General features: G+C 63.6%; 54 protein-coding genes, 1 other RNA gene and 2 pseudogenes (1 of these 57 running past the window's edge). 22 read left to right on the forward strand and 35 right to left on the reverse strand.

Going from position 1 to position 56,132, the window contains the following annotated elements; translation table 11 throughout:
- The 17 genes from FJ419_RS28545 to mraZ all read right to left on the reverse strand — a co-directional run.
- Positions 1-204: UDP-3-O-acyl-N-acetylglucosamine deacetylase (locus tag FJ419_RS28545; RefSeq protein WP_181164892.1), on the reverse strand; the 204-nt coding region annotated here is incomplete at its 3' end.
- A gap of 396 nt (positions 205-600) precedes the next feature.
- Entirely contained in the window at positions 601-2,253 is a 1,653-nt protein-coding gene (gene ftsZ / locus FJ419_RS28550) for a cell division protein FtsZ (protein WP_140700586.1), read from the reverse strand.
- A 67-nt stretch (positions 2,254-2,320) separates the two neighbouring features.
- Positions 2,321-3,628: a cell division protein FtsA gene (ftsA, locus tag FJ419_RS28555; RefSeq protein ID WP_140700587.1), complete on the reverse strand. Its 1,308-nt coding sequence runs from the start codon at positions 3,626-3,628 to the stop codon at positions 2,321-2,323.
- Positions 3,625-4,569 carry a cell division protein FtsQ/DivIB gene (locus FJ419_RS28560; RefSeq protein WP_140700588.1) on the reverse strand — a complete coding sequence of 315 codons (945 nt, stop codon included), beginning with the start codon at positions 4,567-4,569 and terminating at the stop codon, positions 3,625-3,627. Before FJ419_RS28560 ends, ftsA begins: the two co-directional genes overlap by 4 nt.
- Entirely contained in the window at positions 4,557-5,483 is a 927-nt protein-coding gene (locus FJ419_RS28565; protein WP_140700589.1) for a D-alanine--D-alanine ligase, read from the reverse strand. The genes FJ419_RS28560 and FJ419_RS28565 overlap by 13 nt, the downstream gene beginning before the upstream one ends.
- A gap of 311 nt (positions 5,484-5,794) precedes the next feature.
- Positions 5,795-6,760: a UDP-N-acetylmuramate dehydrogenase gene (murB, locus tag FJ419_RS28570; protein ID WP_140700590.1), complete on the reverse strand. Its 966-nt coding sequence runs from the start codon at positions 6,758-6,760 to the stop codon at positions 5,795-5,797.
- Entirely contained in the window at positions 6,757-8,163 is a 1,407-nt protein-coding gene (murC, locus tag FJ419_RS28575) for a UDP-N-acetylmuramate--L-alanine ligase (RefSeq protein WP_140700591.1), read from the reverse strand. The genes murB and murC overlap by 4 nt, the downstream gene beginning before the upstream one ends.
- Entirely contained in the window at positions 8,160-9,284 is a 1,125-nt protein-coding gene (murG, locus tag FJ419_RS28580) for an undecaprenyldiphospho-muramoylpentapeptide beta-N-acetylglucosaminyltransferase (protein ID WP_140700592.1), read from the reverse strand. Before murG ends, murC begins: the two co-directional genes overlap by 4 nt.
- A 6-nt stretch (positions 9,285-9,290) precedes the next feature.
- Complete coding sequence (ftsW, locus tag FJ419_RS28585) at positions 9,291-10,442, reverse strand: putative lipid II flippase FtsW (protein WP_095768993.1); 1,152 nt, start codon at positions 10,440-10,442, stop codon at positions 9,291-9,293.
- On the reverse strand, positions 10,442-11,842 hold the full coding sequence (gene murD / locus FJ419_RS28590; RefSeq protein ID WP_140700593.1) for a UDP-N-acetylmuramoyl-L-alanine--D-glutamate ligase: 1,401 nt from the start codon (positions 11,840-11,842) through the stop codon (positions 10,442-10,444). The genes ftsW and murD overlap by 1 nt, the downstream gene beginning before the upstream one ends.
- A 10-nt stretch (positions 11,843-11,852) precedes the next feature.
- Positions 11,853-12,935 (reverse strand): phospho-N-acetylmuramoyl-pentapeptide-transferase, encoded by a 1,083-nt coding sequence (mraY, locus tag FJ419_RS28595; protein ID WP_095768991.1) that lies wholly within the window; start codon positions 12,933-12,935, stop codon positions 11,853-11,855.
- Positions 12,936-12,961: 26 nt separating this feature from the next.
- Positions 12,962-14,395, reverse strand: coding sequence for a UDP-N-acetylmuramoylalanyl-D-glutamyl-2,6-diaminopimelate--D-alanyl-D-alanine ligase (locus FJ419_RS28600; protein WP_140700594.1), 1,434 nt, complete (start codon positions 14,393-14,395; stop codon positions 12,962-12,964).
- Positions 14,392-15,846 carry a UDP-N-acetylmuramoyl-L-alanyl-D-glutamate--2,6-diaminopimelate ligase gene (locus FJ419_RS28605; RefSeq protein WP_140700595.1) on the reverse strand — a complete coding sequence of 485 codons (1,455 nt, stop codon included), beginning with the start codon at positions 15,844-15,846 and terminating at the stop codon, positions 14,392-14,394. Before FJ419_RS28605 ends, FJ419_RS28600 begins: the two co-directional genes overlap by 4 nt.
- Positions 15,847-15,900: 54 nt before the next feature.
- The gene (locus FJ419_RS28610) at positions 15,901-17,622 is read right to left on the reverse strand and encodes a penicillin-binding protein 2 (protein ID WP_140700596.1); all 1,722 of its coding nucleotides are present in this window, start codon (positions 17,620-17,622) and stop codon (positions 15,901-15,903) included.
- Complete coding sequence (locus FJ419_RS28615) at positions 17,619-18,014, reverse strand: hypothetical protein (RefSeq protein ID WP_140700597.1); 396 nt, start codon at positions 18,012-18,014, stop codon at positions 17,619-17,621. The genes FJ419_RS28610 and FJ419_RS28615 overlap by 4 nt, the downstream gene beginning before the upstream one ends.
- A gap of 4 nt (positions 18,015-18,018) precedes the next feature.
- Positions 18,019-19,035, reverse strand: a complete 1,017-nt coding sequence (gene rsmH, locus FJ419_RS28620) for a 16S rRNA (cytosine(1402)-N(4))-methyltransferase RsmH (protein ID WP_140700598.1) — start codon at positions 19,033-19,035, stop codon at positions 18,019-18,021.
- Positions 19,032-19,490 carry a division/cell wall cluster transcriptional repressor MraZ gene (gene mraZ, locus FJ419_RS28625; RefSeq protein WP_140700630.1) on the reverse strand — a complete coding sequence of 153 codons (459 nt, stop codon included), beginning with the start codon at positions 19,488-19,490 and terminating at the stop codon, positions 19,032-19,034. Before mraZ ends, rsmH begins: the two co-directional genes overlap by 4 nt.
- A 388-nt stretch (positions 19,491-19,878) precedes the next feature.
- On the opposite strand from mraZ, the gene FJ419_RS28630 reads away from it, so the two are divergent.
- Positions 19,879-20,994, forward strand: a complete 1,116-nt coding sequence (locus FJ419_RS28630; protein ID WP_140700599.1) for a cystathionine gamma-lyase — start codon at positions 19,879-19,881, stop codon at positions 20,992-20,994.
- 9 nt (positions 20,995-21,003) lie between these two features.
- Here FJ419_RS28630 and FJ419_RS31335 read toward each other — a convergent pair whose 3' ends face one another.
- The 7 genes and pseudogenes from FJ419_RS31335 to FJ419_RS28665 form a co-directional block, all read right to left on the reverse strand.
- Positions 21,004-21,177, reverse strand: a complete 174-nt coding sequence (locus FJ419_RS31335; RefSeq protein ID WP_246679418.1) for a type II toxin-antitoxin system RelE/ParE family toxin — start codon at positions 21,175-21,177, stop codon at positions 21,004-21,006.
- Between the two features lie 111 nt (positions 21,178-21,288).
- Positions 21,289-21,573: pseudogene (locus FJ419_RS28640) on the reverse strand (type II toxin-antitoxin system ParD family antitoxin).
- 156 nt (positions 21,574-21,729) lie between these two features.
- Positions 21,730-22,126: RNase P RNA component class A (gene rnpB, locus FJ419_RS28645), an RNA gene on the reverse strand.
- Positions 22,127-22,261: 135 nt separating this feature from the next.
- Complete coding sequence (locus FJ419_RS28650) at positions 22,262-22,972, reverse strand: lytic transglycosylase domain-containing protein (RefSeq protein WP_140700600.1); 711 nt, start codon at positions 22,970-22,972, stop codon at positions 22,262-22,264.
- Between the two features lie 185 nt (positions 22,973-23,157).
- The gene (locus FJ419_RS28655; RefSeq protein ID WP_140700601.1) at positions 23,158-23,925 is read right to left on the reverse strand and encodes an N-acetylmuramoyl-L-alanine amidase; all 768 of its coding nucleotides are present in this window, start codon (positions 23,923-23,925) and stop codon (positions 23,158-23,160) included.
- Positions 23,922-24,641: a DnaJ family molecular chaperone gene (locus FJ419_RS28660; protein ID WP_140544480.1), complete on the reverse strand. Its 720-nt coding sequence runs from the start codon at positions 24,639-24,641 to the stop codon at positions 23,922-23,924. The genes FJ419_RS28655 and FJ419_RS28660 overlap by 4 nt, the downstream gene beginning before the upstream one ends.
- 134 nt (positions 24,642-24,775) lie before the next feature.
- The gene (locus FJ419_RS28665) at positions 24,776-24,991 is read right to left on the reverse strand and encodes a hypothetical protein (protein ID WP_140700602.1); all 216 of its coding nucleotides are present in this window, start codon (positions 24,989-24,991) and stop codon (positions 24,776-24,778) included.
- 175 nt (positions 24,992-25,166) lie between these two features.
- On the opposite strand from FJ419_RS28665, the gene FJ419_RS28670 reads away from it, so the two are divergent.
- From FJ419_RS28670 to FJ419_RS28690, 5 genes and pseudogenes are all read left to right on the forward strand, one after another.
- Positions 25,167-28,799 carry a hydantoinase B/oxoprolinase family protein gene (locus FJ419_RS28670; RefSeq protein WP_140700603.1) on the forward strand — a complete coding sequence of 1,211 codons (3,633 nt, stop codon included), beginning with the start codon at positions 25,167-25,169 and terminating at the stop codon, positions 28,797-28,799.
- 44 nt (positions 28,800-28,843) lie between these two features.
- A complete protein-coding gene (locus FJ419_RS28675; protein ID WP_140544486.1) occupies positions 28,844-30,142 on the forward strand; it encodes a DUF3419 family protein in 1,299 nt (432 codons plus the stop codon).
- Positions 30,139-30,804: a class I SAM-dependent methyltransferase gene (locus FJ419_RS28680; RefSeq protein ID WP_140700604.1), complete on the forward strand. Its 666-nt coding sequence runs from the start codon at positions 30,139-30,141 to the stop codon at positions 30,802-30,804. Before FJ419_RS28675 ends, FJ419_RS28680 begins: the two co-directional genes overlap by 4 nt.
- Before the next feature lie 46 nt (positions 30,805-30,850).
- A pseudogene (locus tag FJ419_RS28685) lies at positions 30,851-30,940 on the forward strand (type II toxin-antitoxin system RelE/ParE family toxin); the annotation flags it as partial.
- An 8-nt stretch (positions 30,941-30,948) separates the two neighbouring features.
- Positions 30,949-31,257 carry a HigA family addiction module antitoxin gene (locus FJ419_RS28690; protein WP_140630878.1) on the forward strand — a complete coding sequence of 103 codons (309 nt, stop codon included), beginning with the start codon at positions 30,949-30,951 and terminating at the stop codon, positions 31,255-31,257.
- Positions 31,258-31,282: 25 nt separating this feature from the next.
- Here the strand turns inward: FJ419_RS28690 and FJ419_RS28695 are convergent, their stop codons facing one another.
- Entirely contained in the window at positions 31,283-32,665 is a 1,383-nt protein-coding gene (locus tag FJ419_RS28695) for a serine hydrolase (protein WP_140700605.1), read from the reverse strand.
- Between the two features lie 290 nt (positions 32,666-32,955).
- Here FJ419_RS28695 and FJ419_RS28700 point away from each other — a divergent pair, with 290 nt between their 5' ends.
- Positions 32,956-33,747: a GH25 family lysozyme gene (locus FJ419_RS28700; protein ID WP_140700606.1), complete on the forward strand. Its 792-nt coding sequence runs from the start codon at positions 32,956-32,958 to the stop codon at positions 33,745-33,747.
- A 183-nt stretch (positions 33,748-33,930) separates the two neighbouring features.
- Positions 33,931-35,109, forward strand: a complete 1,179-nt coding sequence (locus FJ419_RS28705; protein WP_140700607.1) for a lytic murein transglycosylase — start codon at positions 33,931-33,933, stop codon at positions 35,107-35,109.
- A gap of 71 nt (positions 35,110-35,180) precedes the next feature.
- Here the strand turns inward: FJ419_RS28705 and FJ419_RS28710 are convergent, their stop codons facing one another.
- Entirely contained in the window at positions 35,181-36,077 is an 897-nt protein-coding gene (locus FJ419_RS28710) for a LysR family transcriptional regulator (protein WP_140700631.1), read from the reverse strand.
- Positions 36,078-36,205: 128 nt separating this feature from the next.
- Here FJ419_RS28710 and FJ419_RS28715 point away from each other — a divergent pair, with 128 nt between their 5' ends.
- Positions 36,206-36,937 (forward strand): SDR family oxidoreductase, encoded by a 732-nt coding sequence (locus FJ419_RS28715; RefSeq protein WP_140700608.1) that lies wholly within the window; start codon positions 36,206-36,208, stop codon positions 36,935-36,937.
- A 138-nt stretch (positions 36,938-37,075) separates the two neighbouring features.
- Here FJ419_RS28715 and FJ419_RS28720 read toward each other — a convergent pair whose 3' ends face one another.
- Complete coding sequence (locus FJ419_RS28720; RefSeq protein ID WP_140700609.1) at positions 37,076-38,296, reverse strand: alanine racemase; 1,221 nt, start codon at positions 38,294-38,296, stop codon at positions 37,076-37,078.
- A gap of 210 nt (positions 38,297-38,506) precedes the next feature.
- Between FJ419_RS28720 and FJ419_RS28725 the strand changes: the two genes are divergently transcribed.
- Positions 38,507-39,427, forward strand: coding sequence for a DMT family transporter (locus FJ419_RS28725; protein ID WP_140700610.1), 921 nt, complete (start codon positions 38,507-38,509; stop codon positions 39,425-39,427).
- Positions 39,428-39,798: 371 nt separating this feature from the next.
- Here the strand turns inward: FJ419_RS28725 and metF are convergent, their stop codons facing one another.
- Both metF and FJ419_RS28735 read right to left on the reverse strand, forming a co-directional pair.
- Entirely contained in the window at positions 39,799-40,716 is a 918-nt protein-coding gene (metF, locus tag FJ419_RS28730; protein WP_140700611.1) for a methylenetetrahydrofolate reductase [NAD(P)H], read from the reverse strand.
- A complete protein-coding gene (locus tag FJ419_RS28735) occupies positions 40,716-41,738 on the reverse strand; it encodes a metalloregulator ArsR/SmtB family transcription factor (protein ID WP_140700612.1) in 1,023 nt (340 codons plus the stop codon). The genes metF and FJ419_RS28735 overlap by 1 nt, the downstream gene beginning before the upstream one ends.
- 140 nt (positions 41,739-41,878) lie before the next feature.
- Between FJ419_RS28735 and tsaA the strand changes: the two genes are divergently transcribed.
- The 3 genes from tsaA to FJ419_RS28750 all read left to right on the forward strand — a co-directional run bounded on the left by tsaA (position 41,879) and on the right by FJ419_RS28750 (position 43,680).
- A complete protein-coding gene (tsaA, locus tag FJ419_RS28740) occupies positions 41,879-42,385 on the forward strand; it encodes a tRNA (N6-threonylcarbamoyladenosine(37)-N6)-methyltransferase TrmO (RefSeq protein WP_140700632.1) in 507 nt (168 codons plus the stop codon).
- Positions 42,382-42,696, forward strand: a complete 315-nt coding sequence (locus FJ419_RS28745) for a DUF2293 domain-containing protein (RefSeq protein ID WP_140700613.1) — start codon at positions 42,382-42,384, stop codon at positions 42,694-42,696. Before tsaA ends, FJ419_RS28745 begins: the two co-directional genes overlap by 4 nt.
- Positions 42,697-42,840: 144 nt before the next feature.
- Positions 42,841-43,680 carry an SDR family oxidoreductase gene (locus tag FJ419_RS28750; protein ID WP_140700614.1) on the forward strand — a complete coding sequence of 280 codons (840 nt, stop codon included), beginning with the start codon at positions 42,841-42,843 and terminating at the stop codon, positions 43,678-43,680.
- Between the two features lie 38 nt (positions 43,681-43,718).
- Here the strand turns inward: FJ419_RS28750 and FJ419_RS28755 are convergent, their stop codons facing one another.
- Positions 43,719-44,336 (reverse strand): MOSC domain-containing protein, encoded by a 618-nt coding sequence (locus FJ419_RS28755; protein WP_140700615.1) that lies wholly within the window; start codon positions 44,334-44,336, stop codon positions 43,719-43,721.
- Positions 44,311-44,979, reverse strand: a complete 669-nt coding sequence (locus FJ419_RS28760) for a TetR/AcrR family transcriptional regulator (protein WP_140700616.1) — start codon at positions 44,977-44,979, stop codon at positions 44,311-44,313. Before FJ419_RS28760 ends, FJ419_RS28755 begins: the two co-directional genes overlap by 26 nt.
- 102 nt (positions 44,980-45,081) lie before the next feature.
- Here FJ419_RS28760 and FJ419_RS28765 point away from each other — a divergent pair, with 102 nt between their 5' ends.
- Together FJ419_RS28765 and FJ419_RS28770 are read left to right on the forward strand one after the other, a co-directional pair.
- The gene (locus FJ419_RS28765) at positions 45,082-45,501 is read left to right on the forward strand and encodes a hypothetical protein (protein WP_140700617.1); all 420 of its coding nucleotides are present in this window, start codon (positions 45,082-45,084) and stop codon (positions 45,499-45,501) included.
- A gap of 92 nt (positions 45,502-45,593) precedes the next feature.
- Positions 45,594-46,160 carry an isoprenylcysteine carboxylmethyltransferase family protein gene (locus FJ419_RS28770; RefSeq protein ID WP_140700618.1) on the forward strand — a complete coding sequence of 189 codons (567 nt, stop codon included), beginning with the start codon at positions 45,594-45,596 and terminating at the stop codon, positions 46,158-46,160.
- On the opposite strand, the gene FJ419_RS28775 is transcribed toward FJ419_RS28770, so the two are convergent.
- Both FJ419_RS28775 and tam read right to left on the reverse strand, forming a co-directional pair.
- Complete coding sequence (locus FJ419_RS28775) at positions 46,157-47,278, reverse strand: beta-ketoacyl-ACP synthase III (protein ID WP_140700619.1); 1,122 nt, start codon at positions 47,276-47,278, stop codon at positions 46,157-46,159. The genes FJ419_RS28770 and FJ419_RS28775 overlap by 4 nt on opposite strands.
- A gap of 119 nt (positions 47,279-47,397) precedes the next feature.
- On the reverse strand, positions 47,398-48,171 hold the full coding sequence (gene tam, locus FJ419_RS28780) for a trans-aconitate 2-methyltransferase (RefSeq protein WP_140700620.1): 774 nt from the start codon (positions 48,169-48,171) through the stop codon (positions 47,398-47,400).
- 150 nt (positions 48,172-48,321) lie between these two features.
- Between tam and FJ419_RS28785 the strand changes: the two genes are divergently transcribed.
- From FJ419_RS28785 to FJ419_RS28800, 4 genes are all read left to right on the forward strand, one after another.
- Positions 48,322-48,966: an MT-A70 family methyltransferase gene (locus FJ419_RS28785; protein ID WP_246678000.1), complete on the forward strand. Its 645-nt coding sequence runs from the start codon at positions 48,322-48,324 to the stop codon at positions 48,964-48,966.
- Positions 48,963-49,565, forward strand: a complete 603-nt coding sequence (locus FJ419_RS28790) for a BglII/BstYI family type II restriction endonuclease (protein WP_140700621.1) — start codon at positions 48,963-48,965, stop codon at positions 49,563-49,565. Before FJ419_RS28785 ends, FJ419_RS28790 begins: the two co-directional genes overlap by 4 nt.
- Positions 49,566-49,571: 6 nt before the next feature.
- Positions 49,572-50,000 carry a hypothetical protein gene (locus FJ419_RS28795; RefSeq protein WP_140700622.1) on the forward strand — a complete coding sequence of 143 codons (429 nt, stop codon included), beginning with the start codon at positions 49,572-49,574 and terminating at the stop codon, positions 49,998-50,000.
- Between the two features lie 89 nt (positions 50,001-50,089).
- Positions 50,090-51,220, forward strand: a complete 1,131-nt coding sequence (locus FJ419_RS28800) for an AIPR family protein (protein ID WP_140700623.1) — start codon at positions 50,090-50,092, stop codon at positions 51,218-51,220.
- 7 nt (positions 51,221-51,227) lie between these two features.
- Here FJ419_RS28800 and ettA read toward each other — a convergent pair whose 3' ends face one another.
- A complete protein-coding gene (ettA, locus tag FJ419_RS28805; protein ID WP_140700624.1) occupies positions 51,228-52,877 on the reverse strand; it encodes an energy-dependent translational throttle protein EttA in 1,650 nt (549 codons plus the stop codon).
- Between the two features lie 33 nt (positions 52,878-52,910).
- Here ettA and FJ419_RS28810 point away from each other — a divergent pair, with 33 nt between their 5' ends.
- Positions 52,911-53,096, forward strand: coding sequence for a hypothetical protein (locus FJ419_RS28810; protein WP_140700625.1), 186 nt, complete (start codon positions 52,911-52,913; stop codon positions 53,094-53,096).
- A 44-nt stretch (positions 53,097-53,140) separates the two neighbouring features.
- Here the strand turns inward: FJ419_RS28810 and FJ419_RS28815 are convergent, their stop codons facing one another.
- Positions 53,141-54,151 carry a ribonuclease gene (locus FJ419_RS28815; protein WP_140700626.1) on the reverse strand — a complete coding sequence of 337 codons (1,011 nt, stop codon included), beginning with the start codon at positions 54,149-54,151 and terminating at the stop codon, positions 53,141-53,143.
- Positions 54,152-54,344: 193 nt separating this feature from the next.
- Here FJ419_RS28815 and FJ419_RS28820 point away from each other — a divergent pair, with 193 nt between their 5' ends.
- Both FJ419_RS28820 and FJ419_RS28825 read left to right on the forward strand, forming a co-directional pair.
- Positions 54,345-55,277, forward strand: coding sequence for an alpha/beta hydrolase (locus tag FJ419_RS28820; protein WP_140700627.1), 933 nt, complete (start codon positions 54,345-54,347; stop codon positions 55,275-55,277).
- A gap of 80 nt (positions 55,278-55,357) precedes the next feature.
- Positions 55,358-56,132: the 5' portion of a CaiB/BaiF CoA-transferase family protein gene (locus tag FJ419_RS28825; protein ID WP_140700628.1), read on the forward strand. The gene runs 401 nt beyond the window's last position; the window shows 775 of its 1,176 coding nt (coding positions 1-775); its start codon is at positions 55,358-55,360; its stop codon lies off the right edge, out of view.

A 56,132-nucleotide genomic window follows, 5' to 3' on the forward strand; every position in this document is an offset into this window, starting at 1 on the left:
GCAGAGATCGGTGGCGCCGACTTCCGCGACCAGGGCGCGGAGCTCGCGGGCTTCGCCGCCATTCGAAAGATGAAAGACGATGCCGGTATCGGCGTCGGCCGGCAGGAAATGAACGGTGACGGTCTTGCCGCTATGGACGCCGATGCCAGCCAGCGTCGCGCGCGATTTCACTGTCGTCTGATAGTCGTGCAAGAGTAACCCCATACGCCCAAAATGCCTGCGTCCGCTCCACTGGCCCTGGGTATCTTGCAGCCAGTCTGATGGTCTGGCGCTCGCACAAATGCGGCAAAATAAGCAAGAGCATGCGGCTCTGTATAATCGGCAGGCAGGGCTACTCCCCGAATCCCGGCAAACCGACTTTAGTCGGTGGCGAAGATAATGGCCCGCCCTGGAGACTCCAAATCACGGTTTCTTACCCCGTGTAACCACGGAAATGTGTCAGAAATAGCTCTTAAGTCATTGTTTTCAATGTTTTTTGTAAAAGCAACAGGCAGACGATTTCTCGTCTGCCTGTTAACAACCGTTATATATCGTTAACGATCAGCGCTACGCTGTATCGACGATCAGCGGTCCGCGCCGTATCGACGATCGGCGTACCGATCAGTTGGCCTGGCGACGCAGGAAGGCCGGGATTTCCAGCTGGTCGTCTTCCTGGACTGTGCGGGCCTGCGGCGTCAGCCGGCCCTGGTCGTCGAGCTGGCCGCGGCGCGGCGCATAGAGCGCAGGATCCTGGCTGGCGAGACGGCGCATCTCGGGCGCGGCCTGGCGCAGCTTCGGCTCGCGCGGCTGCGCCGGCTGAAGCCGGGGCGGCTCTTCCTCGCGGCGGGTAAGGCCGTTGGTCAGCCGCTTGATCAGCCCCATCGGACCGCTGTTTTCATGGTCCGCCGGCCGGCTCTTGGCTTCGACTTCTGCCCTTACCACCGGCGGAAAATCTTCCACGCGAGGCATGCGCTGCGGCGCCGCGGCCACCGGCTGCGGCATCTCGCGCTGCGGCGCGGGCTGCTGCATGACCTGCGGCACCACCGGCTGCGGCTGCGCAGGCGGGGCTTGGAAGATCTTGCTCTGCGGCCGGAAGTCGTCGACCGGCAAGGCGCGCGGCTGCGCCATGGCGGCGGCGTTCGCCTCGGCAAGCTGGATCGCCTCCGCGACCGGATCGACAGCGCGCGGCTCGTAGGCCTGCGGCTGAACCGGAGCGGGGCGGATTTCGGCCACCGGAGCCGCCGCCGGGCGGGCGGCCGGCTTCTGCGGCGCGCGAATCGAGATCGGCGCAGCCGCGATCTCGGCCGCCGACTTGTCGATGCCGGTGGCGACGACCGACACGCGGATCACGCCTTCCAGCTCTTCGTCGAAGGTGGCGCCCAGGATGATGTTGGCGTCCTGGTCGACCTCCTCGCGGATGCGGGTCGCGGCCTCGTCCACCTCGAACAAGGTTAGGTCGCGGCCGCCGGTGATCGAGATCAGCAGGCCCTTGGCGCCCTTCATCGAGGTCTCGTCGAGCAGCGGATTGGCGATGGCGGCTTCAGCGGCGGCCATCGCGCGGCCCTCGCCCGAAGCCTCGCCCGTGCCCATCATCGCCTTGCCCATCTCGCGCATCACCGAGCGGACGTCGGCGAAGTCGAGGTTGATCAGGCCTTCCTTGACCATCAAGTCGGTGATGCAGGCGACGCCCGAATAGAGCACCTGGTCGGCCATTGCGAAGGCATCGGCGAAGGTGGTCTTGTCATTGGCCAGCCGGAACAGGTTCTGGTTGGGGATGACGATGAGCGTGTCGACGCATTTCTGCAGTTCCTCGATGCCCATGTCGGCCGTCTTCATGCGGCGCTGGCCCTCGAAATGGAACGGCTTGGTGACGACGCCGACGGTGAGGATGCCCTTCTCGCGCGCCGCGCGGGCAACGACCGGAGCAGCGCCCGTGCCGGTGCCGCCGCCCATGCCGGCGGTGACGAAGCACATATGGGTGTTGGAGAGATGATCGATGATCTCGTCGATGCACTCTTCCGCCGCCGCGCGGCCGACTTCGGGCTGCGAACCGGCGCCGAGGCCTTCGGTGACGTGCGCGCCGAGCTGGATCAGCCGCTCTGCCTTGGACATCGTCAACGCCTGCGCGTCGGTGTTGGCCACCACGAACTCGACGCCGCGCAGGCCGGCTGTGATCATGTTGTTCACGGCATTGCCGCCGCCGCCGCCGACGCCGAACACGGTGATGCGTGGCTTGAGCTCGGTGATGTCCGGCTTCTGCAGATTGATGGTCATTGTCTCCGTCCTTTGCCTTTCCCGCCGCCTCGCCGCTGCGGCCGCCTATGGGGCTGTCCCCGTCAAATTAAAAACTGTCTCTCAACCACTGACTCATGCGATGCAGTTTTCCGCCCGTTCCGGTCATCCTGAAACCGGAAAGTCCTTTCGCCGAATGGCTCTCGAAGCTCGCCATCTGCGGATAGATCATCAGTCCGACCGGGGTCGAGAACGCCGGTCCCTTGGCCGCCTCAGGCAGCCCCGCGACGCCGAGCGGCCGGCCGATGCGCACATTGCGCCCGAGAATGCGGCGCGCCGCTTCCGGCAGGCCGGCAAGCTGGCTGGCACCGCCGGTGAGCACGACCCGCTTACCGACGGCATTGCCGTAGCCGGACTTGTTCAGCCGGTCGCGCAGAAGCTCCAGCGTCTCGTCGATACGGGCGCGGATGATGCGCGTCATCACCGAGCGCGGGATCTGCAGCGGTATATCGCCTTCCTCGCCGATCGGCTGGATCGAGACGAGGTCGCGGTCGTCAGCGCTGCCGGGCAGCGCCGAGCCATGCATCACCTTCAGCCGCTCCGCGGCATCGAGCGAGGTCGACAGGCCCTTGGCCATGTCGAGCGTCACATGGTTGCCGCCGATGGCGATGGCGTCGCCATGGACGAACTTGCCCTCCGAGAAGACCGAGATGGTCGTCGTCCCGCCGCCCATGTCGATGCAGGCTGCGCCCATTTCGAGCTCGTCGTCGACCAGCGAGGCAAGCCCGCTGGCATAGGGCGTCGCCACCATGCGCTCGACCGACAGGTGCGAGCGGTTGATGCAAAGCTCGAGGTTGCGCATCGGCGCCGCGTCGCCCGTCAGCACATGCATGTCGACGCCGAGCGCATCGCCCACCATGCCGCGCGGGTCGCGCATGCCGCGCTCGCCGTCGAGCGAGAAACCGACGGGCAGCGAATGGACCACCTCGCGCTCGGCCCTGAGCGCCTGCTTGGCGCCGGCGGCGAGCACGCGCTTGATGTCGACCTCCTCGACCGGATGGCCGCCGAGATTGATGGTCGCCGAGAAGGCTTCGCTCTTCAGCCGACCCGCCGTCATGTTGACGATGAGGGAATCGACCGTGAGCCCGGCCATGCGCTCGGCCGCATCGACGGCAAGCCGGATGGCATGCTCGGCGCGATCGAGATCGACCACCACGCCGGACTTCACGCCTTGCGATTTCTGGTGACCGATGCCGATCACCTGGATGCGATGCGAACGTCCGCGCAGCAGCTTGCCGTCCTCGTTCGGCTTCAGCTTCGCCACGACGCAGCAAACCTTGCTGGAGCCGACATCGAGCACCGTGAGCGTGCCCGACCGGCGCGAAGAAGCGTCGCTGCTGCCGCCAAGCCAGCTCATATCTTCCTCTCCACCTTGCGCTTGGCCAGGGACTTCGGCTTGTCGCTGAGCGCTGCTTCGCGCTGTGTCGCCGCTTCCGGCGACAGCTCCACGACCAGCCGGTCGGAAAGCCGCATGTCGACGGCGGCGATGTCGCGGGTCAGCAATCCGTTGTCATGGTCGATCTTGACGAGCTCGGCGATCGCCTGTTCCTCGCCGTCTTCCGGCAGCTTGATCGTGATGCCGTTTTCAAGCCTCAGGTCCCAGCGCCGTTCGCCGACCCGGATGTAACCTTTGACCCGCGCCGCAAGCTCGGGATAGCGCTCGATCTTGGCGAGGAAGGCCGGCGCCATGGCCGGCGCGCCGGTGCCGATGATCAGCGGCAGCAGCGCCTGCTTGCCGCCCGAGAACGGCGCGATCATCTCGCCCGACCGCTCGATGACCGAGACCGAGGTGCCCTGCTGCCAAAGCGCGAAGGGTTGGCGCTCCTCGATGCGCACTTCCAGCGTATGCGGGTATATCTTGCGCACCGCGGCTCCGTCGACCCACGGCAGCGTCGTGATGCGCTCGCGCGCGGCCTCGGCATCGAAGCCGATCAGCGAGGTCCAGCCGTCGAGGCCGAGCCGGTCGAGCACATCGATCTCGGAGGTCTGGCGGTTGCCGACCACCTTGATCTGGTCGACGGCAAAGCCGGTGCGCGCCGTCACGCCCTGCACGATGCTGTCGGCGTAGCCGCCGAGATAGGCGCCATAGGCGCTGCTGGACGCGATCAGCGCGGCGGAAAGGATCGCGGCCGAAAAGCGCGGCGCCTCATACTCGCCGCCGCACAAACGCGCCAGCATGCGCATCGGCCGGCGAAGCTGACGCGGCAGCACGAAACGGTCGAATGACAGCGACATACCGAACAGCGCGAGACCAGCCGCACCGACGCCATTACCCTGTCCCCACCTCAACGCAGACACGAAGCGTCCTCCACCATCCAACTCAACAAATCGCCGAACGAGTGCCCCGCTTGCGCGGCGATTTCAGGCACCAGAGACGTCGGCGTCATGCCCGGCTGAGTGTTGACCTCGAGCCAGACAACCTCGCCGTTTTCGGAGTGGCGGTCGTCGTAACGGAAGTCCGATCGGGAAACGCCCCGGCAACCAATGGCAAGATGAGCCTTGAGGGCCAGTGTCTGTATTTTTTGGTAAATATTCGGTGAAATTTTAGCAGGGATTTCGTGTTTTGATCCGCCGGGAACGTATTTTGAATCGTAATCGTAGAAGGAATGCCCGGTCGGGATGATCTCGCAGACGCCGAGCGCCACATCGCCCATCACCGCGCAGGTCAATTCGCGGCCGTGGATGTAGCGCTCGACCATGACGGTCTCGCCATATTGCCATTCCGTGGAGCCGATCACCTGCGGCGGATGCGACTGCCCCTCAAGCACGATGACCACGCCGAAGCTCGACCCCTCATTGACCGGCTTGACCACATAAGGCGGCTTCATCGGATGCTTGTTCTGGACGGCGAAGCGGTTGACCACCTTCGACTCCGCGACCGGAATGCCGGACGCCTTGGCGATTTTCTTGGCCTGCTCCTTGTTCATGGCGAGCGCCGAAGCGAGCACACCCGAATGGGTGTAGGGAATTGCGAGATATTCGAGAATTCCCTGGATGGTGCCGTCCTCGCCGAACGGACCGTGCAGCGCGTTGAAGGCGACGTCAGGCTTGAGATCGGCAAGCACAGACCCGACATCGCGCGAAACATCGACCCGGGTGACCTGATAGCCTTCATTCTCGAGCGCATCCGCACACGCCTTCCCCGAGGACAGAGACACGGGCCGCTCCGAGGAGAATCCACCCAGGAGGACAGCCACATGCTTCTTCTTCATCCCGTCATCCCCTCTCACGCCGGGCCTGCAACCGATATTCCCGCACCGCATTTCCAAACATTGAGTCCGAGCCCTCCGGCAGGTTGCCCCCCAGACGGAAAACGCGGCTTAACGCGTCGAACGACTCAAATCAGGAAACGCTTTAGGGCAGAGAATCAGAGAGTTGATTCGCTGGCAAGTACCTATGATTCCGAGAGATTCACTTTCCGCGAAAACAGCCGCAAAAAGTGAATTGTGAGTCTTTGAGGCAACGGTTCTACGGCTGTTTCAGATCGCTGGAAGTTCAAGCATCACATGAACTTAAGCCTAGGCTAAAGAAGCTGCCCGAGAAACTCCTGCACCGCATGACCCGGCCTGAAATTGCCGAGGCGCTTGATCTCCCAGTGCAGCCGGATGCCCGAATTCTCGAGCACCCGCGCCCGCACCGTCTCGCCGAGATATTCGAGGTCGTAGCCGGTGGCCGTGCCGGTGTTGATCATGAAGTTGCAGTGCATCGGCGACATCTGCGCGCCGCCGATCATGAGCCCGCGGCAGCCGGCCTTGTCGATCTCCTTCCAGGCCGAGGTGCCTTCCGGATTCTGGAAGGTCGAGCCGCCGGTCTTTTCCCTGATCGGCTGCACCGTCTCGCGATGGTTCTGCACGGCATCCATCGCCGCCTTGATCGCCGCCTTGTCTTCCGCAAACCCTTCGAAAATGGCCGAGGTGAAGATCAGGCCGGCAGGCGCGGACGAGTGGCGATAGGCATAGCCCATATCGGCATTGCTCAGCGTATGGAGATTGCCCCTGCGGTCCAGGGCCCTCACCTCGACGACCCGTTCGCGGGTCTCGACGCCGTTGGCGCCTGCATTCATCCTGAGCGCGCCGCCAACGGCGCCGGGAATGCCGTGGTAGAAGTGGAAGCCGCCAATGCCGGCTTCATGCGCCACCGCCGCGAGGCGCTTGTCCGGCGTCGCCGCGCCGGCTTTGATCGTGGTCGGCCCGGTGGTCTCGGCCTCGCCGAAACCCTTGGCCGAGAGCCTGACGACAAAACCCGGAACGCCGCCGTCGCGCACCAGAAGGTTCGAGCCGACGCCGACCACCGTGACCGGTATCTCTTCCGGCACCGCGCGCAGGAAGGCCGCGAGGTCCTCCTCGTCGACCGGCTGGAACAGCGCTTCCGCCTGTCCGCCGGCGCGGAACCAGGTGATTTTGTCCATCTCGGCATTGGGCGTGACGCGGCCGCGCAGGCCGGCAAGCTTGTCGCCGAGTTTGTCTATGAGGGCTTGGCCGCGCATCATGACGACGTCCCACCAAGTTCCTTGGGCAGCGCGTAAGCCCATTGCGTGATGTTGCCGGCGCCGAGGAAGACGACGAAATCGCCGGGCTTGGCAAGCTCGCGAATGGCTGGCGCGACCGCCGCCGCGCCATCGATATAGCGCGCGTCGCGGTGGCCGCCGGAACGGATGCGCGACACCAGCGCGTCGGAGGTCGCGCCTTCGATGGGTTCCTCGCCTGCCGCATAGACCGGCGCCACCATCACCGTGTCGGCGTCGTTGAAGCAGACCGAGAACTCATCGAAAAGATCGTGCAGCCGGGTGAAGCGATGCGGCTGCGCGATGGCGATCACGCGTCCCTCGGTCGCGCTGCGCGCGGCCTTCAGCACCGCCGCGATCTCGACCGGATGGTGGCCGTAGTCGTCGAACACCTCGACGCCGTTCCACGAGCCGGTACGGGTGAAGCGCCGCCTGACGCCGGCGAAGGACGACAGGCCCTTCTTGATCGCCTCGGCCGAGAGGCCAAGCTCATGCGCGACCGCGATCGCCGCCGTCGCGTTGGAGACGTTGTGGCGGCCAGGCATCGGCAGGCGCAGGTCCTTTATCGAGGTCGTGCCCCGCCCCTTGCGATCGCGGATCACGACATCGAATTCGGAGATCGCGCCCTGCATGCGGTGGTTGCTGAAGCGCACATCGGCCTGCGCGTTCTCGCCATAGGTGATGACGCGCCGGTCCTCGATCCGTCCGACCAGCGCCTGCACTTCCGGGTGGTCGGTGCACATCACGCCGAAGCCGTAGAACGGCACGTTCTCGACGAACTGACGGAACGCCTCGCGCACCTTGTCGAAGCTGCCATAGTGGTCGAGATGCTCGGGATCGATGTTGGTGACGACGGCGATATCGGCCGGCAGCTTCAGGAACGTTCCGTCGCTCTCATCGGCTTCGACCACCATCCACTCGCCATCGCCCATGCGCGCATTGGTGCCGTAGGCGTTGATGATGCCGCCATTGATGACGGTCGGGTCGAGCCCGCCGGCCTCGAGCAAGGTCGCCACCATCGAAGTCGTCGTCGTCTTGCCATGCGTGCCGCCGATGGCGACCGCCTGGCGGAAACGCATCAGCTCGGCCAGCATCTCGGCGCGGCGGACAATGGGGAGCAACTTCTCCCGCGCGGCCTTGAGCTCCGGGTTGGATTTCTTGATCGCGGTCGAAACGACCACCACTTCGGCTTCGCCGAGATTCTCGGCCGTGTGGCCGACGAAGCATTCGATGCCCTTGTCGCGCAGCCGCTGCACATTGGCGCCGTCGGCCTGGTCGGACCCCTGCACCTTGTAGCCGAGATTGTGCAGCACCTCGGCGATGCCGCTCATGCCGATGCCGCCAATGCCGATGAAATGCACAAGCCCGATGGTCTGCGGCATCTTCATGGGCGCGTCCTCCTGTAGTCCGAAACCGTTTTGCCGGACGCAATAGCCTCTGTCAGATCGGCGAGCAACCGCGCCGCGTTCGGTTTCCCGGCCGAGCGGGCGGCGGCGGCCATCGTCGCCAGCCGGTTCGGGTCCTTGATCAGCCCGCCGACCAACTCGGCGACCCGCGCCGCCGACAGCGTCGACTGCGGATGAAGCTCGGCGCCGCCGGCGGTGGCAAGCGCCGCGGCATTTGCCGCCTGGTCGTGGTCGAGCGCGTGCGGATAAGGCACCAGCAGCGCCGGCCGGCCGATGACGGCGATTTCCGAAACCGTCGAGGCGCCGGAGCGCGACATCACCAGATGCGCCGCCGCCATGCGCGCCGCCATGTCGGTAAAGAAGGGCGAGACCTGGACGTCGACGCCGAGATCGGCATAGGCGGCCTTCACCCGCGCCACATCCTCCGCGCGCGCCTGCTGCGTGATCGCCAGCCGCTTGCGCAGGTCTTGCGGCAGCAGCGCGATCGCCGCGGGCACGGCATCGGAAAAGAACTGCGCGCCCTGACTGCCGCCGAACACCAGGAAGCGGAACGGTTCGCCCTCGTTCGACACCACGTAAGGCGTTTTCGCCGCATCGAGGACCTGCGGCCTGACCGGATTGCCGGTGGTCACCGTCTTTGCGCCGTCAGCGCTTGCGCCCTCCGGCAGGAAACCGCCGGCAATCGCATCCACGCGGCCGGCAAGCGCCTTGTTGGCGCGGCCCATGACGGCGTTCTGCTCATGGATCAGCGTCGGCACTTTTCGCCTTGTCGCGGCATAGAGCGGCGGCAGCGTCGGATAGCCGCCGAAGCCGACGACAGCCTCCGGCTTGATCCTGGCGATTACCCGGCCGGCCTCCCGCACGCCCTGCCAGATCTTCCAGAAGGCCGAGAGCATGGCGACCGGGTTCTTCGAACCCAGCGTGGCCGAGGGGATCGTGTGAATGTCGGCTGTCGGGAAATGGCGGGAATAGCGCTCGGCGCGATTGTCGGTGGCAAGATGCACCTTCCAGCCGCGCTCGATCAGCTCATGCGCCAGCGCCTCGGCCGGAAACAGATGTCCGCCCGTTCCGCCGGCCGCAAGCAGGATGACACCCTTCGCCATCCTGCCTCATTCCGCCGGCATTGCGCGCTGCGAAAGGACGAAGCCCATCTGCTTGCGCTTTTCCGGACGCTTGCGGGTCAAGGCGAGCACCATGCCCATCGAGACGGCGATGGCGATCTGCGAGGAGCCGCCATAGGAGATGAAGGGCAGCGTCATGCCCTTGGCCGGCATCAGCTGCAGGTTCACGCACATGTTGATGGCCGATTGCAGGCCGAAGACGGTGACGAGGCCGCCGACCGCATAGCGGGTGAAATCGTCCTGTTCCTTGAGCGCGATGCTCAGGCCGCGCAGCACGATGAAGGCGAAGATCGACATGATGAAGAAGCACATTATGAGGCCGAACTCCTCGCCGGCGACCGAGAAGACGAAGTCGGCGTGGCTGTCGGGGATGACCCGCTTCACCGTGCCCTCGCCCGGGCCGACGCCGAACCAGCCGCCATTGATCAGCGCCTCGCGGCCCATATCGACCTGGAAAGTGTCGCCTTCGCCGGTCATGAACTTGTCGATGCGCGCGGCGACGTGCGGAAACACCGTATAGGCCGCGAACACGCCGCCGACCCCGGCAGCCCCCAGCGCGACGATCCAGAACCAGGGCAGGCCGGCCATGAAGAACATCACGCCCCAGGTGCCCAGCACCAGCATGGTCTGGCCGAGATCGGGCTGGGCCACCAGAAGCGAGATGACCAGCGCCAGCAAAAGCATGGCGAACAGATTGCCGGGAATGTCGGGCTGGCGCCTGTGCTCCGCAAACAGCCAGGCGCAGATGACGACGAAGGCCGGTTTCAGGAACTCGGACGGCTGGATGGAAAGGCCTGCGAGCGACACCCAGCGCCGCGCCCCCTTCACCTCGACGCCGATGTAGAGCACCGCCACCATCAGCACCAACATGATGCAGATCATCACCAGCGACATGCGCCTTATCTGCCGCGCCTCCAGGAAAGAGACCGCCAGCATCACGATGAGTGCCGGGATGGTGAAGATGATCTGGCGCGTGGCGAAGTGGAAGCTGTCGAGGCCGATGCGCTCGGCCACAGCCGGACTTGCGGCGAAAGACAGCACGATGCCCAGTCCCATCAGCGACAGGAATGCCGCCAGAAACCAGCGATCGATCGTCCACCACCAGGTGGCGACAGGACTTTTGTCGAGACGGCTTTGCATCAACGTGGCCCTCCGATGGATTTCACCCCATCAATAGCAGTCGCAGCTTGCCTGAAGGCTTCGCCGCGAACTTCGAAATTCTTGAACTGGTCGAAACTGGCGCAAGCCGGCGAAAGCAGCACCACGGCCTCGCCGCCGGTGTCCTTTGCCGCGTCGTTGGCGGCATGCTCGACCGCCGCCGCCAGCGTTCCGGATATTTCGTAAGGTACTGCCTCGCCGAGCGTCGCCGAGAAGGCTGGCGCCGCCTCGCCGATCAGATAGGCCTTGGCGATGCGCGGGAAGAAGCCGCGCAGCGGCTCGATGCCGCCTTCCTTGGGCAGGCCGCCGGCGATCCAGTAGACGCGGTTGAAGCTCGACAGCGCCGGTGCGGCCGCATCGGCATTGGTCGCCTTGGAATCGTTGACGAACAGCACATGGTCCTTGCGGCCGACCTGCTCCATGCGATGCGCCAGCCCGGGGAAGCTCTCGAGCCCGGCCTGGATTTCGCCGAGATCGAGCCCGATCCTCAGGCACGCGGCGACGGCGGCCAGCGCGTTCTGCGCGTTGTGTTGCCCGCGCAGCGACCCGATGCCTTCGAGGAAGGCGACGCGGCTGTAGCGGCCATGCACGGCTTCCATCAGATTGGTGCCGTCGGCGAAATAGCCGTCGGTCAACGGCAGGCGCTTGGAAATACGGATGACCGGCCGGCCGGCCCGTTCCAGGCGGTCGGCGATCTGGGCGCACCAGGAATCGTCGACGCCGACGATCGCGGTGTCGCTGCCGGCGACCAGCCGCTCCTTGATCGAGGCGTAATGCGCCATCGTGCCGTGCCGGTCGAGATGGTCGGGCGTCAGGTTGAGCAGGATGCCGGCGGTCGGATTGATGGAGGGCGCGAGATCGATCTGGTAGGACGAGCACTCGACCACATAGTGCCGCGTCGGCTCGGGCGGATCGAGCGTCATGACGGCACGGCCGATATTGCCGCCCATCTGCGTGTCGCGGCCTGCCGACTTCACGATATGCGCCGTCAGCGCCGTCGTCGTCGACTTGCCGTTGGTGCCGGTAATCGCGATGAAGGGCGCTGCCGGCGCATGGCTGTTGCGCTCGCGGCAGAACAGCTCGATGTCACCGATCACCTCGACGCCGGCGCCGCGCGCCAGCTCCACCGTCCAATGCGGCTTTGGATGCGTCAGCGGCACCCCCGGCGACAGCACGAAGGCGGCGAAACGCGGCCAGTCGGCCGCGCGCAGATCTCCGGTCGTAATCCCCGCCGCCGCTGCCTTGGCGACGCTGTCCGGATTGTCGTCCCAGGCCAGCACCTCGGCGCCGCCGGCGATCAGCGCATGCGCTGTGGCGATCCCCGAGCCGCCAAGCCCGAAGAGGGAAATGCGTTTGCCTGAAAAGGAAGCGGCGGGGATCAAGCAGCAAGTCCTATCTGAGCTTGAGGGTGGACAGGCCGACCAGCGCCAGGATGACGGCAATGATCCAGAAGCGTATCACCACCTGGCTTTCGGTCCAGCCGAGCTTTTCGAAATGGTGATGGATCGGCGCCATCAGGAAGACGCGCTTGCCGGTCATCTTGAAATAGCCGACCTGGATGATGACCGACAGGATCTCGACCACGAACAGGCCGCCGACGATGACCAGCACGATCTCGTGCTTGGTGGCGACCGCGATGGTGCCGATCAGCCCGCCCATCGCCAGCGAGCCGGTGTCGCCCATGAAGATGGCGGCCGGCGGCGCGTTGAACCAGAGGAAGCCGAGGCCTGCGCCGATTACCGCGCCGAGCACGACGGCGAGCTCGCCGGTGCCGGGAACGAAATGGATCTGCAGATATTCGGCGAACACCGCGTTGCCCGACAAATAGGCGATGACGCCGAAGGACGCCGCCGCGATCATGATCGGCACGATCGCCAGGCCGTCGAGGCCGTCGGTCAGGTTCACCGCATTGCCGGCGCCGACGATGACGAAGCAGGAGAACGGCACGAAGAACCAGCCGAGGTTGATCAGGAATTCCTTGGCGAAGGGAAAGGTCAGCGACGACGAGAACGGCGCCTGGCCATTATGCATGATCACCCAGGCCGCGATGGCGGCGATGACGAACTCGATCGCCAGGCGGGCCTTGCCGGAGAAGCCCAGATGCGACTGCTTGGTGACCTTGAGATAGTCGTCGTAGAAGCCGATCGAGCCGAAGCCGACGGTGACCAGCAACACGACCCAGACATAGATGCTGGACAGGTTTGCCCATAAGAGCGACGAACCGATGATGCCGGACAGGATCATCAGCCCGCCCATGGTCGGCGTTCCGGCCTTCTTGAAATGCGTCTGCGGGCCGTCGGCGCGGATCGGCTGGCCCTTGCCTTGCCGCAGACGCAGCGAATTGATGATCGTCGGCCCAAAGATGAAGACGATAAGCGCAGACGTGATCAGCGCGCCGCCTGTACGAAAGGTGATGTAGCGGAAGACGTTGAAGAACGAGATCTTGTCCGCGAAATCGACGAGCAGTGTGAACATGGTCCTTCCGTCCCCCGGAGCCCGACCTAGGCCGGCTTAATGTTTGTGGCTTCCGCCGGAAATTTGCCGAGCAATGCCTCGACCAGCTTTGAAAACCCGATGCCCTTCGACGACTTGACCATCACCACGTCGCCGGGCCTGAGCGCTGCGATCACGATCGGCTTCAGCTCCTCGGCGCCTGCCCGATATTCCGTCTGGATATCGGCCGGCAAAACCTCGGCCAGCGCCTGCATTTCCGGCCCGCCGAGAAAGACGTTGCGCGTGCCCGTGCCGACGATCAGCTTGGCAAGCGCTGCGTGGAGATCAGCCGAATGGCTGCCGAGCTCCAGCATGTCGCCGAGCACGGCGATGCGCCGGCCCTCGCCCGCGACCGGCGTGGCGTTGAGCAGCGCCATCGCCGCCGCCATCGACGCCGGATTGGCGTTGTAGCTCTCGTCGATCAGCGTGAGCGGCCCGTTGGGATGATGCAGGATATGGCGCCGGCCCCGCCCGCGCTCGGCCGAAAGATCTGCCAGCGCGGCAGCGACCTTGTCGAGGTCGGCGCCGACCAGCTGCGCGGCGCCCAGCACAGCCAGCACGTTCTGCACGATATGGCGACCAGGCGCCCCGATACGAGCCGTCAGGTCCCTCTTGCCGATCTTGACGGCGATGTCGGAATGGTCGGCATGAAGCTCGCAGCCGACAAGGCGGAACGCCGAGCGGACATTTTCGCCGAAGCCGAAGACATGCTCGACGCCCGCCTCTTTCGCCATTTTGCCGAGCAGCTTCCAGCGTGGATCGTCGCGGTTGAGCAGCGCTGCGCCGCCCGGCTCGATTCCCTCGAAAATCTCGGCCTTGGCTATGGCGATCTCATCGAGATTCTTGAAGAAGCCGAGATGAGCGGCGGCAATGATCGTCACGATGGCGACATGCGGCCTGACCATCTTGACCAGCGGCCTGATCTCGCCCCGATGATTCATGCCGATCTCGAAGACCGCATAGTCGCAGTCCTGCGGCATGCGCGCCAGCGTCAGCGGCACGCCCCAATGGTTGTTGAACGACTGCGCCGAAGCATGCACCTTGCCGACCGCCGACAACACATGGCGCAGCGCTTCCTTGGTGGTCGTCTTGCCGGCCGAGCCCGTGACCGCGATGGTCCTGGCCTTCGAGCGGGCGCGGGCCGCCACGCCGAGCTTCTCGAGGGCCGCAAGCACGTCCTGCACGACGATCATTGGCGCCGTCAGCCGGCCGAGCGACGGCAGCTTGCCCTCGGCGACGACCAGCACGGTCGCTCCGGCCTTGACCGCCGCGGTCGCGAAGTCATGCCCGTCCATCGCTTCGCCCTTGATGGCGAAGAACGCGTTTCCCGGTTCCAGGCTGCGGCTGTCGATCGAAATGCCGGTGATGCCCTCCGGCAGCGAGCCGATCGGCCTGCCGCCCATGGCTTCGACGAGCGCTTCCGAGGTCCACAGCAGGTTCATGCTGCGCGCTCCTTCAGCGCCTCGCGCACTTCCTCATGATCGGAGAAGTGGAAGGTTTCGGTGCCGACGGTCTGGCCTTCCTCATGTCCCTTGCCGGCGACGATGAGCGTGTCGCCGGCGCGAAGCATCGCCACCGCCTCATGGATTGCCTTGCGCCGGTCGCCGATCTCGATGGCGCCGGGTGCTGCAGCGAGGATTGCCGCGCGGATGGTTTCCGGCACTTCCGTGCGCGGATTGTCGTCGGTGACGATGACGACATCTGCGAGCCGCGTCGCGATCTCGCCCATGATCGGCCTTTTTCCCCGGTCGCGGTCGCCGCCGCAGCCGAACACCACGACGACGCGCCCCGTGGTGAAAGGCCGGACCGAGGTCAGCACATTCTCCAGCGCATCGGGCTTGTGGGCGTAGTCGACATAAACGGGAGCGCCGGCCGCGGTGGCGCCGACGAGGTCGAGCCGGCCCGGCGCACCCTTCAGTTTCTCCAATGCCGCCAAGGCCTTGCCCGCGGGTGTTCCAGTCGCGATGGCAAGCCCGGCCGAGACCAGCGCGTTGGCGATCTGGAAATCCCCGGCCAAAGGCAGGTCGACCTCGTGCAGCACGCCGTCGGCCACGATTTCGGCGCGCTGGCGATGGCGCTCATGCTCGACCCGCTTCAGCGTCAGGAAATCGCCATGGCGGCCGACGGTCAGCACTTCCAGCCCCGCCGCTTTCGCGGCTTTGATGGTCGGCTCCGACCACGGATCGTCGGCAAAGACGATGGCGGGCGCGCCCTTCGGCAGCAGCGTGTCGAACAGGCGCAGCTTGGCGCGGTGATAATCCTCGACCGTGGGATGGTAATCCATGTGGTCGCGGCCGAGATTGGTGAAAGCGCCGGCCGCCAGCTTCACCCCGTCGAGGCGGCGCTGGTCGAGACCGTGGCTTGAGGCTTCCATCGAGGCGTGGGTGACGCCCGCATCCGCCAGTTCCTTGAGCAATCGGTGTAGCGCCACCGGATCGGGCGTTGTCAGCGAGCCATATTCGTTGCGGCCGGGCGCCACCACCCCGGTCGTGCCGATCGAGGCGGCAGCGAAACCCGCCTGCTCCCAGATCTGGCGGGTGAAGGCGGCGACGGATGTCTTGCCGGCGGTGCCGGTGACGGCGACCATGGTCTGCGGCTGGCGTCCGAAGAAGCGCGCCGCGCTGAGCGCCAGCGCCAGGCGCGGATCATCGACGGAGAGAACCGGGATCGACAGGCCTGAGACGTTCGTGCCCCTGCCGGTGACGATCGCAGCCGCGCCGCGGGCCGCGGCATCGGCGGCATAGGTCGAGCCGTCGGCCTTGCTGCCGGCAAGCGCGAAGAAGACGACGCCGGTCTTGACCGCGCGGGAATCGGAGGAAAGTCCGGTCACCTCCAGATCGGGGGAAGCTGTTCCCTCGACAGGCAGGATGCCGGCTAGATCTTTTAGATGCATTGAGTCCCGTTCACCGCAACAAAATAGCGCGCAGTTGCCGGCGCGCCCCAAGAATCACTGATAGGAAACCAGCGTTGCACCATTTTCATGGCTGAAATCTGGCTTCACGCCAAGCATGGCGGCCGCGCGTCTGATGATGTTGCCGGCCATGACCCCCGCATTGTTGGCGGCAACGTCGGTCATCCCGGGCTTTTCAGGATGCGGGGCGTCGGCGATCGTGAACACCAGATATTGCGGGTCGTCCATCGGGAAGGCGGCGACGAAGGTGTTGAAATTCAGGTCCTTGGAGTAGCGGCCGTTGATGACCTTCTCTGCCGTTCCGGTCTTGCCGCCAACGCGGTAGCCGGGGACCCGGGCGTTTCTGGCCGAGCCCTTCTCGGCGTTGAGCGTATAGAGGTAGCGCATGCCTGCGACCGTCTTGTCGCCGACCACTTTCTTGGCCACCGCCATTGCCTCCTGCTCGCTGCGCACCAGGAATGTCGGCTCGATCAGGTAGCCCTGCATCAGCGCCGCGCAGCCGACGGCGGCTTGCAGCGGCGTCGTCGACACGCCGTGGCCGAAGGCGATGGTGAACGAGTTGACCTGTTTCCAGACCTTGGGTTCGGTCGGGCGCGCGACTTCCGGCAGTTCGGTCTGCATCCTGTCCAGAATGCCGAGGCGGTGCAGGAATTCGCGATGCCCCTCGATGCCGACCAGCTCGGCCTCCCTGGCCGACCCGATGTTGGACGAAAAGAGGAACACTTCCGGCAGCGACAGCACGCGGTTCTTGCCGTGGAAATCGTGGATGGCCTGACGGCCGACCCGGATCGGATGCGACGCGTCGAAGCGGCTGTTCATTGTCGCCTTGCCTGAATCGAGCGCCATGGCCGAGGTGAAGCTCTTGAAGGTCGAGCCCATCTCGTAGAGCCCGGCCGACATGCGGTTCAGCCGGTCTTTTTCCTGGGCGTTGTACGGATTGTTCGGATCGAAATCCGGCACCGAGGCCATGGCGACCACTTCGCCGGTCTTGATGTTCAGCACGACGGCGCCGGCGCCGATGGCGCGATAACGCTCCAGCCCGGCGGCGATCTCGTCGCGCACCACATGCTGGACGCGCAGATCGATCGAAAGCTTGACCGGCTTGAGATCCTTGGCCACGGCGAGCCCCGACGCCTGTAGGTCGCTCAGCCCCTGCTCGTCGATATACTTCTCCATGCCGGAGATGCCCTGGTTGTCGATGTTGGTGAGGCCGACGATATAGGACGAGGTCTCGCCGCTCGGATAGAAGCGGCGCTTTTCGGTGCGGAAGCCGAGGCCGGGGACGCCCAGCGCCAGGATGTCGGCCTGCTGCTTCGGCGTCAGCTGGCGCTGCAGCCAGACAAACCCGGCGCCGCTCTTGAGCTTGCGATAGGTCTGCTCGTAGTCGATCTCCGGCAGCACGGTCGACAATCTCTCGATCGCTTCGTCGGCATCGACGATTCGGCGCGGCTCGGCAAACAGCGACGCCGTCTTGATGTCGGTCGCCAGCACCTCGCCGTTGCGGTCGACGATATCCGGACGCGATGCAGTGACCCGGTTCTCCGGGCCGCCCGAAAGATCGGGATTCTGCAGCCCGAGATAGACGAGCCTGCCGGCGATGGTCGAATAGATGGTGAAGAACACCGCCATCGTCATGACGATGCGCGTCTTTGCCTTGCCGCCAGTCGCCTTGCGGGCCGCATCGACGACGATCGAGCCGTCCTCCGCCTGCCTCTTCCGGCGCGTCAGCAGGCCGCCGATCCTTGGAAGACCGATCATTGAACGGTGCTCCCGGTGACCACTGGATCCTTGCCGTCCGAGGGCTCCTTGCCCGAATTGTCGGCCATGCCGTCAAGCCGCTGCGAGGAGAGGTCTTCGATCGTCACGGGTTTCACGGGTATGTCGTCGAGCCCGCCGATCTGGTGCGCGTTGACCGGTTCGAGCCCGAGCTGGCTTTTATAGACACCGGCAAGCTTCTGCAGCCGCGACGGCTGTGTAAGCAGGCTCCAGTCCGCCTTGAGGAGATCGATGGTCTCTTCCTCGTAGTGGATCTGCGCCTGGATCTTCTGCACGGCCGCCTGTTGCTCTTCGGCTTCGCGCTTCGTCTTGTAGGTCAGCGCGGCGGCCGAGACCATGACGGCGATCAGGACTATGTCGCTGGTACGAAACACGTGCTCACCTCTCCCCCGGCCGCTCGACGGCGGGAAGCTTTGGAAGGCCGAAAATCGAAAAATCGCCGGCGCGCGCAGGCGCCTCGGTGCGGATCGCCGCGCGCAGCCTGGCCGAGCGCGCCCGCGGATTGGCGTCGAGCTCGGCCTCCCCCGGCGTCACGCCGCCGCCAGCCTTACGGAAAGTCGCGACGCGCAGGGGCGCATCGGGTAAATGCCGCGAGCCGCTGGCCGCTTCGGAGCGGTCGGCGATGAAGCGCTTGACGATGCGGTCTTCCAGCGAATGGAATGTCACCACGGCAAGGTGCCCGCCGGGCTTCAGCGCCCGCTCGGCGGCCAGCAGCGCCCTTGCAAGCTCACCAAGCTCGTCATTGACGAAGATGCGCAGCGCCTGGAAGACGCGTGTCGCCGGGTGGATCTTGTCCTTCGGACCTCTTCCGATATGGGTTTCGATGGCGTCGGCGAGATCGAGCGTGCGTTCGAAGGGCTTCTTCTCGCGACGGCTCTCGATCATGCGAGCGATGCGGCCGGCATGACGCTCCTCGCCGAGAAAGCCGAAGATGCGGGCAAGGTCGCCCGCCTTGAAGGTGTTGACGACTTCGGCGGCGGACAGACCCGCCTGCGCCATGCGCATGTCGAGCGGCCCGTCGGCGCGAAAGGAAAAGCCCCGCTCCGCCTGGTCGAGTTGCATGGAAGAAACACCGATGTCGAGCACCACGCCGTCGGCGACCTCGATATGCTCGTCCAGCGTCGAGAACGGCGCCTGGACAAGCCTCAGCCTGCCACCGGCCTCTCCTTCGAGCGCCCTGCCCGCCGCGATCGCGTCCGGATCGCGGTCGATGGCGACGACGGAGGCGCCGCGATCGAGGATGGCGCTGGTGTAGCCGCCGGCGCCGAATGTCCCGTCGACGATCGTCTCGCCGGCCTTCGGCGCAAGCGCGTCGAGCACCTCGGCAAGGAGGACCGGAATGTGACGGGCCGGTCCGCCAACGGCGTGAGGGTCATCGCCGTGGCCAGCCATCATTCCGATCGCTCCCCGGGCTTCGTCCCCTGCCGAAGCTGCAAAAGCCGGGCCCGCGCCTGCGCCCCATAGGCGGCAAGCCGTCCCGGCTCCCAGACCTGAAAGAAATTGCCGCGGCCGACAAAGGCCACCTCGTTCGAGATGCCCGTATGCTCGCGGATGAAATCGGTCATGGTGATGCGGCCGTCCTGGTCGAGCTTCAGAAATGTCCCGTCGCCATGGCAAAAGAACGACATGTCGTCCGCCGTCTGCAGAAAGGGGTCCTCCAGCGCGATCCGCTGCTCGTAACGGTCGAGCAGGTCGAGCCCACCGACATCCATGGCCGGCAGTTCCAGGCAGCGCAGCGCGTAGAGTTCCGAATAACCGCGTTTCTGCACCACCGCACGAAAATGCGCCGGAACGGACACCCGTCCCTTCGCATCGATCCTGCTCACCGTATTTGACAGAAACCGGTCCAATAAACGCCACAGCCGCCGTTGCCGCTGCACCCCTCATGTTGTTCTCCGCGCCCCTGCCGCATTTGCGGCAAATCGCTTCATTCACCGGGGCGAAAACCGACAAACGCGCAGCCGCCGCGGCTGCCCGATTGGCGTACGCTTCACCCTGACGCGGAACGAAAGCTTGATTTAAATGGGATATCATGGGGCACTATGGGCGTCAACGGGAACAGGCATCACAAACACGCGCGCCACAACCACAAAGCCAGGCTGAAGACACGTCTCGTCTTTATCGTCTATTAAGCCTAACGAAGCGTTTAGAGCCCTCTGGCCCAAAATGACGCAGCTTGCCGCGCACAGCCGGCGCGCATAGCGTCGGTTGAAGTTTTCTGCCCAAAGGATTGAGCCGATGTCCGACACTGCGAAGTCACGCGCCGCGACACTTGCCCATTTGCGTAGCGCCGATTTCGCCAAGGGCGATCCCATCCCCTTGCCGCTGACCATGGCCTCGATTTTCCACGCGCCGGGCGACGCGACGGGCTTCGATCAATATGGCCGCTTCAGCAATCCGACCTGGCATGCCGTCGAGCATGCGCTCGGCCATCTGGAAGACGCGCAATGCGTTATTTTTCCGTCGGGAATGGCCGCGATTTCCGCGGCATTCTTCGCGCTCGTCAAATCGGGCGACCGCATCCTCTTGCCGTCGGACGGCTATCACACGACGCGCGCGCTGGCTGAGCGTTTCCTGAAACCGCTCGGCGTCGCCTATGATGTGCGGCCGACGGCAAGCATACTCGACGGCGGTTTCGCCGGCTATCGGGCGGTTTTCGTCGAAAGTCCGTCGAACCCGCGACTGGACATTTGCGACATCGCCGCCGTCGCCAAGGCAGTCCATGCGCAAGGCGGAACCCTGATCGTCGACAACACGACGATGACGCCCTTCGGCCAGCGCCCGCTCGATCTTGACGCCGACATCGTGGTCTCAGCCGACACCAAGGCGATCAATGGCCATTCGGACGTTCTCTTCGGCCATGTCGCCAGTCGCGATTCCGACATTGTCGCCAGGGTGAAGGATTGGCGCGAGACGGCTGGCGGCATTCCCGGTCCGTTCGAAGCATGGCTGGTGCATCGCGGCCTCGAAACGCTGGAAGTACGCTTCGACCGCATGTGCTCGTCGGCCGAAACCATCGCACAGCGGCTGAAGGGTCACCGCGCCGTCAGCGGCCTGCGCTTTCCCGGGCTCGAGGGCGATGCCTCGCACAATCTTGCGCGCGCCCAGATGGAGCGCTTCGGCTTTCTGATTTCGTTCGAACTGGCCTCCGAAGAACAGGCCGAGGCGTTCATCGACGGTTGCGCGCTGATTGAATCGGCAACGTCCTTTGGCGGTGTGCACACATCGGCCGAGCGGCGCTCGAAACGCGGCGACGCCGTTCCGCCGGGCTTCGTTCGCCTGGCAGTCGGCTGCGAGCCGGTCGAGGAACTCTGGCAGGCGATCGAGGCGTCCCTGGACAAAATTGCAAGCTGAGCAGACCTGTCACGGATTCACATCATCCGCTTCGATCTTGCGCCGACCGTGTAATACGCGGACGATCTCGATCGCATCGTGACCAACCCGGTACAACGTAAGGTATTCGCCAACCACCAGATGGCGGATACCGGGCGCGATATCGTCGCGCGGAGCACCTGAAAAGGGATGCAGGCTGAGCAAGCCTCCTCTCCATGTCGTCTACGAACCGGACCGCGGCATTCGGACTATGGCTGGCGATGTAGTCGCCGATATCTTCGAGATCGACCGCCGCTTGAGGAAGCAGCCGATATCTCACTCTTCGAAGCCCTTCGCTTCAGCCATCTTACGATATTTGGCACGCGCTCGTTCGATGACCGACGGGCCGTCAAGCGCCGGCCCGCTGTCGATCCCCTGCTGCACCAGTTTCCGCAGCTCTTCGACGCTGTAGCCGAACAAGTCGCGCCGCTCCTACCATTGCCTGAGCGCATCGCGGATCACCTCGCTGGCCGAGGCGTATTCGCCAGCCGCGACGACATCGTCGACCGCGGCCGCCAGTTCCGGTGAAAGCGTGATACTGCGTTTATCGACCTGGCCCATGGCGCACTCCTGCTCTTCCGTATGGTACGATTTAATCGCACCAGCTTCAAGGATAGGTTCGACCACGCCGCGGAAGCTGTCTTGCAGAATGCTTGAATCGGAAGATTCGCCTGTCGGCGTAACCTCCTGATCCCGCTCGGCTATCGCTACGAGAAAAATGCCAGCTGGCCTGTAAGCCGGGTTCTGTATGGCCCTCGCCTCGCGGCGAGAACGTGGCGGCCATTCATCTTGGGCGCATGTTGCCACGCGCCTCACGCAACCTACCCGGACGGTGGGCCGGAAACAGCCCTCGAAGGTTTCCCCTCGTACCGCCCCTATTCGGTTTTGCTCCCGGTGGGGTTTGCCCTGCCGCTTCTGTTGCCAGTCGCGCGGTGGGCTCTTACCCCACCCTTTCACCCTTGCCGTGGCCGAAGCCGCGGCGGTTTGCTTTCTGTGGCACTTTCCCTGGGGTCGCCCCCGCCGGCCGTTAGCCGGCACCGTGTCTCCATGGAGCCCGGACTTTCCTCACCCGCAACCTTTCGGCACGCGCGGGCGCGGCCGCCCGGCCAGCTGACAAGGGCGTATAAAGGGATTCCCGCCTGAAAACGCAAACGAAAAAGCTGTTGCCGTCGCTCAAATGCGCAGCGATTTGGGACAACGACGTGCTGAAACAGACACGCGTCGCCCAAATCCACTTCGGCGGACGAGCTTAGGCCGGCGAACCCAGCGCTGCCATCTGCACCTTCACCTTGCTGCAATAGGCGGCCGAAATCGGATTCATCCGCGTCGCGCCGTGACCGGCATTGTATTTCAGGATCGTGCCGCAGGTGGTGCCACCGCCGAGACCCTGCGCCATGGCGAGGTACTTCATGCCGTATTTGATATTGGTGTCGGGATCGAACAGCCCCTTGGCCGAACCGGTGTAACCCATCATGCGCGCCGTGGCCGGCTTGATCTGCATCAGGCCGATCTCGCCGGCGCTGCCGACCAGGTTCGGCCGGTAGTTGCTTTCGATCTTGATAACGGCCTTGGCCAGGGACACCGGCACGCCGTAGCTCGCGGCATAGCGGGCAATGATCGACGAATACTGGCCGCCGCTGGGCGCGGCGGGTGTCGCCAGAGCGATCTGGCCCGTGGGGATCGAGGCTGTCGTGGTGAGATCGATCGTCTTTCTGCCGCGCTTGGCGCGTTTGGCGCGCTTGGCTGTCGATTTCGCCGTCCTGGTCGCGGCGGCCTTCTGCACCTTAGCCGGAGCTCTCTTGATCTTTGGCGCTTTGCTTGCTGGGGCAGCCTTGGTCGTTGGGACGACGGCGAGGCCATTGTCTGCCCTGAGGCTTAAGGGGGCGCTGTTTGCCGGACTGAAGGCAAAGCTCATTACTCCGGCAGCAACGGCTGCCGCTACAACGGTCAATTTCTGCATGTAATCCTGTTCTGTTAGAACCGCGCGAAGAACTTCACGCAGTTGTGTCAATTCAACATCGGAGCATCAGGGAGGCTAGACGTCCAACAACTTGCGGGAGAGGCATTTGGCGGCGGAATTGGCGGCAATGAAGGCGGCGCAATTCACTTTAAATAACAGGTTGTAATTTAATGACCTTATCGCGACTATTTGGCAGAGGCTGCCGTGACGGAAGTCAGGAGCCTCTGCAGCGTGCGGATCGTCGAATTGTCGGCCACGCCATCCACCAGCCGCCGCCGGAAATGCCGCTGGAACGCCGCAACCGCGATTTCCGTCTGCCGGTCGTAAATACCCGATATCTCAATACCATAGCCATAGAGCGCCAGCATCGACTGCAGCGCCTCGACATCGGAGCCGGTGTCGCCGGCCTTCAACGCGGCGCCCGGTTTTATCGGCGCCGCCGGTACGAGGTGACCGATACCGGCCGCGAACAGCGCCTTCCACGGAAATTTTTCGCCCGGGTCGACCTTGCGGCCCGGCGCCACGTCGGAATGGGCAAGCACCCTCGTCGCGGGGATGGAATAACGGCCCACGATGCCCACGCACAGATCGATCACGGCATCGATCTGCCGCCTCGGGAAGGCCTTGTAGCCCAGTGAATGCCCGGGATTGACGATCTCGATGCCGACCGAGCAGGAGTTGATGTCGGTGCGCCCGAGCCAGGAGCTCTTGCCGGCATGCCAGGCGCGATCGCTCTCGCGCACCATCTGGACGACGCGGCCGTCCTCATGAACAAGATAATGCGAGGACACTTCGCTTGCCGGATCGCACAGCCACGCCTCGGCGCCGGCGCCGGTTGCCATGCCGGTATAGTGCAGCACGATCATGTCAGGCCGCAGCGTCTCGCGGCGCGGACCGAAATTCGGCGACACCCGGACCTCGGCACCTGGCTGGTCGGGCAGGAAACCGCTCATGCGTGCCTGAGGCCCCGCTCGATCATCTCATACGCGGCATTGATCGCCGCGACCCTGGTCGTGGCGATCTTGATGAATTCCTGCGGCAGGCCGCGTGCGATCAACCTGTCGGGGTGATTGTCCGAGATCAGCTTGCGGTAGCGCTTCCTGATTTCCTCGAACGGCTTGCCGCGCTCGATGCCCAGTACGACGTAAGGATCGGCGGCGCCGAGATTGACGTGCCGCGACAGGATCGTCTCGTAATGCGCCTCATCGATCCGGAAAATCTCCGCGATCCGATGCAGGAACTGCCCTTCCCGCTCATGAATCAGGCCGTCAGCCTTGGCGATATGGAATAGGCCGTCGAGTATGTCTTCCAGCATCATGCAGTTGGCATGGCCGGAACCGCAGAGTTGCGCCATGCGCCGGGCGTAGGTCTCGAACCCGGCGACGTCCTGCTTGGCGATGTCGTAAAGCCGCGCCACGTTGCGCGTCTCGCTCGGCGGCACCTCGAAGATTTCCTGGAAGGCGCGCACCTCGTCCTGCGTGACGATGCCGTCGGCCTTGGCCATCTTGGCCGAGAGCGCGATCATCGCCACCGAGAACGCAACGCGCCGGCGCAAGTCCGGATCGCCGGAAAACACGGTGCGCACAGCTTCAACGACGTCCGCGACGCCCGTGGACGCCGACGACGAAACACGAGCGATGAAGTCGCCAAGGCGGTCCCAAATCGACATGTCGGCTTCATAGTGCGAACCGGGCGGTTCTATCAAGCCGGGACGATGCCGCAGTTGACCGGCGATGCGTGGGATCGACGGCGCAAAAAAGGAGGCCGGCAGTGCCGGCCTTCTTCGATATTGTGGGACGGCCCTTACTGCGCAGGCGCGGTAGGAGCCGGTTTTGTTGCCGGAGCCGGTTCAGCAGGCTTCGAAGCGTCGGGCGAAGCCGGTTTCATCGGCTGTTCGTTGGCCGGCGGCGGATTGGTGCTCTGGGTGGTGGTGTTGTCAGTGCCGGTGCCACTGTTGCTGCAAGCCGCGACCCCCAGCAGGGCGAGCGCCGAAACAGACGCCAGAATGAGCTTCTTCATGCTATCTCTCCTTCAACAGACGCTCACATTTCGGTGAGCGGTCGCAGGGGAAATGCATCAGCCAGCTGCCGGTTTCGTAACGTTGCATTTCCACGTGTAACATCAACTTGCGATTGCTGGCGCCGAAATCCCGAACTAACACAACATACGCCCAAAGAGATTATGGATAAGCAGAATGCCGGCAGCCGTGGGAACTGGGAAATGGGACTTTTGGGTCGACCGCGGCGGCACTTTCACCGATATCATCGGCCGTGATCCGCGAGGCCGGCTGCACCCCCGAAAACTTCTGTCCGAAAATCCCGAGGCGTATGCGGATGCCGCCATCCAGGGCATCCGCGACCTGTTGGGTTTGAAAGCCGGCGCCGCCATCTCCGCCGACGCGATAGGCGACGTCAAAATGGGCACGACCGTTGCCACCAATGCGCTGCTCGAGCGCAAGGGCGACCGTGTGCTGCTGCTCATCACCAAGGGGTTCCGCGACGCTTTGCGCATCGCATATCAGGCAAGGCCGGATATCTTCGCCAAGGAGATCATCCTGCCGGAGCAGCTCTACGAGCGGGTGATCGAGGTCAATGAACGCGTGCGCGCCGACGGCTGCGTCGAGCGCCTGCTCGACATCGCGGCCTGCCGCCCGGCGATCGAGCAGGCGAAGGCCGACGGCATCGACGCGGTCGCCATTGTCTTCATGCACGCCTGGAAATACCCGGACCACGAAAAGGCCGTGGCGAAAGTCTGCCGCAAGATCGGCTTCAGCCAGATCTCGGTGTCTCACGAGGTCTCTCCGCTCATCAAGCTGGTCGGCCGCGGCGACACCACCGTGGTCGACGCCTATCTGTCGCCGATCCTGTCGCGCTATGTGCAGCGGGTGGCCGGGGAGTTGGGCGCCGGCCCGCGCCTGATGTTCATGATGTCGTCGGGCGGCCTCACCGCCGCCGACATGTTCCAGGGCAAGGACGCGCTGCTTTCGGGACCGGCGGGTGGCGTCGTCGGCATGGTCGAGACGGCGAAGCTCGCCGGCTTCGAAAAGGTCATCGGCTTCGATATGGGCGGCACCTCGACCGACGTCGCCCATTATGACGGCGAATATGAGCGCGCCTTTGACACCGAGGTCGCCGGCGTGCGCATCCGCGCGCCGATGATGCGCATCCACACCGTCGCCGCCGGCGGCGGCTCGATCCTGCACTATGAGGCGGGCCGCTTCCGCGTCGGCCCGGATTCCGCCGGCGCCAATCCCGGGCCTGCCGCCTACCGCCGCGGCGGCCCGCTCGCCGTCACCGATGCCAATGTCATGCTCGGCAAATTGCAGCCCGATTTCTTTCCGGCGATTTTCGGCGCGGGCCAAGACCAAACGCTCGACATCGGCACGGTTGGCGAAAAATTCGCGGCGCTTGCCGCCGAAATCGGCGACGGCCGGACGCCCGAAGCGGTCGCCGAAGGCTTTGTCACCATCGCCGTCGAGAACATGGCCAACGCCATCAAGAAGATCTCGGTGCAGCGCGGCTATGACGTCACCGAATATCTTTTGAACTGTTTTGGCGGCGCCGGCGGCCAGCACGCCTGCCTGGTCGCCGATGCGCTCGGCATGGAAGCGGTGCTCATCCATCCCTTCTCCGGTCTTCTCTCGGCTTACGGCATCGGCCTCTCGTCGGTCTTCGCCTCGCGCCAACAGGGTCTGCTGCAGCCGCTTGCCGAAGAATCCCGCGCGGCGATCGAGGCACTCATCGCGGCACTGCGCGGCGACGTCATTGCCGAGCTCGGCGAGCAAGGCATTGCCGGGGACGCGGTTTCAACGAGGCCTGTCCTGCATATCCGCTATGACGGCACCGATACGGCGCTGCCGGTGAATTTCGAGCATGGCTCGATCTTCCGCGCCAGAAGCGATTTCGAGGCCGCTCACAAGGCGCAGTTCGGTTTCGTCTATGACGATAAGCCGATCGTCGTCGAGACCGTCGCCGTCGAAGGCATGGAAGCCGCCAGACAGGACAAGGCTGAAGCCCCAGCGCCCGCCGGACCGGCAGGAATTGACGCCAAACCTTTGGAAAGCCGGCGCATCTACACCGAAGGCCGCTGGCACGCGGCCGGCGTCTATCGCCGCGAAGGCCTGCGGCCGTCCCACACGGTCGCCGGGCCCGCGCTTATCATCGAGCCGAACCAGACCATCGTCGTCGAGCCGGGCTGGCGCGCGGAAATCACCGGTCTCAATCACGTCGTGATACGCCGGACAGAAAGAAAGGCGCGTGCCGCGGCACTCGGCACCGAGGCCGATCCGGTGATGCTGGAGGTCTTCAACAACCTCTTCATGTCGATCGCCGAACAGATGGGTGTGACGCTGCAGAACACCGCCTATTCGGTCAACATCAAGGAACGGCTCGACTTCTCCTGCGCCGTGTTCGACCGCCATGGCGCGCTGGTCGCCAACGCGCCGCATATGCCGGTGCATCTGGGTTCAATGGACCGTTCGGTGGAGACAATCATCCGCCTGAACTCCGGCGATATCCATCCCGGCGACGTTTTCGCGCTCAACGCGCCATATAATGGCGGCACGCATTTGCCCGACATCACCGTGGTGACGCCGGTGTTTGACGACGCCCGCAAGGAAATCCTGTTCTGGGCGGCCTCGCGCGGCCATCACGCCGATGTCGGCGGCACCGCGCCGGGCTCGATGACGCCGCTTGCGACAACGGTCGACGAGGAAGGCGTGCTGTTCGACAATTTCCGCATCGTCGATCACGGCCGCTTCCGCGAGAAGGAGCTGGAGACGCTGCTGACCGACCATCCTTATCCGGCCCGCAATCCCGTCCAGAACATCGCCGACTTGAAGGCGCAGATCGCCGCCAACGAAAAGGGTGTGGCGGAGCTGCGCAAGATGGTCGTGCATTTCGGGCTCGACGTGGTCGAGGCCTATATGGGCCATGTCCAGGACAATGCCGCCGAGAGCGTGCGCCGCGTGATCGAGCGGCTTCCCGACAGCGCGGCTTACGAATATCCCACCGACACCGGCCAGGTGATCAGGGTGAAGATCACCGTCGATCGGCAAAAGCGCGAGGCGACCGTCGATTTCACCGGCACGTCGCCTGTCATGAAGAACAACTTCAACGCGCCGGAGCCCGTCGCCCGCGCCGCGGTGCTCTATGCCTTCCGCGTCATGGTCGAGGACATGATCCCGATGAACGCCGGCTGCCTGAGGCCGATCAACATCGTTATTCCGGATGGTTGCATGCTCAAGCCGTCCTATCCCGCCGCCGTCGTCGCCGGCAATGTCGAGACCTCGCAGCATGTCACCAACGCGCTGTTCGGCGCGATGGGCGCGATGGCCAACGCCCAAGGCACCATGAACAATCTCACCTTCGGCAACAAGAAATATCAGTATTACGAGACGATCTGCTCCGGTTCGCCGGCCGGCCGGATGAATTCCGGGCGCGGCTTCGCCGGCACCTCCGGCGTCCATACCCATATGACCAATTCGCGCCTTACCGACCCTGAGGTGCTGGAACTGCGCTTCCCCGTCGTGCTGGAAGACTTCCATATCCGCGAGGGTTCCGGCGGCAAGGGCAAGTGGAATGCCGGCGACGGCACCAGGCGTACGATCCGCTTCCTCGAAAGGATGGAATGCGCGATCCTGTCCTCGCACCGCAATCGCCCGCCCCAGGGCCTCGACGGCGGCGGTGACGGCGAGGCGGGCTCGACCAGGGTCAGGCGCAATGACGGCTCGGTCGACGTCCTGAAGGCTTGCGACCAGACCACGCTCGACGCCGGCGAGGCCGTCATCGTCACCACGCCGACGCCGGGAGCGTTCGGCAAAGTGTAGCAATTGGCGCCAACCTGCCGTCAACAGGCTGTCACCTGCCTGTCATGCCGCTGCGCTACCCGCTTGCGCCAAAGCAAACGGGGAATCACCTTTCGATGTCGGACGTATCCGGAGAACTCGTTTATCGTCGAGGCAAGGAAGTCGGAAAGGCCGTCTACCAGAACCGGGCATTGTCGAAGGACGGCATTTCCGAGCGGCTCTTCGCCTTCCTGTTCTCCGGCCTCGTCTATCCGCAGATCTGGGAAGATCCCGATGTCGACATGGAGGCCATGCAGCTCGGCGCCGGCCATCGCGTCGTCACGATCGCCTCGGGCGGCTGCAACATCCTGGCTTACCTGACCCGCACGCCGGCCCGGATCGAGGCCGTCGATCTCAATGCCGCGCATGTCGCGCTGAACCGCATGAAGCTGGAAGCGGTGCGCCACCTGCCGTCGCAGGGCGACCTGTTCCGCTTCTTCGGCGCCGCCGGCACGAGCCACAATTCCGATGCCTATGATCGCTTCATCGCGCCGCATCTCGATCCGGTCAGCCGCCATTACTGGGAGCGCCGCAACTGGCGCGGCCGCCGCCGCATCTCGGTTTTCGACCGCAACTTCTACCAGACCGGCCTGCTCGGTCTCTTCATCGCCATGGGCCATCGCGTCGCAAAACTGTTCGGCGTCGATCCCGCCGGCATCATGAAGGCCGGAAACATCGGCGAGCAGCGCCGCTTCTTCGACGAGGAACTGGCACCGGTCTTCGACAAGAAGCTGCTGCGCTGGGCGACCTCGCGCAAGGCTTCGCTGTTCGGCCTCGGCATCCCGCCGGCACAGTATGACTCGCTGATCACCTCCGGCGACGGCTCGATGGCGAGCGTGCTCAAGGCGCGCCTTGAAAAGCTCGCCTGCGATTTCCCGCTCAAGAACAACTATTTCGCCTGGCAGGCCTTTGCCCGCCGCTACCCGCAACCTGGCGAGGCGGCGCTGCCTGCCTATCTGGAAGAGCGCAATTACAAGACGATCCGCGACAACATCGATCGCGTCGCCATCCACCACGCCAACCTGATCAAGTTCCTGGGCGCCAAGGACGCCGGCACCGTCGACCGCTTCGTCCTGCTCGACGCGCAGGACTGGATGACCGACGACCTGCTCAATGCGCTGTGGACCGAGATCACCCGCACGGCCTCGGCCGGCGCCCGCGTCATCTTCCGCACCGCGGCCGAACCGAGCCTCCTGCCCGGCCGTGTCTCCAGCTCGCTGCTCGACCAGTGGACCTACGAGGCCGACGCCTCGCGCGAATTCTCGGCAAAAGACCGCTCGGCGATCTATGGCGGCTTCCATCTCTATGTGAAGCGGGCAGCATGAGCACGACGGAGCTGCCGGCCGACCATGCCGAACTGATGGACGGCGTCTACCGCTGGCAGCGCCATATCTATGATCTGACCCGCAAATATTACCTGCTCGGCCGCGACCGGCTGATCGACGGATTGGACGTGCCGCAAGGCGGCACCGTGCTGGAGCTCGGCTGCGGCACCGGCCGCAACATCGCGCTTGCCGCCCGCCGCTATCCGGATGCGCGCTTCTTCGGTTTGGACATCTCGGCCGAGATGCTGGAGACGGCTAGCGCGGCCATTGCTCGCGAAGGCCTCGCCGCCAAGGTCAGCCTGGCGCGTGGCGACGCAACCGACTTCGATGCCAGGGCGCTCTTCGGCATCGCGCAGTTCGACCGCGTGTTCGTGTCCTATTCCCTGTCGATGATCCCCAGCTGGGAAAAGACGGTTTCGGCCGCGCTCGCCGCGCTTGCGCCCGGCGGCTCGTTGCATGTCGTCGACTTCGGCCAGCAGGAAGGCCTGCCGCGCTGGTTCCGCTCCCTGCTGCGTGGCTGGCTGCGGAAATTCCATGTCGCGCCGCGCGCCTCGCTTCGCGACGTGCTTGAATCGGAATCGCAGCGCACCGGCGCAACCTTCCGTTTCAGAACGCTTTATCGCGGCTATGCCTGGCTGGCCATAGTCAAGATCGCCCACTGAATTTTGCAATTTGACGCCTGTGGCTGTAGCGAACGCAATCAACTGCGTAAACAAGCAATGGCGATTGGTTTTCCGCTGGGATGGCGGTCGGGGTGAGGCATCGGACATCTACTTGGACGACCACAGCTACAAGTGAGGTGAGACATGTTGATGACCGCACGCAAGCCCGCAACGGTTGGCGAAATCCTCGCGGAGGAGTTCATGCACCCGCTTGGCTTGACGCAAGCCGCTCTGGCCGAGGCAATGGGCGTCCCGCGCAAGCATGTGAACGAATTGTGCAACGATCGCCGCAGCATTACCGCGGCGACCGCGCTCATATTGGCGCGGGTGTTCGGCAACAGCCCGGATTTCTGGCTGAACGTCCAGCGCCGCAGCGATCTTTGGCAAGTCATGAACTCGCCTGACGAGCGGGCGCGCGTGGATCGCGCCAAGCCTTTGCCGACCGCCGCATAGAGGCCGGCGATTGACCGCCACGCCTCTAATGGAGCGCCTTCACCAGCGCGCTGACCATCGCTTGTGGACGATAACCAAGCTTGGCCGGCGTCAATCCAAGCCGCACCACCACCAACTGCTCGGACGGAATGATTGCAGCCGTCTGTCCGTCATGGCCCTCCATCCAATAGGTGTCCTTGGGCAGGCCTGCAGCGACGCCTGCGCCGGCATTTTCCTCATCGCCCGGCCCCTCGATCCAGACCTGGCCTTTGCCATACACCTTTGAGGCCGGTGCGGCCTCGCGCATCCAGTCGACGAAACCGGCAGGCAGGATCTGGTTTCCGTTCCAGGCGCCGCCCTGCAGAAGGAACTGGCCGAAGCGCGCCCAGTCATGCGCCGTGGCGTAGAGATAGGACGAGCCGACGAAGGTACCTTGCTCGTCGGTCTCGAGCACCGCGCTATGCATGCCGAGCGGCTCGAACAGCGCCGTGCGCGGCCATGCCAGCGCCTTCGCCTTGTCGCCGATCGCATCTTGCCATAGCCGCGACAGCATCACCGCCGTGCCGCTCGAATAGGAAAACACTTTTCCCACCTCGCCGGTCAGAGGTTGGGCCTCGGCGAAGCCTGCCATGTCCGGCTCGAGATAAAGCATGCGCGTCACGTCGGCGACGTCGCCATAATCTTCGTTGAACGCCAGCCCGCTCGACATCGCCATCATGTCGGCAAGGCTGATGGCGGCGCGGCCGTCGGCCTTCCACGGCTTGAACAAGCCCTTGTTATCGAGCGCCAGCTTGCCGTCCTTGACCAGCGTGCCGACGATCGCGGCATTCACCGTCTTGGTCATCGACCAGCCGAGCAGCGGCGTCTTGGCCGAAAAGCCCTCGCCATAGCGCTCCGCGACGACCCGGCCGTTCTTCACCACCACGATGGCGCGCATGCCGGTGCCGGCCATCGCGGCATCGTCGACGATCTTCGCGACCTCGGGATTCTGCGAAGCATCGACCCGCTCGCCATCGGGCCAGAGCGCGTCGGGTTGCGCCGCGGCCGGCGGCGCGACGCGCAGCGACGTCTGCCTTGCCTTGCCGGTGTCGCCGTCGGCAACCGACGCGCAGCCGACGCCGTCGCGCTCGACCGCGACATTCTTGCCGAAAATCCAAAGCAGGCCGGCCGAAACCAGTCCCCGCTCCTTGTCGACGGAGACCTTCATCAGCTTGAGCAGCGGATGGCCTGGTGCCTGCACATCGACGGCCAAGACCTCTCTGGCGTCGCGGCCGGCGATGAAGACATTCGAGCAGACGATCTTGGCCGAGTAGCCGGAGCCGACGCGGATGAGTTCTGGCGGCGCCAAATAGAGCCACGCGAAGAGCGCGACCACCGCCAGGATCACAAGCCCAAGCAGCCATTTGATGAACTTCACGACAGCCCGCATCTTTCCCCGCCTTTTGGATTCGCCGGCACGATTTATGTCATCGATTTGCCGCCATTGCTTCCGCAAAATCGCCGGCATCGTCGAGCGCCGTCAATGGATTATCAACCATGTTCGGCGATCAAATGATTCCATGTCGCCCAAAAGTGCGCAGCGGTTTTGGGATAACGATTTGGAAGACGGAATAAACCGGGACGGTCCTGTGGGGCGATCGTCCGGAGGGGGCCCGCGAAAGCGACCACCATCGATGAAGGACCCATCAGCGGCCGGCTGATCCCGGCTCGGGGAAGATCATGCGCCGTCTTGCGGCCATCCTGATGCTTACGCTGCTGGGCGCCTGCTCGACCGTGGAGGACCTCTCACCATTGTCGCCGTCGTCGCCGGCGGTTGCCGTGCGCGCGCCCAAATTCGAGGACTCCAAGCCGCATGAGTGGGACAGCGGCGCGCCATGGACCTACGCCATCCACGGCACGGACGTCTCCAAATACCAGAGCTCGATCGACTGGCCGACGGCCAGGGCCAGCGGCATCTCCTTTGCCTTCATCAAGGCGACGGAGGGCGGCGATCGTTTCGACGACTATTTCAACGAGCACTGGGCGCGTACAAGAGCGGCCGGCGTCCCGCGCGCGGCCTATCATTTCTTCTACTTCTGCACGCCGGCCGAAACCCAGGCGCGCTGGTTCATCGCCAATGTCCCGAGAGACCCGTCGGCAATGCCGCCGGTGCTCGACATGGAATGGAACCCGAACTCGCCGACCTGCAGGCTGCGCCCCGACCCCGCCACGGTGCGCAGCGAGATGACCGTCTTCCTGCAAATGGTCGAGCGCTATTATGGCAAGAAGCCGATCATCTACACCTCGCTCGACTTCTTCGACGACAACCAGTTGGCGACCTTCCGCGGCTATCCCTATTGGCTGCGCTCGGTCGCCGGCCACCCGCGCGAGAAATACGGCAGCCACCCCTTCACCTTCTGGCAGTACACCGGCACCGGTATCGTGCCCGGCATGACCGGCAAATCCGACATCAACGTCTTCAACGGCTCGGAAGCCGCCTGGAAGAAGTGGCTGCGGCAGAACACCCGTTGACATCGGCCGCCGCGCCTGCTTTTCGACACGGCGGGCGGCGAAACATGCAACCGCTGGTAATCTGGAGCGGCGTACTCGTGCGAGTGCCTGGCAAGACTCCTGAGCTTTGAAATCCTCGCATGCGCCCGTCCGATCCCGTCCGGGGTCGCGATCGGGTCATGCGCCGGTCTCGAAAGGAAAGCGATGCGATTGCGCGTTGAAATCCTGGCGGCGCTCTTCGTCGGCGCGCTTGCGCTGCCCGCGGCGGCGCAGGAATGCGGCGGCGATTTCGAGGCCTGGAAACAGGGTGTCGCGGCAGAAGCCAAGGCAGCCGGCGTCGGCGCCGTCGGGCTCGACGCGCTGGAGGACGCCGCCATCGACCAGCGGGCATTGGCGCGCGACCGCGCCCAGGGCGTCTTCACCCAGACTTTCACCGAATTCGCCAACCGCATGATTTCGGCCTACCGCCTGAAGCAGGGTGCGGCCAATCTGAAGAAATATGCCGAAACCTTCGACCGCGCCGACAAGGAGTTCGGCGTACAGCCGGCGATCATCGCGGCTTTCTGGGGGTTGGAAACCGACTTCGGCGCCGTCCAGGGCGACTTCCACACCCTCGATGCGCTGGTGACGCTTTCGCATGATTGCCGCCGTCCTCAGCTGTTTCGGCAGCAATTGGTGCCGCTGCTTACCTTGATCGACCGCGGCGTGCTGCCGGCCGACGTCAAAGGCGCCTGGGCTGGTGAGATCGGCCAAACGCAGATCCTGCCGACCGACTATCTGGCGCGAGGTGTCGACGGCGACGGAGACGGCAAGGTCGATCTGAGGAACAGCGTGCCGGACGTCATCATGACCACGGCCGACAAGATCATGTCGCGCGGCTGGAAGCGCGACCAGCCTTGGGTCCAGGAAGTGCGCGTCCCCGACGAGATGCCATGGGACCAGACCGGCCGCACCAACAAGCTGCCGCTGTCGCAATGGGCGCAATGGGGCGTCACCGAACCCAACGGCAACCCGCTCATCGACAATGGTCTCAAGGCTGGCTTGGCGCTGCCGATGGGCCGCAAGGGTCCCGCCTTCCTGACCTATGACAACTTCGACGTCTATCTGGAATGGAACCAGTCCTTCACCTACGCGCTGACGGCGGCAGTGCTTGCGACCCGCCTCGCCGGCGCGCCGCAATTCGATCCGCGCACGCCCGAGCAAGGCCTGAGCGGCGACCAGATGAAGGCGCTGCAGACCAAGCTCGAGGCCAAGGGCTACGACGTCGGCACCGTCGACGGCATCCTCGGCACCAACACGCGCGAAGCGGTCCGCAAGGAGCAGATGCGGCTTGGCCTGCCGGTGGATGGTTGGCCGACGCCCGAGCTTTTGGCGAAGCTGTGAATGGCGAACGGTGAATGGGTGAGTAGCGAGTAGTGAGTATTAACTACTGACTACTGACTACTGACTATTCACTACCCACTTTTCTTCCGCACGAAATCGATGAATGCGCGCAGCGCCGGCCGCACATGCCGTCGGCTCGGATGATAGAGATAGAAGCCCGGAAAGCGGGGCGACCATCCTTCGAGGAACCTGACCAGCCTGCCTTGTTCGATCAATGGCTGGACCTGATAGTCGATCATGTAGGCCACCCCCGCCCCGTCCAGCGCGGCAGTGAGCATCACCTCCGTATCATTGACAATAAGACTGCCCTTGACGGCAATTTCCAGTGAACGCTTGCCGCGAGAGAACTCCCAGCGGTAGATATCGCCGCCGCCTGGCCATTGGAAATTTATGCAGCGGTGCTGGTGAAGGTCCTGTGGCTGGCGCGGTATCGCCCGATCCTGGAGATAGACCGGAGCGGCCACGGCTGCCATCTGCAGCTCATCGCCGAGCTTGACGGCGACCATATCCTTCTCCAGCCGTTCGCCGAGCCGGATGCCGGCATCGAACCGCCCCTCGACGATGTCGGTCAGCACATCGTCGACGATGACCGTCAACGCGATGTCCGGATAGGCCCGCTGGAAGTCGCCGAGTATCGGCGCGACGAACCGCATTGCGGCGACGCGCGAAACATTGATGCGCAACGAACCCGCCGGCTGGTCTCGCCCAGCCTGAAGTTCGGCGACGGCTCCTTCCAGTTCACCGAACACGACCGCAAGACGGGCAAACAACCTTTCGCCGGCCGGTGTGGGGGCAACGCTGCGTGTCGTGCGGTTAAGCAACCGAACGCCGACGCGCGCCTCCAACTGCCGGATCGTCTGGCTGAGCGCCGGCGGCGACACCCGCAATCGTGCCGCCGCGCGAATGAAGCTGCCCTCTTCCACGATCGCCGAAAATGCCTTGAGCTCGTTAAACTCGGAGCCGCGCATTGTGTACTTTCTGATTAACGAGTTAGTCGGATAATAGCTCATTATCCAATCAATTTCAAATTGCTATTTCTCAGCCATCAGGCCCGGTGTCCAGACCGGCGGGACCTCGAGGCAAGGGAAAACCGATCATGTCCCAATCGTTGCAAGGCAAAACCGCAATTGTCACCGGCAGCTCGCGCGGCATTGGCCGCGCCATCGCCGAAGGGCTGGCTGCCAATGGTGCTGCTGTTGTCGTCAACTATGTTGGCAACAGAAATGCCGCTGAAGAAGCCGTCGCTGCGATAGCCGGCAGGGGCGGCAAGGCGGTCGCCGTCCAGGCCGACATTTCCGTTCCCGGCGATGTCCGACGCCTGTTCGACGAAGCGGAGGCCAGGCTTGGCAAGATCGACATCGTCGTGGCCAATGTCGGCATCGCCGTCATCAAGCCGCTCGTCGAGGCAACCGAAGCCGATTTCGACCTCGTCTTCGGTACCAATGCCAAGGGGACCTTCTTCACGCTTCAGGAAGCCGCCAAGCGTGTGCGCGACGGCGGCCGCATCATCGCGGTCTCGACCGGCGGCACCAGGATGTTCTTCACGCAGACCGCGCTTTATCTCGGCAGCAAGGGCGCCGTCGAACAGTTCGTGCGGGTGCTGTCGCGCGAGCTCGGGCCGCGTGGCGTCACCGTGAATGCTCTGTCGCCAGGCTTCACCGATACCGATCTGTTGCCTGAGCGCGATCGTGCCGTCGCGGCCGGCATGTCGCCGTTCGGACGGATCGGCGCACCGCGCGACGTTGCCGATGTCGCGGTCTTCCTTGCCAGCGACGAGGCCCGCTGGCTGACAGGCGAGAACGTCCAGGCAGGTGGCGGGGTTGCGTGAGGACTGGCAGTAGGCAGTAGGCAGTAGGCAGTAGGCAGTAGGCAGTAGGCAGTAGGGAAGATCGATTTAGAGCTACAGGCTGTAAATGCCCTTTGCCTACTGCCTACTGCCTACTGCCTAACCCCTACTGCCTACATCCTAATCCGCCATCGTCTCCAAGCTCGCAAAGCCCTGCGGTGCATCGCCCTCGTCGAACGGTGTCGTCACCTCGACGAATGTATCGGGGTAGAAGCCGTTGAAGCGTGTCCTGAGCGACAGCGAGTAGGCGCCGATATGGCCGATCTCGATCCAGTCGCCGGTGTCGACCGTTTCCGGCAGCCAGAACGGCCGGGACAGGATATCGACGGAATCGCAGGTCGCGCCGCAGACCTTGAACGGCACGACGGTGTTTTCGTTGCCGTTGCGGGTACGGATCGCGGGATCTGGAATGAAGCGCGCCGGCAGCGTGATCTTGCCCGTCCATGAATCCGACAGCGACGCCCAGATGCCGTCATTGATGTAGAGCCGCTTGCCCTTGCGCAACAGCACGCGCACGATCAGCGACAGGCACCGCGCCACGATCACGCGTCCGGGCTCGGCCACCAAGGGCATCTGGTCGAACTGATATTCTTTAAGGTCGCCGGCCAGCCGCGACATCAACTGCCCGAGCGACGGCATCTCGATGTGCCTGCGATTGGGATCATGGCCGTATTCGGCGGGAAAGCCGCCGCCGACGTCGAGCCCGGCGATGTCGAAGGTCAGGCGGTTGCGCACCCAGTCCGCCGAGGCGAGAGCGCGTTCATAGGTATCCGGATCCTCGATCTGGCTGCCGACGTGGAAGCAGAGGCCGACCTTATAGCCGGTGCGGTTCAGCCGCTCGGCAAGCTCCACCGCGTTGGCGGGCCCGGCGCCGAATTTCTTCGACAGTTCGTAAGCCGCATGGCCCTTGGTCTGGATGCGCACGAAGACGGTGAGAGCGCCGGGATCGATATCGAGCGCCCGCACCACGCGCGTCAGCTTCGCGATCTCGTCCTCATGGTCGAGCGAGATCACCCGGATGCCGTATTTTTCAAGCGCCAGCTTGATGTCCGACTGCGCCTTGACCGGGTGCATGTAGAGCATCTCGGCGTCGGGCGAGACGGCGCGCACGGCGGCGAACTCGCCGGGCGAGGCGACGTCGAAGGCGCTGACGCCGGTTTCCACCAGCGTCTTCAGAACGATCTGCTCGCCATTGGTCTTGACCGCATAAGCGGTCTTGCCGGGAAACATGCCCATGAACTGCAGGGCATCCGCCTTCAGCACCTGCGGGCGGAAACAGTAGACCGGGTCGTCGGGACGAAGCGCCAGTGCCGCCTCACGGGCATTTTCGAATCGCTGCATGGACGAATCCTCAGGTCTGGAGCGCGCACAATTAATCCTAGCTAGCCGCCAAAGAAAACAGTTCTGTGTCTTGGCGATCCGGAGCGGCCTGTTGCACGTTTTGGCGACGCTAAACCATTGGTCATGTTTCGGGTGGCCCTTGCCTGCGGATGAGATATCGATTCTTGAGATGTTTTGCGGGTTGCGATCGGCCCCGGGGAGGAACAGGACATGTCGATTACGGCCGGCGCCGCGCCGACGCGCGGAGCGATGACGCTCAAGGATTGGGCGCAGCTTCTCCTGCTCGGCGCGATCTGGGGCGGCTCGTTCTTCTTTGCCCGCATCGCCGTTTCCGAGATCCATCCGCTGGCGCTGGTGCTGTTCCGCGTCGCCATCGCCGCGGCGGCACTTCACCTCTATCTGGCAGCCCGCGGCCCTTCGTTCCGGCTCGCCTTCCCGCATGCCGGCCTGTTCTTCCTGCTGGCGCTCACCAACAATGTCGTGCCCTTCTCGCTGATCTTCGCCGGCCAGACGCAGCTCGGCGCCGGCGTCGCTTCGGTGCTCAACGCCACGACGCCGTTCTGGACGCTGATCCTGGCCAATGCGCTCACAACCGACGAGAAGCTGTCCTGGAACAAGTTCGCCGGCATCGCGCTCGGTGTCGCCGGCACCGCGGTGATGATCGGACCTGGCCTGCTTGCCGGGCTTGGCGGACCGGTGTGGGCCAAGTTCGCACTGATCGGCGCTTCGATCTCCTACGCCGTCGCCCTGATGATCGCGCGCCGCTTCAAGGGCGTGCCGTCGCCCGTCATCGCCACCGGACAGCTGACCGCATCGACCATCATCATGATCCCGCTCGTGCTGATTGCGTATGGCCCTGCTGGGCTTTTCTCGGTCTCGCCGCCCGTCTGGGCCGCGGTTCTGGGCCTGGCGCTGCTTTCAACCGCCTTTGCTTACATCCTCTATTTCAACCTCGTCGCCTCGGCCGGCGCTACCAATGCCTCGCTGGTCACCCTGGTCGTGCCGGTCAGCGCGGTGCTGCTCGGCTTCCTGTTCCTCGGCGAGCGGCTGGCGCTGTTCGAGATCGGCGGCATGACGCTGATCGGACTCGGCCTGGTCACCATAGACGGTCGCCTGTTGGGCCGATGGTAGCGGTGTCATGCCACGGCTCCGCCACAATTTATTCACAACGCTTGAGGCGGCTTTTGCCGAAGAGTTTCAACGGCTAACGATAAATCGGAAGTCGCAAATCCCACAATCATGTCGCATTGCAGCACGTTTTCCGCTTGCCTGTGACCCAAATGACTCTAGATTCCGGCCATAGCTCTGAAGAGGAGGCTATGGCATGGGACTGACGAGGCCGATCAACGCGTTGATGATTTGTGCCGCATTCGCATTCATCGGTGCCCTTATCATAGGTGTTCTTCCCTGACCCGCCAAAACCGGGAAGACCAGTACCGAGATATAGTCCAAACAGTTCGAAGAGGCCGGGTTCTACCCGGCCTTTTCCGTTGCGGCCTGCCCTATGCGGCGGCCGAACCCGCCGCCTCCGTCTCATGCGAGCGGATGCCGATCATGTGGCAGACGGCAAAGACGAGGTCGGCGCGGTTCATCGTGTAGAAATGGAAGTCGCCGACGCCGCGCTCGACAAGGTCGAGCACCTGCTCGGCGGCCACGGCGGAGGCCACGAGGGCATGCGTCTGCGGGTCGTTCTCCAGTCCTTCGAAGCGCTCGGCCAGCCAGGCCGGCACCAGCGCCCCGCAGCGCGACGAGAAATTGGCGACCTGGGTAAAATTATGCACCGGCAGGATGCCCGGCACGATCGGGATGTAGATGCCGGCGCGGCGCGCTCGCTCGACATAGCGCTCGTAAAGGTCGTTGTCGAAGAAGAACTGGGTGATCGCCCGCGTCGCGCCATTGTCGGCCTTGCGCTTCAGCATGTCGATGTCGGTGGCGAAATCCGGGCTTTCCGGATGCTTTTCCGGATAGGCGGAGACCGAGATATCGAAATCGCCGGCGTTCTTCAGCGCCCCGACCAGTTCGGCGCCGTTGGCGTAGCCGTCGGGATGCGGACGGTAGCTTGTGCCGACGCCTGCCGCCGGATCGCCGCGCAGCGCCACGAAGCGTTTGACGCCCATATCCGCGAATTCGCGGATGACCGTGTCGACCTGATCGCGCGCGGCATCGACGCAGGTCATATGCGCCGCCGGCGTCAGCGATGTCTCGTTCAAGATGCGCTTGACGGTGCGCGCCGTGCGCTCGCGGGTCGAACCGCCGGCGCCGTAGGTCACCGAGACGAATTTCGGCTTGAGCGGCTCCAGCCTTGTGACCGTATCCCAGAGCCTTGCTTCCATCTCGTCGGTCTTCGGCGGGAAGAATTCGAACGAGACCCGGACCTTGTCGCCGATGTCGGGGCGGCGGGAAAAGCGGAACTGGTTCATCAGGCTGTTTCCCCCATTGGATATGCCTTGGCAGGTAGCGAGTCGTTGGATGGATCGGCGATCAGCAGTCGCTGATCGCGGCCGAGCCAGAGCTTCACCGTAAGCCTTGCCTCGTTGCCGCCACGCGGCTCGAATTCCTGGCTGTCCTCGAGATCGAGGCCGGCCTCGGCGAACCAGTCGGACATCTGCCGGTCGGAAAAGCCCAGCCGCATATGGGCGTGCCGGTCGCGCAGAAATTCGAGATTATGCGGCGCGAAGTCGACAACGATCAGCCGGCCTGATGGCCTGAGCAGCCTCGCCGCCTCGGCGATGGCGCGGGCGGGATCGTCGAGATAGTGCAGCACCTGGTGGATTGTGACGAGATCGAAGGCGTTGCGCTCGACCGGCGGCGAGAAGATGTCGCCCTGGCGTACCTGCGCATTGGCGATGCCGGCCTTGTCGAGATTGGCGCGCGCCACGCTCAGCATCTCGCGCGACATGTCGATGCCGACGCCGCGCCGGTAGAGCGGCGCAAAGATTTCGAGCAGCCTGCCCGTGCCGGTGCCAAGATCGAGCATCGACTGGAACGGCCGCTTGCCGACGAGCTTGATGAGTGCCGCTTCCACCGCCCGGTCCGGCACATGCAGCGAGCGGATGTGATCCCAGCTCGCGGCATTCTCGGAGAAATATTCGGCCGCCCGGTCCTGCCGCTTGCGCTTGACCGCCGCGAGCCGCTCGAGATCGCGCACCACCTGCGGATCGGCCTCGCTTATGGCCGAGACCAGACGCTGGACGAAATCGCGCGAATTATCGATGTCGGTCAACCTGAAAAAAGCCCAGGACCCTTCCTGATAGCGGCCGATCAGCCCGGCATCGAGCAGCAGCTTCAGATGCCGCGAGACGCGCGGTTGGGACTGGCCGAGGATCTCCGTGAGGTCGGAGACGGTGAGATCCCCGCGCGAAAGCAGCACCAGGATGCGCAGCCGGCTGGATTCGGCCGCCGCCTTCAATGTATCTACCATTGTGTCGAGTGAGACATGCATGCGCGAGTTTCTCGTTGAAAGATATAAAGATATGTTTATGTCGATTTCGAAACCGTGGCAAGGGCTATGTCGCTTCCGGACAAGAAAATGGCGCAGCCGTGATCCGCGCCGGCAGGCGGTTTCTCCGGGGGATGAACAGGATGTTTGAGACGCGCGAAGGTGAAATGCTTCTTGCGGCCGACCCGGCGCAGTTGCGGCCGGACGGCCATGTCGTCTTCATCGGCCACATCGTCTCACCCTGGGTCGGTCGCGAGGATTGCCCCAGGAACATGCGCGCCGCCCGCGAAACCGGGCGAACCGCAACAATCCTGATCGACCAGCCCTATCGCCCGGGGTTGCAAAACCTGGAACGCGCCAGCCACCTCGTCATCCTGTCCTGGCTCCATCACGCGCCGCGGAATCTGATTGTGCAGAAACCGCGCCATGAGGCTGAGGCGAAAGGCGTTTTCTCGCTGCGCTCCCCTGCCCGGCCCAACCCTGTCGGCCTGCATGTGGCGAAGCTCGTCGCGCTCGACATCGAGGCCGGCCGGATCGGGATCGACGCCATCGATGTGCTCGACGGCACGCCGGTCATCGACATCAAGCCCTACTACGCTTCCACGGATGCCTTCCCCGAAGCGACCATCGCCGGGCGCGACGAGAAATGAGCGCCCCAACCGGTCGCCGCCGCGCCATCGCCAAGGCGCTGACCGCGCTTTTGCCGCTCGCGCCTTATGCCGACATGGAAAAGATCCGCGCCGAGGCCGGTTCCGTGCATATGAAGAGCTTGCCGCCGACGATCGCGGTGTGGCTGGCCACCATCGCCCATGTCCGCCATGTCCACACCGATTACGAGAAATTGCTGGCCGAAGGCTACGACCGGGATTCGGCGCGCTTCTTCGTCATCGGGCGGACCAATGAGGTGCTTACCCGCTGGCGGGCGACACGGTTGCTCGAGGAAGACGAGGAGGACGAATAGACGCCTGCGTCCTCTACGCAGCATCCAGCCAATTAATTCGGGTGCTGCCTCTGGAAAAACGGCGGCGGCGCCGTACATGGGAAAACGGAGATTCCTCCGTTTATCCCTCCGAATTCATCGCCCTCTGGGCAAGGATCACAGATCATGACTGATAAGGTTTGGTTCATCACCGGATCGTCGAAGGGCTTTGGCCGCGTCTGGGCCGAGGCCGCGCTCGCCCGCGGCGATCGCGTCGCCGCAACCGCGCGCGATGCCGGCACGCTCGCCGATCTCGTCGAGAAATATGGCGACAAGGTCGCCGCCATGAAGCTCGATGTCACCGACAAGCACGCCGTCGACGCCGCTGTTGCCGAGGCGCACGGGCGTTTCGGCCGGCTCGACGTGGTCGTCAACAATGCCGGCTACGGCCATTTCGGCGCCATCGAGGAGGTCACCGAGCAGGAAGCGCGCGACCAGATCGAGACCAATGTCTTCGGCGCGCTGTGGGTGACCCAGGCCGCGCTTCCCGTCATGCGGGCGCAACGTTCCGGCCACATCATCCAGATCTCCTCGATCGGCGGCGTCAACGCCTTTGCCTCGCTCGGCCTTTATCACGCCTCGAAATGGGCGCTGGAAGCCTTCAGCCAGTCGCTCAGCCTGGAGGTCGCGGAGTTTGGCATTCACGTCACCCTTGTCGAGCCGGGCGGCTTCTCCACGGACTGGGCCGGGCCGTCGGCCAAGATCTCCAAGCCGTTGGATGTCTATGAGCGCGTCCGCGCGGCGCTGGCCGAGCGTCGCGGCCGTTCCGTGGCCGGCGATCCGCAAGCGACCGGACCGGCGATGCTGGCGATCGTCGATGCCGCCGAGCCGCCGCTCAGGGTCTTCTTCGGCGATGGCGGCCTGCCGATGATCCGGCAGGAATATGCCAACCGCATCGCCACCTGGGAAAAGTGGGATCATGTTTCGGTGATGGCGCAGGGCGCCAACAAGAACCGGAAACCCTGATCAAAAAACGCGGGCCACGCTGCTTCAGCGGCGTGGCCTCAGGCCTGATAAATCCACTGCTCCGGCACCCGGATGGAAATTTCCTCGCCGGCCCTGATGACGCCCGGCTTCTCGACCCAGGCGACAAGGCCGCGCAGCCGTTTCGCCTCCTTTGGGAAGAGCAGCGCGGTGGCGTCGTGGTCCGCGGCGCCGACATGCTCGGCGATTGACTGCCCGGCAATACGGCAGGGTCTGTTCTGGCCGTCGACCTTGAGCGTCACGCCGCCCTTGAAGAACATCAGCGAGCCGGCCGGCAGCATCGAAAGATGCGGCACGCCCTCGACCGCAAGGTTGGCGCCGATCCACTCCGGCTTGATCTCCTCGAGCCCCATGCGTTGCGCGACGATGGCGAGCTCGTCCGCGGCGACCAGCGACAATTGCCGCTCGTTTCGCATCTCGGTGCCGCGCGGATACCAAGGCTCGCGCCCGCCGGAACGCCGCGTTGTTCCGCCATGGAAATCGCCCTCGATGCCGTCGAAGCCGAGCCGCAGTTCCTCGACCCGTTTTGTCTCGAAATGATCGGAAGGAGCCCTGTAAAGCGCCGCTGCCCTTGCCGTCAGCTTGCGGCCCGGCACGGTCTCGACGGGCGTTTCAATCGTGGAGAACAGGTCTGGCATCGGTTTCGCCATTTGAGTCGGCCGCTTTTCGCATTTCGGCTGCCCAGGCGGCAAGAGCGATCTCGGCCAAAGCCCTGAGGTCCTCTGCCGAAGCGCCGTCACGCGCCTGGATCGACATTCCGTGCATGACGCCGGTCAGGTATTTGGCCAATCGCTCGACGGACAGATTTGCCGGCAATTCGCCGGCCTCTTGGCCCTTGCCCAGCCGCGCTGCGATCGCCGCTTCGGTCGCCTTGCGATATGTCTTGAGCTCGTCCGCGATGGCTTGCGCCTGCGGCGAAGTCGCCAGCGCACCGCTGATGAAAAGGCAGCCGCCGGGCTTACCCGGCCGGGTGTAGGCCTCAGCCGCGCCCATCAGCAGCAAACGCATCGCCTCCTTGACCGATACCGGCGCGCTAAGCGCGTCGAGCGCAAACCCGACCTCCCTTTCGTGGTAGCGCGCTAGCGCCCGACGAAACAGCGTCTCCTTGTCGGTGAAGGCGTTGTAGATCTGCGGCGGCGTCAGGCCCATGGCCTCGCGCAGCATGGCAAGCGAGGTCGCTTCATAGCCATGCTCCCAGAACAGATGCATCGCCGCGTCGAGCGCGGCCTGCGGGTCGAACGCCCGCGGCCTGCCGCCGCGAGACTTCTCAGAATTTTCCATAGTGATCGATACGAAACCTGTTGACTCGACTCTTTTGGATAACGTAACAATCAATACGTAACCTGACAAGCGGAACCATCCGCAGCACGAAGGAGAACCAACATGCCGATTACCGTGACCGCGCCCGAGGGCGTGCTGAGCGCAGCGGGCGAGCGCGAAATCCTGCCTCGCCTCAGCGCCGCGCTCATCGAGGCCTCCGGAGCCACCGGGAATTCATTCTTCACCGCAATCGTCGGCGGAACGGTTCATATCCTGCCGATCGATCGCCTCTATGCTGGCGGCGCCAATCGTCCTGTCGTCATGGTGGAATTGAAGTTGCCGAATATCGGCCTTGCGACCAACGAGGCGCGCGAGGCCTTCATCGCCGCAGCCGCCAGGATCGTCGACGAATGTTGCGTGCCGGGCCACAAGCCCGAGAACACCTGGATTAACATCCTCAACGCTCCCGACGGGGGTTGGGGTATCGGCGGCCGGCAATATTCGGGCGAGGCGCTTGTCGCGGCGGCGATGGCCGCAGCGTGACGGCACCGGTTTGATCACGACATTCTTACCGACTTCGACCTTCTTTCGCCTGCCGCGCGGATTTAAACGCGTGGCAGACGAGAGGCTCGATCATGCAGGTTGGACACGCTGTAGCGGCGCTTTGGCTGTTCTGGGTGGTATCCTGGCTCCTTGCCGCTGCCTGGGCAGATCCAGCGCAAAAGCGCGCCGATCTCAAGTCGGAGGCGCGCTATCGGGTCCTTTGGCTCGCCGGCACCGTGTTGCTGTTCGTGCCGGCGCACGGCTATGCCGGCCGGCTGCGGCTGTGGACGCCGACGCTTGCCGAAGCGTGGATATGCGTTGCCCTGATCGCCATCGGCATCGCTTTCGCCTGGTGGGCGCGCCTGCATCTCGGCCGCCTGTGGTCGGCAAACGTCACCGCCAAGGCTGATCATCGCGTCGTCGATACCGGCCCCTACGGCCTGGTCCGCCATCCGATCTACACGGGACTGCTGCTGTCCATCCTGGCGACCATGGCGGTCAAGGGCACCCTATGGGGTGTTGCCGGCGCCGGCCTGCTGCTCGTCGGCGTCGTCGTCAAGGCGCGGCTGGAAGAGAGCTTCCTGCGCGGCGAGCTCGGCCCGGCCTATGACGACTACGCCAGGCGCGTGCCGATGCTGGTGCCCCTCGCGCCGGCTTAAAGCATCCTGAGCAGCGCGCCGCCGATCGAATAGCCGGCGCCGAAGGCGCAGATCAGCCCGAAATCGCCGGCCTTCATGTCGGCATGGTTCTCCGACAGCGCCACGATCGCGCCGGCCCCGGCGGTGTTGCCGAGCCGCTCCAGCACCATCGGCGCGCGGTCATGGTCGACGTCGTGGCCGAAGGACAATTTCAGGATCATGGCATTCATGCGCGCATTGGCCTGATGCAGCCAGAAGCGGCGGATGCCTGCCGGCGTCAGCCCGTGCTCGGCCAGGAACTCGACGATGAATTTCTGGCCGGCGACCGTGACTTCCTTGAACACCTTGTTGCCGACCTGCTTGATGAGATTGCCCCCAAGGTCGATCATGTAAGGATCGTCCTGGGCGGTGCGCGTGTAATAGCCGAGATTGGTGCGGATGTTGTTCGACATCTGCGTCCAGGTGCGCGTGTCGAGCACCTCGAAGCGCCCCGGCCGCTTCTCGCCCTGCGCCAAACCCTCGACGACCATGGCGACCGAGGCGTCGCCGAAGATGAAATGCGTCTGCCGGTCGCGGAAGTTGAGATGGCCGGTGATGATCTCCGGCGTCGACACCAGGATGCGCTTGTGCGCCCCTGCCCTCACCAGGTTGACCGCGACATGCAGCGCCGCCGCGGCGGAAGAGCAGCCAAGCCCCATATCGAAGCCGGCGCCCTTGGTTCCCAGCGCCTCCTGCATCTCGATGGCGATGGCCGGATAGGGCCGCTGATGGTGCGAGGCCGAGCAGATCACCAGGTCGATGTCCGACCCGTCGACCCCGGCATGGGCAAGCGCCTTCCTGGCCGAGGCGATGCCGAACTCCGCTTCCAGCGACAGCGCGTCGTCCGGCCGCGCCGGAATGCGCGGCGACATGCGGGTCGGGTCGAGAATGCCCTCGCGCTCGATCACATGTCGGCTTCTCACGCCCGAGGCATGGACGATGAAGTCGCTGTCCGATTTCTGCAAGAGCGGCTCGCCGGTGTCGGCGCGGCGCGCATTCTCGGTGTCGACCCAGCTGTTGAAGCTTGCGACCAGCTCTTCATTGGTGATGACGGGTTCAGGGATTTCGGCGCCGATGCCGCTGATGATGACGCGATGCATGTCCAATCCGTCCGAGGGGGCGGCAAGTTGTGCCGAGGCGAGGCGCTACACTTGTCGCATTTGCCCGGTTTATTCCAGCTTAATTCGACAACCACCGCTGGCATTCAGATGGCGGATGCTCAAGCGCGCTTGGCCACGATGAAGATGCGCGGGAAGCGCAGCAGCACCTTGCCGTTCGCCGTCTTCGGATAGGCCTTGGCGATCTTCGCCGTGTAGCTGTCAAGGAACAGCTTCCTCTCATCCGCGTCGAGCGGATCGAGGAAAGGCTTCAGCCCCGTCGCCTTGACCCATTCGACGATCGCTTCGGCATCGGCGAGCGGATGGTTGTAGACGGTGTGCCACATGTCGAGCCGGTCGGCGAGCGGCGACAGAAGATCGTAATAGAAGGACACCGGCGGCAAGGGCCCACGCGCCGCGCCGTCGAGCTTCGCCGAGAACGGCACTTCCGCCGCGGTTTCGCGCATCAGCTGGTGCGAGGGCTCGCCGAGATTGTCCGGCATCTGGACGGCCAGCGCGCCACCGGGCGCCAGCAAGCCCATCAGCCGCTGGAACACCGCCGGATGCTCCGGCAGCCATTGAAAGACGGCATTGGCGAAGATGACGTCGACGGGATGCTCGGGCTGCCATCCGGCGGCATCCGCCAGCTCGAAATTGACATTCGGCAGCCGCGCCCGCGCCTTCTCGATCATGTCCGGCGAGGTGTCGAAGCCGCTGACCTGAGCATCCGGCCAGCGCTCGACCAGAAGCTCCGTCGAGTTGCCAGGACCGCAGCCGATATCGACGACGCGGCGCGGAAAATCGACCGGCATCTGCGCCACCAGATCCCTCGCGGGCCGCGTGCGCTCATCCTCGAACTTCAGATATTGGGCGGCGGACCAGTCCGTCTTGGACATGTTGAACCCTCTTCATTGCCTCCGCACATCGGCGGAAACGCATATGTCGAAAACTGCACAATGTGCCAGACATATCGACACGAATCGTGTCAGTCTTGACAGAAGGGAAAAGTTCCTCTTTTGTTCTATAGCATTTCCCAGGGGGCCACGGTGAACGCCGAAGCGATGAATGCAGCCATCGATTTGGCAAAAAGGACAGCCGGCAAGCGCTTTCACACCGTGCTGGCCGATCCGCCATGGCGTTTTACAAACCGCACTGGAAAAGTTGCTCCTGAGCATCGTCGGTTGTCTCGCTACGAGACAATGACAACCGACGACATATGCGCCCTTCCCGTGGCAGAGCTGACTTTGCAACCTGCGCACCTCTATCTTTGGGTCCCCAACGCGCTTTTGCCGGATGGCCTAGCAGTCATGCGCAGTTGGGGATTCGAATACAAATCGAACATCGTTTGGCACAAGGTGCGCAAAGATGGCGGCTCCGACGGTCGTGGTGTCGGCTTCTACTTCCGCAACGTGACGGAGCTATTGCTGTTCGGCGTGCGCGGAAAAAACGCGCGCACGGAAGCCCCTGGACGCAGCCAGGTCAATTATCTCTCATCGCGCAAGCGCGAGCATTCACGGAAACCCGACGAGCAGTACGAATTGATTGAGAGCTGCTCGAAAGGACCGTATCTTGAGCTTTTTGCCCGCGGCACCAGGCCGAAGTGGACCTATTGGGGCAACCAAGCGGACGAGGACTACAAGCCGACTTGGAAGACATATGCCTACAACTCGGCGGCGGACGCGGCAGAGTGAGCAAACTGCCAAAAGTCGACCTGTTGCCAGGCTGGGATTGCTACGATTGGCGCAATGCTCGGACGATCTTGCAGTACGGCCACGCCAGTGAGTGGTCGGACATTATCGAAGTACTCACTGCTGCACGCCTGCCACATGGCGCCATAGCCGCTAAGGGCGGAAGCAAGACCGAAATGGCGACCGCGATCGATTCAGAATTCTATAAGCGAGGCTGGATCGAGAAGAAGTTCGAAACCAAGATTGTCGTCGATAAGGTGGAAAGCGAAAGCCCGACCCACAAGGTCGATTGTTTCAAAGGAAAGATCGCGCTCGAGGTCGAATGGAATAACAAGGACCCGTTCTACGACCGCGATCTCAACAACTTCCGCCTACTTTACGACCTCAGGGTCGCCGATGTCGGCGTAGTCGTCACGCGTTCCACTGAACTGCAGCAGTGGCTGCATCGCCATCGGGCGGAGTTCGGCCGAGATGCCAGCACATTTGGTGGCTCCACGACACACTATGATAAATTAGAGCCACGTATTCTTGGCGGCGGCGCGGGTGGCTGTCCAGTGCTTGTATTTGCCATGACACCAACAATCTATGTCGATGATAGGTGAATACGCATGGCTGAGCTACAGCATAGCCAGATAAAGCAGAAGCTGCAGGAACAGGTCGTCCCAAATCTGGACGCGACGGACCTTCAAGATGGCCCAGCAAAAGCTGATCACCTCCTATCCCGCGCCATAGCTGCAGTTTGCGTCAGAATAGTCGCCGACGCCGACATTACAGCAGCAGGCCAGGCCGTTGTGGACGGATCGAATGACAACGGAATTGACGCAATTTATTATGATCCGGCCACCGCTACGCTGATCCTGGTGCAATCTAAATGGAACAACTCTCACGGAGGCTCAATCGACTCTGCAGGAGTCCTCAAATTCGTCCAAGGAGCTCGGGATCTCATCTCGCAGAAAAAAGAGCGCTTCAACGAAAAAGTGCAAGATCGCTGGGCGACCATTGAGGATGCGCTTGGTCGGGTAAACAGTGTCGTTTAGTTCTCGGATATTCAGGTTCTGGACCGCTTGACCCCGTTGTGAGTCATAGCCTTAAGGAGTTCGTAGACTCTCAGAACGACACGGGAGACATGTTCTCATTTGAAGTCATCTCACAGAAGCAACTGTTTCAGTATTTCGTTCACGAAGCGGCACCACCGCAAATCGACCTCACTGTCCGCTTGTCACATTACGGGTTGGTCGAGACTCCGTTGCAAGCCGTTTATGGACAATTGTCGGCCAACGATGTTGCAGAATGGTATCGCAAATACGGTAACAATCTTTTTGCACAGAACATTCGAAATTTCCTTGGGTTAAAATCAGAAGTCAATACAGCCATAGGTAAAAGCCTAGTCGAGTCACCAGCCAACTTTTGGTACTTCAACAACGGCCTAACAATACTTGTTGAAAAAATGAAGAAGCAGGCTATTGGTGGCGCCGATCGTTCTGTTGGCATCTTTGAGTGCTCTGGAGTCACAGTCGTAAATGGCGCTCAAACTGTTGGCACCATTGGGCGAACCTTGGTTGGCATATCGGAAGCCGCCCTTCAGGCCAGAATTATTGTAGTTGATGACCCAAACTCTTCCATGGGGCAACTTATTACGCGTGCCTCCAACACACAAAATCGGATTGACGCGAGAAATTTTGTTGCCTTGGACCCCCAACAGGAACGGATTAGAACGGAGTTGTTAGTCAGTGGCGTGAATTACGAATACCGCGAGGGAGAGACACCCGTAGAGAGCGCAGATGGGTTTGATTTCATAGAAGGTATCATTGCGCTAGCTTGTGCCAGCGACGAAATATCGTTTGTAGCATTGGCCAAGGGTTATGTCGGCGGACTTTATGCTGACATAACCGAAACGCCCTACAAAGCTCTATTCAACGCAGGAACTTCGTCTAAGCGCCTCTGGGCGCTCGTACTTCTAGGGCGGCGAATTGACACCTATTTAAGAAAGAACCACGACAAATCTTCTCCAACCGTACGGGGAACAGTGGTACACGGAAATAGATTCCTCATGCATTGTATTTTGAAAGAACTTGAAAAAATACATCCGCACGATGGTGGAAGCACCTTTACAGACCAAGAAGTCGAGGCATCTGCGTCGTCAATGCTCAACAAGATCGACGCCGTAGTTCAATCGGACTATTCCGACGCCTATCTTGCCAGGCTTTTCAAAAACGTCTCCAAATGCACGGCGATAAGGGCCAAAGTGCTCCAGTAACAAGCTCTTACCGCGTCAGCCGCTTGTGCGTCATGCGGTGCGGGGCGGCCGCTTCGGCGCCCAGGCGACGCAGCTTGTCCTTCTCATATTCCTCGAAATTGCCTTCGAACCATTCGACATGCGCGTCGCCTTCGAAGGCGAGCATGTGGGTGGCCATGCGGTCGAGGAACATGCGGTCGTGGCTGATGATCACGGCGCAGCCGGCATAAGCTTCCAGCGCGTCTTCCAGCGCGCTCAGCGTTTCGGTGTCGAGATCGTTGGTCGGTTCGTCGAGCAGAAGCACGTTGCCGCCGCCCTTCAGCATCTTGGCCAGGTGGACGCGGTTGCGCTGGCCGCCCGACAGGTTGCCGACCTTCTGCTGCTGGTCGCCGCCACGGAAGTTGAACGACGAGCAATAGGCGCGGCTGTTGACCTCGTGCTTGCCGAGCTTGATGACCTCGGCGCCGCCGGAAATCTCTTCCCACACGGTCTTGTTCGGCTCGAGCGCGTCGCGGCTCTGGTCGACATAGCCGAGCCGCACCGTCTCGCCCTTGCGGATCGAGCCGGCATCCGGCGTTTCCTGGCCGGTGATCATCTTGAACAGCGTCGTCTTGCCGGCGCCGTTCGGGCCGATGACGCCGACGATGCCGCCCGGCGGCAGCTTGAACGACAGGTTTTCGATCAGCAGCTCGTCGCCGAAGCCCTTGTTGAGGCCTTCGACCTCGATGACGAGGTTGCCGAGGCGCTCGCTCGACGGGATCACGATCTGCGTGTCGGTCGGCTTGCGATTCTGCGACTGCTCGACAAGTTCCTCATAGGCCTTGATACGCGCCTTGGACTTGGTCTGGCGCGCCTTGGGCGAGGACTGGATCCACTCGCGCTCGCGCCAGATCGACTTCTGGCGGGCGTCGTCCTCGCGGCCTTCCTGGATCAGGCGCTTGGCCTTGGCGTCGAGATACTTGGTGTAGTTGCCCTCGTAGGGAATGCCGCGGCCGCGATCGAGTTCGAGGATCCAGCCGGTCACATTGTCGAGGAAGTAGCGGTCGTGGGTGATGATCAGCACCGAGCCCGGATAGTCGCGCAGGTGCTTTTCCAGCCACGCCGTAGTCTCGGCGTCGAGATGGTTGGTCGGCTCGTCGAGCAGCAGCAGATCCGGCTGGCGCAACAGAAGCTGGCAAAGCGCGACGCGGCGGCGCTCGCCGCCTGAAAGGTTCGTCACTTCGGAATCGCCTGGCGGGCACTGCAGCGCGTCCATCGCCATCTCGACCTGCTGCTCGAGGTCCCACAGGTTCAGGCGATCCATTTCGTCCTGGAGCTTGGCCGACTCGTCCGCCGTCTCGTCGGAATAGTTCATCATCAGCTCGTTGTAGCGCTCGATGATGGCCGTCTTCCTGGCGACGCCTTCCATGACGTTTTCCATCACGGTCTTGCTTGGATCGAGTTGCGGCTCCTGAGGCAGATAGCCGACGGTTGCGCCCTCGGCCAGCCATGCCTCGCCCTGGAACTCCTTGTCGAGCCCGGCCATGATGCGCAGGATCGTCGACTTGCCCGAGCCGTTGGGGCCGAGAATGCCGATCTTGGCATCCGGATAGAAGGACAGGTGAACGTTATCGAGCACCTTCTTGGTGCCATAGGCCTTCGACAGGCCGGACATGTGATAGATGAACTGGCGAGCCACGCGCGCTTTCCCTAGGATGGAGTGTCAAGGTGAATGGGGGTTGCGCGCTATGTAGGCGATGAAGCGCCGAACGGCAATCGCTTTCGGCGCGAGGTGGCCAATCCGCGCGGATTCGTCGGGTTGCGCTCCCTATTCCACTCGTCGAGCGGCCGCGACCGCGTGATCGGCGAGCCCGGCAGCGAGGCGATCCTCCTGCAGGCGGCCCCGAGGTCGGCCTGACAGGGTCGGGCCGACAAAAGACGGACTGACTAAGGAATTGCCGCCTACTGAAAACCGATCGCGTCGACCGTGCCCTTCGGGCAACCGGCCTTGGCTGTCGGCGCCGACGCCATCAGGAGATCGGCGAGCTTGCTGTCCGGGCCGATCGGGCCGGACAGGCCGAGCGTGATCTCGCCGATCATACGCCGGCCGCTCGACGGGTCGACAAGGCAGGACACGCGCACGCGATCCCCGGCGCCGGGACCGAAAGCCTGGTTGAAGGCGCCGCGGATCGCATCCGACGTCAGCTGCTTGCCGATGTTCTTGTTGAACAGATCGCGCACCGCCGAGGCGTTCACCGCCCGCATCAGGTTCAGCGCGTCTGAGAAATAGTCCTGCTGGTTCTTGCCGTAGCAGGTGCCGTGCTTGATCCATTCGTGGCGCTCGAGCCTGGACGCCGTGCCCGGCATCACCTGGTCGAGCTCGGCACGCGTCTTGGCATCGAGATCGACCGGCGGCAGGTCTCCCCAATGCGCCGGATTGTCATTGGCCTTGTCGTTCGCCGAGACCTGGCAATAGAAATTGCCGTTCGGCTGCGGCCACAGCCCATGCAGCGTGAAGTGCGAGGCATCAAACTCGCCGGGGCTCTGTGCCTTGCATTCGGGCTTGCTCGCCTTGGTCTCGCAGAAAGCCGGCTGCCAGCTCAGCGCAAAGACATATTCGGGTTTTCCGGAGGCTGACGGCGACGATTTGGCCTGGCCGGCAGGCGCCGGGGTCGTCTGCGCGCTGCCGCCGTTGACGTGGCCGCAGCCGATCTTCACCCAGCGCCGCTCTGGGTCGGCGCCCGGCACCTGGATAAGGTAGTGCGTGGGCTCGTCCTTGTTGCCGGCAAGAAGGTCGTAGCTCTTGCCGGCTTCGGTCGAGATATCGCCAGGGTTCTTGCCGCTCTTGATGGCCTGCGTCGCCGGGCAGGCGCTGTCGGCGACGAACGTGCCGCTCATCTTCACGTCGGCATGCGCCACGCCGGCACCGGCCAGAGCCAGCACCATCGAACCCCACAATGCCCAAACCCGCATCCCGCTCTCCCGGCGATCATTGAACTGTATTGGATACGTCACACTAGAACAGCCGACGTGTCAGAATTGCGATCTTTTTCGCCGCTCGAAAAAACAATCCCCAGCTGAGCGCTTCCGTCGGCGTGTTCGCAAGCGCGCTCATCCTCTTGACGCCAGCAGAACGCTCGCCCAACAGTCGCCGAGGGAGCGACACATGCCATTCGACAGAAACACCAGGCTGGCCTCACCGACCGGGGCCAACCTCAACCTCTATGTGAAACACGTGGAGGCGAAGCCACGCGCCGTGGTCCAGATCAACCATGGCCTGGCCGAGCATGCGGCGCGTTACGCACGCTTTGCCGATTTCCTGAGCGGGCGCGGCTTCCACGTCTACGCCCACGATCATCGTGGCCATGGCGCAACGAAGGCGCCCGACGCGCCGCTCGGCAAATTCGCCGACAGCGACGGCATCGCCAAGGTGATCGCCGATGTCGACGCCGTTCACGACCTGATCGCGGCCGAGCATCCCGGCTTGCCGGTGATCGCCTTTGGACATTCGCTGGGCGCCTCGGTGGCGCTGAACTTTGTCCTGCGCCATTCCGGGCGTGTCCATGCCGCCGCGATCTGGAACGGCAATTTCTCGCAAGGCCGGCTCGGGCAACTGGCGCTTGGCATTCTAGGCTGGGAGCGGATGCGGCTCGGCTCCGACGTGCCGTCGCGGCTTCTGCCCAAGCTCACCTTCCAGGCCTGGGGCAAGGCGGTGCCCAACCATCGCACCCTGTTCGACTGGCTGTCGCGCGATCCGGTCGAGGTCGACAAATATATCGCGGACCCGCTCTGCGGCTGGTATGCGTCGGTCTCGATGTGGCGCGATGTGGTCGACATGGCGCTTCACGCCGGCAAGGATTCCAGCTTCACCGGCGTCCGCCGCGACCTTCCTTTCAATCTCATCGGCGGCGAGAAGGACCCCGCGTCGGACTACGGCAAGGCCGTCCATCACCTGGCAACGCGCATGCAGGCAATGGGCTTTTCGAATCTGGTTTCAAAGGTTTACCCGCAAACCCGCCATGAAAGCCTGAACGAGATCAACCGCGACGCCATCATGAACGATTTTGCCGGATGGGCCGACAGCGTGCTGAAGTCCTGAGCGGCGTGGCCCATCGTATGGGTCGTGACACGGCCGGTGCGGGTTGCTAGAGGCTGCGCTTTGTTTAACGACGGTGATCCATGGCCGAACCTCCGCTGAAAGGCATCCGCGTTATCGAGCTCGCCCGCATCCTGGCCGGCCCCTGGGCCGGGCAGTTGCTCGCCGATCTCGGCGCCGATGTCATCAAGGTCGAGAGCCCCGATGGCGGCGACGATACCCGCAAATGGGGTCCGCCCTTCGTCATGAGCCATGACGGCGAGAACCTGTCGGCTGCCTATTACCACTCCTGCAACCGCGGCAAGCGTTCCATTGCCGTCGACTTCTCCAAGCCCGAGGGCGCCGAGACGCTGCGCAAGCTGGTCGCCACCGCCGACGTGCTGATCGAGAACTTCAAGCTCGGCGGCCTGAAGAAATACGGCCTCGATTACGAAAGCCTGAAGGCGATCAATCCGCGCCTCGTCTATTGCTCGATCACCGGCTTCGGCCAGGACGGTCCCTACGCGCCGCGCGCCGGCTACGATTTCATCATCCAGGCCATGGCCGGCATGATGTCGATCACCGGCGAGCCCGGCCGCGAGCCGCAGAAGGCCGGCGTCGCCATCTCGGATCTCTTTACCGGCCTCTATTCGGTGATCGCCATCCAGGCGGCACTGCGCCATGCCGAAAAGACCGGCGAAGGCCAGCATATCGACATGGCGCTCTACGACAGCCAGATCTCGGCGCTCGGCAACCAGAACCTCAACTATCTCGTCTCCGGCAAGTCGCCGGTGCAGATGGGCAATGCGCATATGAACATCGCCCCTTACGAGGTGCTGTCGGTCAGGGATGGCCACATCATCCTGGCGGTCGGCAATG

It is taken from the genome of Mesorhizobium sp. B2-6-2 (genome assembly GCF_006440615.1).
Lineage (GTDB): Bacteria > Pseudomonadota > Alphaproteobacteria > Rhizobiales > Rhizobiaceae > Mesorhizobium.

Coding starts and splice junctions, on each gene's coding strand:
- ftsZ (WP_140700586.1), bottom strand. CDS start 2,253: ATGACCATCAATCTGCAGAAGCCGGACATCACCGAGCTCAAGCCACGC.
- ftsA (WP_140700587.1), bottom strand. CDS start 3,628: ATGAGCTGGCTTGGCGGCAGCAGCGACGCTTCTTCGCGCCGGTCGGGC.
- FJ419_RS28565 (WP_140700589.1), bottom strand. CDS start 5,483: ATGAAGAAGAAGCATGTGGCTGTCCTCCTGGGTGGATTCTCCTCGGAG.
- murB (WP_140700590.1), bottom strand. CDS start 6,760: ATGATGCGCGGCCAAGCCCTCATAGACAAACTCGGCGACAAGCTTGCC.
- murC (WP_140700591.1), bottom strand. CDS start 8,163: ATGAAGATGCCGCAGACCATCGGGCTTGTGCATTTCATCGGCATTGGC.
- murG (WP_140700592.1), bottom strand. CDS start 9,284: ATGGCGAAGGGTGTCATCCTGCTTGCGGCCGGCGGAACGGGCGGACAT.
- ftsW (WP_095768993.1), bottom strand. CDS start 10,442: ATGCAAAGCCGTCTCGACAAAAGTCCTGTCGCCACCTGGTGGTGGACG.
- mraY (WP_095768991.1), bottom strand. CDS start 12,935: ATGTTCACACTGCTCGTCGATTTCGCGGACAAGATCTCGTTCTTCAAC.
- FJ419_RS28600 (WP_140700594.1), bottom strand. CDS start 14,395: ATGAACCTGCTGTGGACCTCGGAAGCGCTCGTCGAAGCCATGGGCGGC.
- FJ419_RS28605 (WP_140700595.1), bottom strand. CDS start 15,846: ATGCATCTAAAAGATCTAGCCGGCATCCTGCCTGTCGAGGGAACAGCT.
- FJ419_RS28610 (WP_140700596.1), bottom strand. CDS start 17,622: ATGATCGGTCTTCCAAGGATCGGCGGCCTGCTGACGCGCCGGAAGAGG.
- rsmH (WP_140700598.1), bottom strand. CDS start 19,035: ATGATGGCTGGCCACGGCGATGACCCTCACGCCGTTGGCGGACCGGCC.
- FJ419_RS28630 (WP_140700599.1), top strand. CDS start 19,879: ATGTCCGACACTGCGAAGTCACGCGCCGCGACACTTGCCCATTTGCGT.
- FJ419_RS28650 (WP_140700600.1), bottom strand. CDS start 22,972: ATGCAGAAATTGACCGTTGTAGCGGCAGCCGTTGCTGCCGGAGTAATG.
- FJ419_RS28655 (WP_140700601.1), bottom strand. CDS start 23,925: ATGAGCGGTTTCCTGCCCGACCAGCCAGGTGCCGAGGTCCGGGTGTCG.
- FJ419_RS28660 (WP_140544480.1), bottom strand. CDS start 24,641: ATGTCGATTTGGGACCGCCTTGGCGACTTCATCGCTCGTGTTTCGTCG.
- FJ419_RS28665 (WP_140700602.1), bottom strand. CDS start 24,991: ATGAAGAAGCTCATTCTGGCGTCTGTTTCGGCGCTCGCCCTGCTGGGG.
- FJ419_RS28670 (WP_140700603.1), top strand. CDS start 25,167: ATGCCGGCAGCCGTGGGAACTGGGAAATGGGACTTTTGGGTCGACCGC.
- FJ419_RS28675 (WP_140544486.1), top strand. CDS start 28,844: ATGCCGCTGCGCTACCCGCTTGCGCCAAAGCAAACGGGGAATCACCTT.
- FJ419_RS28680 (WP_140700604.1), top strand. CDS start 30,139: ATGAGCACGACGGAGCTGCCGGCCGACCATGCCGAACTGATGGACGGC.
- FJ419_RS28690 (WP_140630878.1), top strand. CDS start 30,949: ATGTTGATGACCGCACGCAAGCCCGCAACGGTTGGCGAAATCCTCGCG.
- FJ419_RS28695 (WP_140700605.1), bottom strand. CDS start 32,665: ATGCGGGCTGTCGTGAAGTTCATCAAATGGCTGCTTGGGCTTGTGATC.
- FJ419_RS28700 (WP_140700606.1), top strand. CDS start 32,956: ATGCGCCGTCTTGCGGCCATCCTGATGCTTACGCTGCTGGGCGCCTGC.
- FJ419_RS28705 (WP_140700607.1), top strand. CDS start 33,931: ATGCGATTGCGCGTTGAAATCCTGGCGGCGCTCTTCGTCGGCGCGCTT.
- FJ419_RS28710 (WP_140700631.1), bottom strand. CDS start 36,077: ATGCGCGGCTCCGAGTTTAACGAGCTCAAGGCATTTTCGGCGATCGTG.
- FJ419_RS28715 (WP_140700608.1), top strand. CDS start 36,206: ATGTCCCAATCGTTGCAAGGCAAAACCGCAATTGTCACCGGCAGCTCG.
- FJ419_RS28720 (WP_140700609.1), bottom strand. CDS start 38,296: ATGCAGCGATTCGAAAATGCCCGTGAGGCGGCACTGGCGCTTCGTCCC.
- FJ419_RS28725 (WP_140700610.1), top strand. CDS start 38,507: ATGTCGATTACGGCCGGCGCCGCGCCGACGCGCGGAGCGATGACGCTC.
- metF (WP_140700611.1), bottom strand. CDS start 40,716: ATGAACCAGTTCCGCTTTTCCCGCCGCCCCGACATCGGCGACAAGGTC.
- FJ419_RS28735 (WP_140700612.1), bottom strand. CDS start 41,738: ATGCATGTCTCACTCGACACAATGGTAGATACATTGAAGGCGGCGGCC.
- tsaA (WP_140700632.1), top strand. CDS start 41,879: ATGTTTGAGACGCGCGAAGGTGAAATGCTTCTTGCGGCCGACCCGGCG.
- FJ419_RS28745 (WP_140700613.1), top strand. CDS start 42,382: ATGAGCGCCCCAACCGGTCGCCGCCGCGCCATCGCCAAGGCGCTGACC.
- FJ419_RS28750 (WP_140700614.1), top strand. CDS start 42,841: ATGACTGATAAGGTTTGGTTCATCACCGGATCGTCGAAGGGCTTTGGC.
- FJ419_RS28755 (WP_140700615.1), bottom strand. CDS start 44,336: ATGCCAGACCTGTTCTCCACGATTGAAACGCCCGTCGAGACCGTGCCG.
- FJ419_RS28760 (WP_140700616.1), bottom strand. CDS start 44,979: ATGGAAAATTCTGAGAAGTCTCGCGGCGGCAGGCCGCGGGCGTTCGAC.
- FJ419_RS28765 (WP_140700617.1), top strand. CDS start 45,082: ATGCCGATTACCGTGACCGCGCCCGAGGGCGTGCTGAGCGCAGCGGGC.
- FJ419_RS28770 (WP_140700618.1), top strand. CDS start 45,594: ATGCAGGTTGGACACGCTGTAGCGGCGCTTTGGCTGTTCTGGGTGGTA.
- FJ419_RS28775 (WP_140700619.1), bottom strand. CDS start 47,278: ATGCATCGCGTCATCATCAGCGGCATCGGCGCCGAAATCCCTGAACCC.
- tam (WP_140700620.1), bottom strand. CDS start 48,171: ATGTCCAAGACGGACTGGTCCGCCGCCCAATATCTGAAGTTCGAGGAT.
- FJ419_RS28795 (WP_140700622.1), top strand. CDS start 49,572: ATGGCTGAGCTACAGCATAGCCAGATAAAGCAGAAGCTGCAGGAACAG.
- FJ419_RS28800 (WP_140700623.1), top strand. CDS start 50,090: ATGTTCTCATTTGAAGTCATCTCACAGAAGCAACTGTTTCAGTATTTC.
- FJ419_RS28810 (WP_140700625.1), top strand. CDS start 52,911: ATGGGGGTTGCGCGCTATGTAGGCGATGAAGCGCCGAACGGCAATCGC.
- FJ419_RS28815 (WP_140700626.1), bottom strand. CDS start 54,151: ATGCGGGTTTGGGCATTGTGGGGTTCGATGGTGCTGGCTCTGGCCGGT.
- FJ419_RS28820 (WP_140700627.1), top strand. CDS start 54,345: ATGCCATTCGACAGAAACACCAGGCTGGCCTCACCGACCGGGGCCAAC.